The following is a 54,506-nucleotide window of genomic DNA, read 5'->3' on the forward strand; positions in this document are numbered from 1 at the left end:
GGCCGAGGTCGCGCGGCTGGTGCTGGACATCGGCGCGCATATCGTGCCGCTGCCGGCGGACTCGCACGACGAGACCGTCGCCCGGATCTCGCATCTGCCGCATATCTTCTCGGCCATCCTGGCCACGATCGGGGCGCAGGGCGGGCCGCTGGCGATGTCGCTGGCGGCCGGGTCGTACACCGACGGCACGCGGGTGGCCGGGTCGAGCCCGGCGTTGGTGCGCGCGATGACCGAGGGGAACCGGGACGCGTTGCTCCCGATCGTCGACGAGGCGCTCGGACGGCTGGGTGCCGCGCGGGGTTCGCTGGCCTCGACAGGCGGGCTCGCGGTGACGATCAACGCGGGCTACGAGGGCTCGCAAGCGTTTGCGACCAGCAAGGACGCCGAGCGCGCCGGAGTCCGGATCAGCCTCACCGCACCCGACGCGCGGGACGGCCTGATCGCCCTCGGCGAGCGTGGTGGCCGGATCACCGCGATCGACGGCGACACCGCGCTCGGCGAGGTCTCCTGACGCTGCCTCCTGACGCGTTTCGTCCTCTACTTGCGGTAGTTGCACGCGCAAGGAACGCAACTAGAGGACTGAACGCCGTGGTTTCAGCGCACGCGGGGGTTACTGGCCCGGCGGCGGCTGCGGCGGGTTCTGCTGCTGCGGCGGGTTCTGCTGGTCCTGCTGCTGCGGCGGGTTGTCCGGGGTGTCGTCGAACTTGTTGATGAAGCCCTTCGCCTTGTCGACACCGGAGTCGATCTTGGAGTCGTGGCCGGAGAACTTCGATTTGGCGAAGCCCGCCGCCTTGTCGAGGCCGCCCTCGATCTTGTCGTTGTGCTCGCGGAGAGCGTCGGTGGCCTTGTTCTTCAATTCATCGAAGTTGATGCCCATGACCTCATCGTCACACAGGTGACGGTGTACGCGCCCGGGTCGCGGCCACCGATCACCCATCGCGGGGACACGCTCAAAACGGCCGGTCACCCACGATGGCGACACGCTCGGCCACCCGCGCGTACGGCTGGTAGTCGTTGACGGCGTAGTGCTGGGTGGCGCGGTTGTCCCAGAACGCGACCGACCCGGGCCGCCAGGCGAAGCGCACCTGGAACTCCGGGGTGTGCGCGCGGCTGAACAGGTATCGCAGCAGCCTGTCGCTCTCGTCGCGGTCGATGCCGACGATGTGCGTCGTGAAGGCCTGGTTCACGAAGAGGGTGCGCCGCCCGGTCTCCGGATGCGTGCGGACGACCGGGTGTTCGACGGGCGGGAAGGCGTCCTGCCGCCGCCGCAGCGATTCCGGGTCGGAGAAGCGGGCGAAGCCGGGGATGAAGTCGTGTACGGCGGTCAAGCCGTCGATACGGGCGCGGATGCCTTCCGGCAGATTGTCGTACGCGGCGGCCATATCGGCCCACATCGTGTCGCCGCCGACCGGCGGGACCTCGATCAGCCGCAGGACCGAGCCGAGCGCCGGGGCGGGCCGGAACGTGACGTCGACGTGCCAGATGTTCTCGAACGCGGGCATGGTCGCCGACCGGGTGAACCGGGTGGTGTCCTCGGTTTCGCCCTGCGGGATGAACGGGTTCGTCTCCAGGTCGCCCCAGTTCGAGGCGAAGGCGCGCTGGTGCGCCGAAGTGATGTCCTGGTCGCGGAAGAACAGCACCTTCCACTCCAGCAGCGCGCGGTTCAGCTCCGCGTGCAGGGCGGGGGTCAGGGGCTCGGCGAGGTCGACGCCGTCGATCTCGGCACCGATCACCCGCCCCAGCGGACGCAGCGTGAAGAGCTCGTACGGGCGTTCTTCCGCGCCTTCCGGCAGGCGGCGCAGTACGCGCGGCCCTTCGAGGATGCCGCCGTCGGGGACGATCGCGGGGCGAAGCCGGGCATGGTCGGGCGCTGCTACGGACATGGTCGCTCCCAAAAGGTTTTCTCGGAATGGTGAAAAGGGCCACGGATGGCCTCAGCGCGAGAAGAAGGAGCTAGGCGGGCGGCGAGCCCAGGCGTCCGCGACGCAGGAGCAGCGCGGCGACGCCTTCAGCGGCCGTGCGGGCGGGGGCAGATTCCCAGGTGGCAGGCACGGGGTCATCGTGTGCCCCCGACGGGTGCGCGGTCAACCATGTCCACCGGACGGGAATCACCTTCGCCGTTCGTAAGGGAAGCTTCCCGACCACGTATTCCGCTCTTCGCGCGGGCGCAACGCCTCGGCCAGCACCCACTGCGAATGCGTCGTCGCACCCCGCCCTACCGGGCCGAGCTGGAACGTCACCCAGCCGACCCAGTCCCCTGTCGTCGTCGCCCGCCACATCCCCAGCAACCCGGGGACGGTGCCGGTCAGGTCGAGGCCGTCGGGGAGACGGACCTTCGGCGTGCCGACCGGGTAGACCACCTTGAGGTCGACCCAAACGGGCTGGTTGGGCCGGACCATGTGCAGGTGACGCGGCCCCGGCGGCAGCGTGTCACCAGTGTCGAGCATGCGTCGATTATGCGTGATGGCTCGAACATTCGTTCGAGACTATGGTCACCCTCACCCGGATGGGTGGCTGTTTTCGCTAGGGTCGCGGGCATCGGTCTGCACCGGATGCTGCCGCCGGGGCTGCGCGCCGACTTCCAGGATCTGCCCGCGTGGGCGTCAGGGCGTTTTCGAGGTGCTCGACCTCCTGCTCGGCAAGCAGGACGGCACGGTGGTGGCGCCGATGACGCTGGTGGAGCCCACGTACTTCACGGAGATCGTCGGCCGGTTACGCGAACGCGGGCACGACGTCCGGCACTTCGCGCTGCTGGCCGAACGCGAGACCGTCCTACGTCGGCTGCGGGAACGCGAGATCGTCCACTCGGTACGACGGAAGGGTGTGCCGCCGAAGCGGGATAATTTCGCGGTGTCGAGGCTCGATCTCTGCCTGGAGCGGCTGAGCGGCGCGGAGTTCGGTGAGCACCTCCGCACCGACAGGCTCACTGTCGCCCAGGCCGCCGACCGGATCGCGGAGTCGGCCGGGCTGACCCTCGAACCGAACACGGACAGCGCGGTGCGGGGTTTCGTCCGTCGCAAGTGGACGAGCGTCAAGCACATCCGTTTCGGCTGAGCTCAGGCGCGGCGGTGGTACGGCAGGAACCGCCGGACCAGCCGCAGCGGCGCGCGTTCGACGAGGTCGGGGCCGCGCACGGCGTCGAAGGCGGCGCCGATCTGGTCGACGACACCGGACAGCTGCTCGTTGTCGGGCATCGGCATCTCCGCCGGCTGCCGTTCCTCGCGGACGGCGGAGGCGAGTTCGGCCAGCGCGGCCGTCAGCAGGGCGATGTCGGCCTCGTCCGGTGCCGGGGCGCCACCTCCCAGGGTGACGCCGACTTCGGTGACGGCGTCCGCGACGCGTTCGAGCCCGGCGATCACCGGCCACCAGGCGACGGCTTGCCGTCCGGCGGCGGAGGGTTCGACGACGACCTGCTGGAACGCCGTCCGCAGATCGGCCAGCGCGCGGTAGGCGCGGCGTCGGGCGCGTGAGCGGACCAATCGTGCTTCGCCCGAGGGCGCGAGCACGAGTCCCTTGTCGACGTAGTCCACCAGGTTGTCGAGGCTGTCGGCGAGCCGCCCGCCGATCTGCGGACGACGGCTTCCCGGCCAGAGCAGGTAGCCGAAGAGCAGGACGATCGCGCAGCCCAGCACGGTGTCGACGAGCCGCGCGAGCACGACGTCCCAGCTTCCGGTGCTGGCCAGGTCCATCTGCAGGATGATCAGCGGCGTCACGAACGCGCTGAGGATGCCGTAGTTCCGGACCTTGCCGACCGCGACCCCGCCCGCGAACACGCAGATCAGCAGCACCAGCAGCCAGCCTTCACCGCCCGCGGCGAGCACGGCCGCTCCGATGCCGACGCCGATCACCGTGCCGATCCCGCGCAGCACCGCGCGGCCGAACACCGAACCGAAGTCCGGTTTCAGCACGATGCCGACGGTGAGCGTGATCCAGTAGGAGCGTTCGAACGGGACGAACAGCGCGACGACTTCGGCCACCGCGACGCACAGTGTCAGGCGGAGCGCGGCGAACCAGGTGAGCGGGCCGGAGATGAGCGAGGCCGCCCAGTCGCGAAGCCGTTTGTGCCACGGCTTGACCTCTCGCCGCTTCCGGTCGTCGCCCTTGCCGATCCGGGCGAGCCCGGCGTAGAGCGCGGCCAGCACGGGATCGACGCCGTCGTCGGGTGGCTTCGGCGGTTCCGGCGGTTCCTGGTTCGCGAGGACGGCGGCCGACGTCGCGATGAAATGGTCGATCACCTGGTCCGGCGCGTGGCGGCCGGCGTTGACCATCGCGACCGACGCCTCGACGGCCGGGGTGCTGGCCGACAGCAGGTTGAGCAGCTGGCGGTAGGTGGCGTCGCGGCCGGAGAGCCAGGACCGCGCGGTGAGCAGCCGGTCGTACGCGGTGTTCATCGCGGTCGTGAGCTGGTGGCGCGCCACACGCGAAGTCGCTTCGTCGGTCGCGGACAGCATCGCGGCGAGCTCGACGTAGACATGCGCGACGGCGCCGCGTTCGGGGCTGGTGGCGCGGAAGGTCCAGGTGGCGAGCGCGACGAGCAGGCTCCAGGCGGCGCCGATGCAGAAGTAGCCGAGGAGGATTTCGACGCGGAGGCCGGTGACGTGCTGGCCGGTGCCGAGCACGCAGAAGACGAACATCTGCAGCCCGGCGACCGACGCGTTGCTGCCCGCGGCGCTGATCAGGGCGGAGATCGCCGCGACCCCGACCACCACCGGGATGGACGCGACCGGGATCCCGCCGGCGAGCAGGCCCGCGAAGTAGCCGAGGGCCGCCGCCGCGGTGGCACCACCGAGCCGTCGGGCGCGATAGCGGTACGGGCCGGCGGATTCGGAGAGGACCGTGGGCAGGGCGCCGGTGGAGATGAGCGCGCCGACTCCGATGTCGCCGAGCGCGTACCCGACGGCCAGGGGCGCGGCGAGCGCGAGCACCGCGCGGGCGACCATGTTCCACGGCACCGGGACAGGGGTGCTGCGGAGCAGCTGCACCAGCCAATGCGGTGCGGCGATCTCCCGGCGCGTCGTGCTCACACCCCTATCTTGACTTATCCGTTGCGGGTGGAGCGGTTATCGTCGCCACATGGGCAAGACGTATTCCTTCGAGATCAACCGGACCAGCAGCGCGACGCCGTCGTCCCTCTTCGCGCTGGAATCCGATGGTTCCCGGTGGTCGGAATGGGCGAAGCCGATCGTGTTCCACTCGCGCTGGGCGCGGGAACCGGACGCGGACGGGGTGGGCGCTGTCCGCGCCGTCGGCCTGTGGCCGGTGTACCTCCACGAAGAGACGCTGGAGTACGAACAGGACCGAAAGCACGTCTACGGCTTCGCGGGCATCGCGCCGCTGAAGGACTATCGCGCCGAAGTGTCCTTCACGCCGAACGCGACCGGCGGCACGGACCTGCGCTGGACCGGCCGGTTCACCGAATCACTGCCCGGCACCGGCGCCGCCGCGTGCGCGACCCTGCGCTCGATCGTCTCCCTGCTCGCGACGCGCCTGGTCAAGCACGCCGAACGCGGCTGAAGGTCAGCCCGCGCCCAGGCACAGGAACGGACGTCGTAGCGGGTCGGCGGCCGTCGCTTCGGCGAGCGCCAGCGCGGGCGCCGTCCCCGAAGCGAGCCTCCGGTGCAGATCGGTCATCGCGTCGGCGGCGGCCTTGTCGCCGACGCGCGCGATCGCGCCGATGACGGTCCGCGAGCCGCTCGCGAGCAGCGTCCCGGCGAAACCGAGCGCCTCCTCGCCGGGCCGGATGTGACTCATCGCGAGTTCGCACGCCGCCAGCACCACCCGCTCCGGCGGATGCGCGAGCCGGGCGGTTTCGTGCGCGTACAACGGACCGCCGACCAGTTCGAGCCGCGAGAACAACGCGTTCGCCGGTTCGTGCGCGCCGTGCGCGACCAGGTGCGCCATCCCGGAACCGTCCAAAGCGGACAAGACGGCTTCGCTGGTCGCGGCCTTCCCGTCGACGAGCCGGGCCTGGGGGTACACCGCCCGCAGGTTCCGCACCTCACCGACCGAACCCGGCACCCCGGGCCCGCCGGCGAGCAGGACCGGCCCTTCGCTCCGGCGTCCGGACGCGCTCACCCAGGCGGTCGCCGACGGCGCGATCGACACCGGATGCCCGTGCAGTGACGGCAGCGCGCCCCACGGGAGCGCGTACAGCGAACCGATCGGCACGATGATCAGCTCACGGTTCTCCAGCGTCTTCGCCAGCGACGCGGAGATCAGTTTGTCCAGTTTGTCCGCTCGGCGCCGCGCGGATCCGGTGACCACCTCGACCAGCGGCGCGGGCAGGTTGTCCGGCGCCAGCGCGTCCAGGTCCGCGTGCAGTTGCCGCGCCGTCTCGACGATCTCGCTGAGCGGCCCCAGCTTCACGAGCCGGAACCGGCCACGGTCGACGACCACCGCGTACAAAGTGTCGCGATACCCCATCAGGCTGACCAGGACTCGATTCCCGAGCCGCTCGACCACCTCTTCGGGCGACGAGACCGGCCTCGGACGACCCCATTTACTGGTGTACCACCCGAGCCTGGTCGCTTCCTGCTGCAACCGGTCGTAGTTCTCCTCCAGCTTTCCGACCGGTTCGCCGGACAGCCGCCGCGCCTGGATCGTCCCCTGCAGATGCCGCATTTCGTTGATATGCCTGGCGAGGGCGGGATCTTCGATCAGCGGGAGCGGTTCGTAGCGGTACACCTGCGCGCGCGTGCGTTCCAGCCACGCGAACAGGCTCTTCGCCCCCGCCCCGCTGCGCCTGGCCTTCTTGAGCACCAGCGTCAGCGCGAGTTTGCCCAGTTCCTCACCGTGCGCCGCGGTTCCGCAGACGAGGTCGAGCCCGCCCATGCGATCCCGGATCTGCCCGAGTTCCGCCAGCCCCGCCCGGGCCTGCGCCAGCGCCGAACGCGGCCGGTGGAACGCCACCGCGAGTTCGGCCCGGCACAGCCGCAGCAGCATCCGGTGGTCGATGGGCGTGGTCTGCCGTGGTTTCGGCACCTGCGCCAGCAGATCTTTCGCGGCCGCCGCCTCTTCGCGACGGATCAACAGCCGCACCGCGAACATCCTGGCCGCGCCCGCTTCGTCACGGAGACCGAGTTCGGCCAGCCGGACGGCGAGTTCGGCCAGCGCGCCGGGCAGCTTCGCGGACGGCTTCTTCTCCCGGTCCGCCAAGACCTTCACCGCGTCCGCCCGGAGCCGGGTCAGCGCCGCGATCTCGGCCCAGCGTCCCTTGCCCCGCCGCAGAAAACTCCGCCGCGCGGTGCCGGCGAGTTTCTTCGCCAGCGCGTAGTCGTGTTCCAGGATGGCGGCACCGGCCCTGGCGACCTGTGCCTCCGCGACGAGATGGACGGCGCCGTTGTTCTGGAGCTCCGGGAGCGCGTCGTCGAGGTGCCGTGCCGCCTCCTCGGCGAGTCCCGCGGTGAGCAGAGCCTTGGCCTGATCGAGCCGGACGAGCGGCAGCGAACCCGAACCATCGGTCACGAAGATCGCGGCCGCCTGTTCGTAGTGCCTCAGCGCTTCCGGCACGTCGCCCAGCAGCTGGGCGTGATCGCCCAGGTTGTGCTGGATCTTCCCCTCCAGCATCCGGTGCCCATGTTCGACCGCGAGATCCAGCGCCTCGACGAGATCGCGGTACGCCTCATCCGGATTGTTCATCTCCAGGTGCAGCCACGCCCGGTTCACCAGCGATCGGGTCAGGACCGCGCTGTACTTCTCGGCTTCGGCCGCCAAACCGGGCAGGAACGCGTTGTTGAGCGCCAGCGATTCCTCCAGCCGCCCCCCGCGCATCAGCACGACGGCGCGCTGCAGCCCGACGACGAACCGCAACTCGTGCCGGACATCGCCCTCTGGCAGCAATAGCCGTACCCGCTCGGCCTCGTCGAGCCGCTCGAAACCGTCCTCTTGCGACGTGATCTCCGCTTCGGCGGCGGCCAGGCTGATCAGGATCCGGACGCGGATCTCCGACCGAGCGACCAGATCCACGTCGACAGGGCCCAGCAACGAAAGTCCGCGACGCAGCAGACGGATCGTCCGGTGGAGGCCGTGGTCCGAGGCGGCCGCCTTCGCCTGACGGTGGAGCTCGGTCGCCTCTTCGGCTACGGAATCGGCGACAGCAGGAGACGGCGCGGGCACACGCACAATGGGAGCACACCCGCGCCGCATAACGGAACAGCCGTCCGGTTACAGCACCACTGTCGGGGTCACGACGGTCCGCCGGCACGTCACGTCGCCGAGGTGGATCACGATCTGGGTCGTCCCCTGTGGAACGTTGTCCAGCACGAACCGGCCGCCCTCGTCAGCGGTGGTGGAACTCGTCCCGTGTTCGGCGACGCGGACTTCCACCCCGTACTCGCCGGCGGGCACGAGCCAGCCGTCGATCCGGTGCTTCTTGCCGATCTTGGTGAGGTTGATCATCACGGTCAGATCGCTGACGGTGAAGGTGATCGTCCCGGTGTCGCTGCCGCGTACACCCGCCGTCGCGTCCATCCGCTCCCAGCGAGCCACCTCGACGTCAAGGTTTTCGAGGGCGAGCGCGAACTGAACCCGCTGCACCAGGTCTCCCGGTGGCGGGTCCAGTTCGTCCATGAAACGCCCGATATCGGCCAGCAAGGCCTCATCGCCCGAGGAGGTCATCTCCCCCGGCGTCCCGAGGTCGTTCATCGGCTTCCCCCTTCATGGGCCAGCAGGTCGCGCATCGAATCGAGGCATCGGCCCCTGGTCGGTCCGACACTCCCGCGTGGCATGCGGAGTGCTTCGGCGACCAGTTGGTATTCGGCCCGCCCGGCGAGCACGGTCAGCCGGAGGAGCTGCTGACAGCGGTGCGGCAGCCGGAGGAAGGCGCGCCAGACCCGGCGATCCCGGTCGGCGCGGACGGCTTCCTCTTCGGGCGCGGGGTGGGTGCTTTCCATGCTCTCGGCCAGCTCGTCGGTCAGCGGAACGGGCTGAGCACGGCGGCCGAAGGGGTGCTGGGCCTCGCGTCTCGTCGTGGTGATCAGCCACGCGGCGAGTGCCTTGGGGTCACGAAGTTTTTCGAGCTGGCTGAACAGGGCGAGCCACACCGTCTGGACGACGTCCTCGGCGGTGAGGCGATCAAGCCCGTTCGCGCGTGCGACATGCCAGACGAGCGGCGTCAGCTCACTGACAAGCCTGTCCATCGCCTGGCGGTCACCGGCCCGCGCCGCCCGCATACAGGCAGCATGAAGATCGGCCCCGGTCAGGCCTTCCCATGGCGGGTCTACTTCGGTCGTTTGCACGTCGGTCACCGTATCTGCCCCACTTCGGACGTGTCTTCGTGTCGGCGCTGGCAGTATCGCGGGCCCTTCGGGGAGAAGGAGCGTGCAAGAGGCTCTGGGATACATCAGTTCACTAACTCTTTTGTCGGATTCGGACGTCCCCCATCGGTCAGGTGGGTGAAGAACAAAGGCACCGGCCGGCGCGAGTAGGTGTGGACTGCGCACCGGCCGGTCCTTTTTCCCTCCCCCCGGGCCCGCTCCCCAACGGGCCCGCATCCGGGCGTCCCCCTCCCCCGAGAGAGCACCCGGAGGTGATGCCCGGAGGCCCCCTCGGCTTCCGGACATCACCTGTCTGTGGTCAATCAGTTCACTGGCGGCTTGGTGCCGTGCGGGTCCCAGTTTCCGTCCGGGTTCGTGCCGGGACGGGGCGGGACCGGAACCGCGATCGGCCCCGGCTTCGGGGTCTCTTCGAGGTCCTCGGTGGCCGTGGCCTCGTCATCGACGGGCGCGGTGTTGGTCTCGGTCGTCATCGGGCATCCCTCATTTCCTCGACTGCTCCATAGGACGCAATGAGGCTGCCACCAGATACACGCAGAGCCAGCTTTTTCACAGAAATTTCTTGATTTGTGGCAGTCGAGTGACCTGATCAGCGGTTTTCCGGCCGAACAGTGTCACTGAGTAGCTGTCGGCTCACGTCCGCGAGTTGCTCGGCCCAGCGCCGGTAGCCCTCGGGGCCGGGGTGGAAGCGATCCTCGGCGAAGGTCCCGGGGTCCAGCATCGCGGCGGGCATCGGGACGTGGACGACGCCGGGCAGCAGCGCCAGCCGGACGGCCGCCGCGTCGAGGGTGGCCGACCGGGCGCCGAGGACGTCCCGCAGCGGGCGGGGCAGCGCGGGGAACCGGCCCATCGGCGGCACGCCGGCCAGAACCACCGGGATCCGGCCGGCACGGCGCCGGAGGGAGACGATCAGGTCGAGCAGGTCACGCCGGTAGCGCGTGGCCGAGTGCAGCTCGAGGGTGTCGTTGACGCCGAGCGCGATCACCGCGAGGTCGGCGGGTCCGAGCAGCGGGAGCAGTTCCTCGCGCACCACGTGCGCGTTGGCCCCGGTCTTGCCGATGGCCTGCCAGGCGACGGCGCGGCCGTCCCGCGCGAGTTCGACGGCGAGCCGTCCGGTCAGCGCCTCGGCGTGCGTCGCGGCCCCGACGCCGTCCACAGTGGACTCGCCGAGCACCGCGAGCCGCAGCGGGCGGCCCTCTCCCTCGACGAGGCCGGTCACCGGCCCGGCCGCGCCGGGCAGCCTGGGCGTCGTGCGGCGAACCCGGACCGCCTGAGCGAGGAGGATCGGGGCGAGCGCCACCGCACGACTGATCACGTCGTGACCCTACTTCCGCAAGTAGTCCTCTACTTGCGGAACGTTGCGCACGCAACAACCGCAACTAGAGGACTACTTGCGGGGTCAGCCGTGGGCGATCGACACGGTCTGACGGATGAGCGAGTCGTCCGAAGCCGCGCGAAGCAGGTAATCGGCGACGTCGGCGCGGTTGATCGTGAAGCTGCCTCGGACGTTGCCGTCGGTGCGCGCGGCGATCGAGCCGGTGTGCGGGCCGTTCAGCAGCCGCGGCGGGCGCACGATCGTCCAGTCGAGGTCGCTCGCGTTCACGATCCGTTCGGCGGCGACCATATCCGCGAAGTTGTGCTTGAGGACCCGGCCCAGGATCGGTTTGACGACGTTCCTGGTGAAGAAGGCGTCACCGTCGACGAACGGGCCGCTGGCACTCACCAGGAGCAGTCGCTTCCCGCCTGCGGAACGCATCGCGGCGAGGGCGGCGTGCGCCCCGTCGGTGACGACGGTCGTCGGCTTTCGGTCGTGTGCGCCGAGCGCCGAGATCACCGCGTCGCGCCCGGACACGGCTTCGGTCAGCGCGCCGTGCTCGGACAGCTTGGCGACGACGACCTCCAACAGGTCGCCCTCCGCGTTCAGCCGGGATGGGTCGCGGACGACCGCCGTGACGTGGTGGCCCGCGGCCAGCGCCTGCTTGACGACCTCGGAGCCGACTCCGCCCGTCGCACCGAGAACAGTGAGTTTCATGGTCGCGCCTTCCTGGGTTAGTGAACACTCACCCCTATAGTGAGTGTTCACTAACCACTTGTCGAGCGAACGCTGAGAAGCCCTCAGGAGCGAACATGGGAAGCCGCGAAGAAATCGTCGCCGCCGCGGCGAAGGTGATGCGCGAGCAGGGCTACGCGCACGCCACCACGAAGGCCATCGCGAAGGCGGCCGGCTACTCCGAGGCGTTGCTGTACAAGCACTTCAAGGACAAGACCGAGATCTTCATGAGCGTGCTGACCGAACAGCTGCCCGCGCTCGGCTCGACCTTGGAAGAGCTGATGGCGACGGCGTCCGACAGGCCGCTCACGACGAACCTGACCCGGCTGGCGCGGATCACGCTGTCGTTCTACCTGGAGAGCTTCCCGATCGCGGTGTCGCTGTTCTCGTCGCGCGAACTGCTCGCGACCCATCGAGAGCGGGTCGCGAGCAGGCAGGCGGGGCCGAACGTCCCGCTTTCGCGCGTCACCGAGTACTTGGACGCGGAGGCCCGGCTCGGCCGCGTCCGGCCGGACGCGGACCTCGACGCGGCGACATCCTTGCTGCTCGGGGCGTGTTTCCAGTACGCGTTCCTGGCGTCTTTCGAAGACCGCGAACCGGCGGACGCGGAGTTGGACGAGTGGGCCGGACGGCTCGCGACGACCCTCGCGCGAGCGCTCTGACCGCAGTCGCGAAGGCAAGCGCACGGACTCGTGAGTGATTTGGGTCGTTCAAACGACCCAAATCACTCACGACTCCCCGACCGAACGGCTACCGGCGCACACTCAACGTCCCACTCACGACCACCTGGCCACAGCTCCGCTGCGGCCACCTTCAGGGAAACGCAAGTAGAGGACTAAACGCGGGTTGGCTCTCAAGCGACACGTCCGGATGCCGACTACTTGGCTTTTTCCGCTCGCATCTCGTGCCACTTCGCGTACATGTCGTTGAGTTCCTTGATCATGAAGCTCAGGAAGTCCCGCATCTCGGCGACCCGCTCACCCGCCGGGGTGCCCGCCCCGAGTGCGTCGACGCCCTCGTCGGCGGCGTCGCGCCACAGGGTGATCATGCGGTCGCGTTTCATGAAGGTGGCGTACCAAAGGTCGTCGAAGAGCCGGTAGTGGTCGCGGCGCGAGCCGGGCTCGCGCTCCTTGGCGACCAGGCCGATCTGCTCCAGCCACCGCACGGCTCCCGAGATCGCCGCGGGACTCACCGAAAGCTGGTCGGCCAGTTCGGCCGCGGTCAAGCGGCCGGCGTCGGTGGTCATCAAGGCGGCGAACACCCTGGCCGGCATCCGCTGCATCCCGATCTGGGAGAGCGTGATGCCCAGGTGCTCCACGTAACGGCGGACGGCGTCCTCGTCTCTCTGGGTGCTCGGGGCACTCTCAGGCGTCGTCATGAGCACATCCTCTCGTACGTCCCCCAGAACGATCACACCATCCATACGTTTTCTTAACTTCACAACTTCATGAAATCACTGTACCTTCAGATTCATGGAAAACGCCATCTCCATCTCCGGCCTCCACAAATCCTTCGGTCGGACCAAGGCTCTCGACGGCCTTGACCTGCAGGTACCCGTTGGGGAGGTGCACGGCTTCCTCGGTCCGAACGGCGCGGGGAAGTCGACCACCGTCCGGGTCCTGCTCGGCCTGCTCCATGCAGACTCGGGCGACGTCCGCCTGCTCGGCGGCGACCCCTGGAAGGACGCGGCGAGCCTGCACCGGCGGCTCGCCTACGTCCCCGGCGACGTCAATCTCTGGCCCAACCTCTCCGGCGGCGAGGTGATCGACCTGCTGGGGCGGCTGCGAGGCGGGCTCGACCAGCGCCGCCGCAAGGACCTCATCGAACGCTTCGACCTCGACCCCAAGAAGAAGGGGCGCACCTACTCCAAGGGCAACCGGCAGAAGGTCGCCATCGTGGCCGCGCTGGCCTCGCACGTGGACCTGCTGATCCTCGACGAACCGACCTCCGGCCTCGACCCGCTGATGGAAGCCACCTTCCAGTACGCGATCCAGGAGGAGCGCGAGCAGGGCCGCACGGTACTGCTGTCGAGCCACATCCTGGCCGAGGTCGAGGCGCTCTGCGACAAGGTCAGCATCATCCGCAACGGGCACACCGTGGAGAGCGGCACCCTGGCCGACCTGCGGCATCTCACCAGGACGTCGATCTCGGCCGAACTCGCCGGTCCGCCGAACGGGCTGACGAACCTCGAGAACATCCACGACCTCAAGGTCGACGGGAACCGAGTCCGCTTCGACGTCGAAACCCGTTCGCTCGACGAAGCGCTGCGGCAGCTCACCCAGGTCGGCGTCCGCAGCCTGACCAGCCAACCGCCGACGCTGGAAGAACTGTTCCTCCGTCACTACACCACCGAAGCGAGCGCGAAATGACCGCGACGCTCCATCGTCCCGCGCACGCCGTCGTGTCCGGACCGGGGCACGGCCTGGTCGGCACCTGGCAGCTGACCAGGCTGGCGCTGCGGCGCGACCGGATCATCCTGCCGATCTGGATCGTCCTGCTGGGGATCATGCCTTCGACGTCGGCGGGCACGTTCGAAACGCTGTACCCGACGGCCGCGGAACGGGCCGGGCTCACCACGAGCATGGGCGCCAATCCCTCGATCGCGGTGATCTACGGACCGGCCTTCGACCTCTCGTCGGCGGGCGGGTTCACCGCCTGGCGGCTCGGCGGGTTCCTGGCGCTGATCGTCGCGCTGATGGCCGTCTTCACCGTCACCCGGCACACCCGCGCGGAGGAGGACTCGGGCCGCGCCGAACTGCTGGCGTCCGCGGTGGTCGGCCGGTACGCGGCGCTGACCGCGGCGGTGCTGGTCACCGGCGGCGCGAGTGTCCTCATCGGACTGATCGAGACCGCGCTGATGATCGGCGCGAAGATGCCGTCGGCGGGCGCGATCGCGCTCGGCGCCGCGACCGCGCTGACCGGCCTGGTGTTCACCGCGATCGCCGCGGTCGCCGTGCAGGTGGCCGAGTATTCGCGGACGGCCAACGGGATCGGCGCCACCGCCGTCGGGGTCGCGTTCCTGCTCCGCGCGGTCGGCGATTCGACGGCCGACGCGCACTGGGTCTCGTGGCTGTCCCCGATCGGCTGGGCGCAACAGGTGCGGCCGTTCGCGGACGAACGCTGGTGGGTTCTGCTGCTGCCGCTCGCCGCGGCCGTGGTCATCGGCGGCGTCGGCTACGCGCTGATCCCGCGGCGCGACGTCGGCACCGGCCTCATCCCACCGAAGCCAGGCCCCGCCGAAGCCGCGGCGTCGCTGCGGAGCCCGTTCGCCTTGGCATGGCGGCTGCATCGCGGGCCGCTGGTCGGCTGGCTGCTCGGGACGGCGGTCTGCGCCGCGGTGTTCGGCTCGGTCGCGAACGGGATCGGCGACATCGTCGGGCAGAGCGAGCAGGCGCGGGAGATCTTCCAGCGTATGGGCGGCACGGACGCGCTGGTCGACGCCTTCATGGCGGCGATGACCGGCATGTTCGCCATGGTCATCGCGCTCTACGGGGTGCAGGCCGCGCTGCGGATCCGCACCGAGGAGACCGCGATCCGGCTCGAACCGCTGCTCGCGACGAGTGTCGGCAAGCTGCGGCTGCTGGGGAGCCACCTCGTGTTCGCCTTCGGCGGCACCGCGCTGATGATGGTCGTCAGCGGTGTCCTCTTAGGACTGTCGAACGGGCTGCGGTCCGCTGACGTCGGCGGCTCGATCGGTGACCTGGTGGTCGCCTCGCTCGCCCAGTTGCCGGCGGTGTGGGTGATCGTCGGCCTCGCGGTGACGTTGTTCGGCCTGGCGCCGAAGGTCTCGGCGGCGGCTTGGGCGATCGCCGGGATCGCGTTGCTGCTCAGCCTCTTCGGCCCGGTGCTGAACCTGCCGGAAGTGGTACTGGACGCCTCGCCGTTCTCGCATGTTCCGAAGCTGCCCGCCGCGGAGTTCACCGCGACACCGCTGATCTGGCTCACCGCAGTGGCCGCGGTCGCGCTGGCGGCCGGGCTCATCGGCTGGCGACGTCGCGACGTCGGTTAGGTCTGCACTGCTCTGAAGCCGCCCCCACCGAGGGGCGGCTTCAGCGTTGTTGCCGTACTTCGCCACCCGGCAGGACGACCAGTTTCGCGACCGGAACGCCACCGCCGCATTCCTCGCCCGCCGGGTAGGCGAGCACCGGCGTCACGTCGAGGACGTGGGGTTTCCCGTCGTCGAAGGTCACCGTGGTCTTCACCGGCGTGAACGGCAGGCCCTGGACGGGCACGGACCCGTACTTACCGCCGGTGGGCACCGCCTGCGCCGAGCAGACGCCGTCCGGTTCGTCGCTCGTGCAGCCCTGGTCCTCGGACTTGCTGGCCGGGAACAGTTCGACGGCTTCGGTCACGCATTTCCCGCCCCAGCACAGCTCCATCGACGCGCGGCTGATCCCGGCGACCGCCTCGGGTGGGACGTCGAGCGAAATGCCCTCCATCAGGGCCATGGCGGGGCACTGCTTGCCTTCGCCGGAGCCGGAGGACTGGCCGCACGCGGTCAGTGTCGCGAGCAGGAACACGAAAACGGGTAGGCGCCGCATACCGGCCAGACGACACGAAGGGCCGCCGAGGTTGCATCACGGGCGACGGAAGTCCGGAATCGAACTGGGCGGGGGCACGGAAGTGGTGGTCGACGACGACGTGGTGCTCGGCGGCGGGGACACGGTCCGCGTCACCGTCCGGGGTGACGGCGTGCTGGTGCGGGTCACCGTGAACGGCTCCGGGATGACACCTTGCACGGTGACCGTGACCGGGCCGACGGAGCGGGAAGTCGTGGTCGGCGAAGGAGTTGTGCCGACTTCGTGGACGCGGGGCGAGGGCTCCCGGTTCGCCACGAGAAGGGCGGCGACGAGCAGCCCGGTGGCCAGGCCCGCGAGACCCGCGACCGTGATGGAACCGGTGGTGGGACCTTGATCGAACATCCGGCACCCCCTCGCCATGCGAAGCGCAGGTACGAGGACTACTCGCGTTGATCTTACGTTCTGTTACGCAGCGTGCAACTTGAGTGGAATGTGCGAAGGACGTCTCACGACGCTTTCCGGAGGCCGTCGACCACGACCCGCACCAGGTAGCGGCTCTCCGGCGAATACCGTTCCGCGGCCAGGCAGCCGGCGATCAGGGCCCGCAGGTCGTCGCCGTCGATGTCCTCGCGCACCGCGCCCGCGGCCTGTGCCCGCATGAGCAGGGCCTGCAGCGCCGCCCGGAAGTCGGTCCCGGCGCCGGCCTTGAAACCGAGCCCGGTCGTCTCGGCGAGCGCGTCGCAGAGGGCGCGGTTGAGGGAGGCCTGTTTGACGACGCGCCTGAAGAAGTCGAAGAACGCTTCGCCGGGGTCGTCGGCGCCGAGCAACACGCGCGCTTCTTGCGCGAACTGCTCGATGCGGTCCAGGACGACGGCCTGGAAAAGCGCTTCCTTACTGGGGAAATGCCGGTAGACCGTGCCGGCGCCGACACCGGCGATCCGGGCGATCTCGTCGAGGGGGACGGCGAGGCCGTCGACGGCGAAGGCCTCCTCGGCCGCCGCCAGCACCTTCGCGCGGTTTCGACGCGCGTCGGCACGCAGCACTGGCTTGTCCACTGTTCTCTCCTCGCAACCGGGCCCGGCGTTCCGATTCAACGCCGGGGACGGCGAGGGCATTCCTCAGGAGCCCGCGGTCTGTGCCCCATCCGGCGTGAGCAGGCCCTGCACGGTGTCGTAGAGGTACTCCCAGACGCCGGGGATCAGCAGCACCGCGGCGATCGCGAACACCGGGAAGATCAGCCGGTTCTCCACGTTCTTGCCGGTCCGGAAGCGCAGCGGCTTTGGCGGCCGGATCTCGTACCAGGTCTCGCCGGCGATCGGGATCGGGAACAGGAACGGGCAGCCGGACTCGGTCAGCGCGTCCCCGAGGCAGTGCACGAAACAGCCGGCCGCGACGGCGATGCCGAGCCAGCCGGAGATCTCCACGAGTTGTGCCGCCTTGTCCGGCGGCGCGGTCCACACCCACCACCCGACGGCGGCCCCGCTGACCGGCAGGAGCCAGTCGCCGAGCGCGCCTTCCGCGAGCAGCAGGCCCAGGACGACGACGCCGAACACGGCCCAAGGTCCGCCTTCGGTGGTGCCCCAGGACGTCAGGAAGCCGAGGCCGACGGCGAACAGCACGGTATGCGAGAGGTGCCGGTGCTTACCGGTGACCTTCTCGTCCCGCGGTCCCTTGGTCAGCGCGTAGATAGCCGCCGAAACGCGGCGAAGCAGCCAGGAGATCGCCCCGGTGAACCAGCCCAACAGCCTCGACGCGCGGGCGCCGGGGTGGTCGAGGTCGGGAAGGAGCGCGAAACCGGCGGTGGTGGCCGCGAAAACGACCGCTTGATGCACAGTTCCCGCCCCGACGGCAGGAGCGAGCGCCAAGCCCGCGCACCAGCCGGTCAGGGCGTGAGTCCGCCCCATCATCTGCTTGCCCCCAGGGTGTCGTGGGCCGGATCCGGCCCACGACCGTAGCGGGGCGTCAGGCGGGGGGCTCCTCCGACACGCTGAGGTGCTCGGCGACGCCGGTGAGCTCGATCACTCGGCTCACCTGCGGGCTGGGCACGACTTCGAGTTCGAGCTTCTTCTCGGCGGCCTGGCGCTGGGCCTGGAGGACCACGTTCAGCGCCGAGGAGTCGAAGAAGGTCACGCCGGTCAGGTCGGCCACGACCCGGCCCGACGGCTTTTCCGTGATCAAGGCCGCGAGGGTCTCCTGGAGCTGCGGGCTCGTCAGCAGGTCGAGCTCACCGGTGACCACCACTCGCGGTTCCGAGGCGCCGGAATCCAGCGTGATGCTGAATCCGGGCGGCGTGGTGTTCTGCTCCGCTGCGGGCATGCACATTCTCCTCATCAGGTGAGAAACCGGCGCTCAGCCCCGGTACTCGCCCGTGGTCTCAAGCCTGCCACCGTGCCTAAGTCCGGACACGGACGCACGCTCTTCCTCGGCGGGTGCTGTCCCCGCAACGACAGCCCCAACCCTAACCCAGTCCGGACAAGGCGCCGCGATCGCCGTCGCGCGCGTCGCCGACCGGTGCTCGCCTTGCGCTCAATGCGCGGTCAACGTCTGGCGCCCGGCACGACGCTCGCGCAGGAAGAGTTCACGGCGCTCGATCTCGCCGAGCCCGCCCCAGATTCCGTACGGTTCCTGCACCGTCAGCGCGTGCGTGCGGCACTGCGCCAGCACGGGGCAGGTCTGGCAGATCGCCTTCGCGCGGGTCTCCCTGCGCTCGCGGGCGGATCCGCGCTCGTTGTCCGTGTGGAAGAACAGGCTGCTGTCGGCACCCCGGCACGACCCGCTGAGCTGCCAGTCCCATTCTTCTGCCACCACGTTGGGCAGCCGGCTCACGTCAGCCATGTCGGTCCCCGCCTTTCCAGGAGATCGATCACCTTGTCGCCCGTTACATGCCCGCCGCCCGTGCGAGTCAAACGTGGGTTTGGTTTGCTCACACCCAGGGCATCTGACGACGGCAGCGCAGGGAGAGAGGAACAACACGTGGTGGACAACACCCCGCCCAGCGGGGAGGGCGCTCAACTCATCGAGGTACGTACATCGGCGGTGCCGCATGTCGTGCCGACTCTCCGGACGATCGTGGCGGATATCGCCATGCGCCAGGACTTCGATCTGGACGCGGTCGAGGACCTCCGGATGGCGGTGGACGAGGCCTGCTCCATGCTGCTCCCCTCGGCCTCCGACGGCCATCTGACCTGCGTCTTCTCCTGGAAGGACGGTCGGATCGAGGTGACCGTCTCGGTGCTCTCGGACTCCCCGGAGCCCGACGACGAGACGGGTCTGTCCTGGCAGCTGCTGACCGCGCTGGCGACCTCCGCGCGGCGGAGCGTCACCCCGGCCGATGGCGGCTATCTGTCCAGGGTGGAGCTCGTCCGGGAGAGCGAGGCGGCCCGGCCGTGACGGAACCGGTCGAGCAAGACGGCCTCGATGTTCCGGCCCTGTTCGAGCGCATGTGCGCGCTGCCCCAGGAAGAGCCCCGGCGTGAACAGCTGAGGGACGAACTGGTGCGCGCGCATCTGGAACTGGCGCGCAACCTCGCGCGCAAGTTCCGTAACCGTGACGAGTCGATGGAGGATCTGGTCCAGATCGCGACGATCGGGCTGATCCACGCCGTCGACCGCTTCGATCCCACCCAGGGCAGCGACTTCCTGGCCTTCGCGGTTCCGACGATCTCCGGCGAGTTGCGGCATCACTTCCGCGACAACAGCTGGTCGGTCCGGGTCCCGCGACGGCTCAAGGAGCTGAACGCGAACATCTCGGCCGTGCGCGAGGAGCTGACGATCCGGCTTTCGCGCGCGCCCAAGCCCACTGAGATCGCCGCGCATCTCGGCGTCCCGGTCGACGAGGTCTTCGAGGGCCTGCGAGCCGGCCAAGGCCGGTACGGCGCCTCTCTGGACAACCTGCTGGAGAACTCGGCGCACACCCGCTTCGGCGAGCAGGACGCCAACCTGAGCCAGGCGGAGCTCCGGGAGGCGCTGCGCCCGATGCTGGAACGGCTGCCCGACCGCGAGCGCAAGATCGTCGCGCTCCGGTTCGGTTCCGGGATGAGCCAGTCGGATATCGCCCGCCGTGTCGGGGTTTCCCAGATGCAGGTGTCCCGGCTTCTGACCGCCACCCTCAAGAAACTGCGTGAAGGACTGACCGAGACGGAACTCACCGACGGAACCTGATTCGACCTTCACCCTTGTGGGTATCTGGGAGACGAACAGCGGATCTGGGAGTCTCTCGCGAGGGGAGGTACGGAGCCATGACGATGTCCAAATTGCGATCGGAGGGCTCGTTGCCGGTGGTCTCCCTGCCGTTGCCCGTGGATGTGACAGCTCCGGCTGTCGCACGGCAAGCGGTGCGGGCGACGCTGGCGAGCCTGGGTCTCGACGACCTGGCGATCGACGATGTCCTGCTGGCCACGTCCGAGCTGGTCACGAACGCCTTCGAACATGGTGAAAGCCCGGACAAGCTCGAGGTCGAATACGGCGACGACAGGCTCACGCTGCGGGTCTTCGACTCCGGCACGGACCGGCCCAGGCTGAAGGAGCCGGCGCCGATGGCGGCGCGCAGTCGCGGCCTGCAGCTGGTGCACGCGTTGTCCGAGGACTGGGGACACGAGCTGTGCGTGGGCGGCAAGTACGTCTGGGCGGTCTTCAGCCTTCCTCGGCGCGACGTCGGGCACTGAGGGCTTCGGCGCCTTCCTCGGTCTCGCCGATCCGCTCCCGGAGCGACTTCCGCTCCAAGGCCTCGACGGCGGCGACCAAGACCTCTCGTAGCGGGTAGGGCAGCTCCGCTTCCAACCGCTCGGTGGCGGCGATGGTCGCCGCCCACTCGGCCTCGAGCGTCGGCATCAGCCGCTGCGTCTTGTCCGTCAGCGAAACGATCCTCTGCCGGGCGTCCCTGCCGGGCCTCAGCGTGACGAGGTCCTGGCGCGCCATCTGCGCGATGGTCTGGCTGGCCGCGGAGTGCGTCACCCCGACCTCCGCCGCGAGTTCGCGAATGGACAGTGGCCCGCGCGCGACGATCGCGCGGACGACGGGGGTGAACCTCGGCCGGTAGTCCCCCAGCCCGATGTCCGCGAAGAACGCGGAGACGTCCGATTCGGTCAGTTCGAGGACATGCCTCAGCAGCGTGCCCATCCCGCGTTCCCTCGGTGGCCTTGCCATCGCCGGAGCATAACTAGGATCGCGATCATGGAGACACGGAAGATCGCCCGGCTCGGCCGCGACGTCGGCGTGGTGGGACTCGGCTGCTGGCAGCTCGGCGCGGACTGGGGCACCGTCGACGAGGCCGACGCGCTCGCCGTCCTGCACGCCGCGGCGGACTCCGGGACCACTTTCTTCGACACTGCCGACGTCTACGGCGACGGCCGCAGCGAGCGGCTCGTCGGCCGGTTCCACGCGGAGCGCGCCGACGAGAAGATCTTCGTCGCCACCAAGATGGGGCGGCGGGCCGAGCAGCTGCCGGAGAACTACGTCGCCGAGAACTTCCGCGCCTGGAACGACCGTTCCCGGGCGAACCTCGGCATGGACACGCTCGATCTCGTCCAGCTCCACTGCCCGCCGACGCCGGTGTACTCGTCCGACGCGGTGTACGACGCCCTCGACGCGATGGTCGACGAAGGCCGGATCAAGGCGTACGGCGTCAGCGTCGAGACCTGTGAAGAGGCGCTGACGGCGCTCGCGCGGCCGAACGTGGCGTCGGTGCAGATCATCCTGAACTGCCTGCGCCTCAAGCCTCTCGAACAGGTTCTCCCCGCGGCGGAGAAGGCGGGCGCGGGGATCATCGCGCGGGTCCCGCTCGCGTCGGGCCTGCTTTCGGGCCGCTACACCGCTTCGACCACCTTCGGCGAGGACGACCACCGCAACTACAACCGCCAGGGTGCCGCTTTCGACGTCGGCGAGACCTTCTCCGGTGTCCCGTTCGACGTCGGCCTCGAAGCGGTGGAACGCCTGCGCGGCATCGCCGGGGCGGACCGGGCACTCGCTCAGTTCGCGCTGCGGTGGATCGTGGACCGGCCCGGCCTCAGCGTCGTCATCCCGGGCGCGCGCAACGCGGAGCAGGCGCGGGCGAACAGTTCCGCGGCCGATTCGGCGCCGCTTTCGCCCGAAGCCGCGGCCGCTGTCGAAGAGGTCTACGACGAGCTGCTGAAACCGTTGATCCATCCGCGTTGGTGATCTCGGCAGAACCCGGCTCTCACCGACATAATCTCGGCATGACGCCTGAAGAGCTGCTGACGACCACGCGAACCGTCCGCAAACGCCTGGATCTGGATCGGCCGGTCCCGATCGAACTGGTGAAACATGCCCTGCAGGTCGCGCTGCAGGCTCCGAGCGGATCGAATACGCAGCGCTGGCACTGGCTCGTGATCACCGATGCCGGGCAACGGGCCGAACTCGGCAAGCTGTACCAGCGGGCCTGCCGCGAATACCTGGATTCACCGCACGCGGCCGGGAAGCTGTTCGCGGACGACCCGCAGCGCTCGAAGGTGCAGCAACGCGTCGGGTCGAGCGTCGAGTACCTGGCCGGCAAGATGGGCGAGGTCCCGGTGCACGTCGTCCCGTGCCTGGAGACTCCGGGCGCCGACCTGCCCGCCGGCAACCAGGCCGGGCTGTGGGGGAACCTGCTACCCGCGGTGTGGAGCTACATGCTGGCGGCGCGGGCGGTCACGCTCGGCACGGCGTGGACGACGCTGCACCTGGCGTACGAGAAGGAGGCGGCGGAGATCCTCGGCCTCCCCGCCAACGTGCACCAGGCCGCGCTCATCCCGACGGCGTTCTACACCGGCGACACGTTCAAGCCCGCGCCGCGCCGGCCGCTCGACGAGGTCATGCATCTCGAGCGCTGGTGATCTAGAGGTAGGACTCCAGGCGGTCGGCCAATTCCCGGGGGTGGCTCAACGCCACGGAGTGGGAGCCGTCGATCTCGTCCGGCGCGAAACCGAGCCTGTCCTGGACGACCCGGCGCTGGAACTCCGGCGGGAAGAACTGGTCGTCACGGCCGATGAGCACCTTCGTCGGCACGTCCGGCCACATCTGAAGCGGCCACGGCTGCCCCCACTCGGCGCTGACCTGGTTCCGGCCGTGCGAGCCCGCCTCCGCGACGAGGTCCGCGGGGACACCGTTGAAGAACTGCTCTTCTTCGGTGAGCCCCGTGGCACTCTCGAATCCCGTGTTGCCCCACCAGTCCCCCGGTGATTCACCCGGCTTCGGGATCATCGGCGTCAGCAGGACGAGCAGCCGCGCCGAGTGCTTCCCGGCGACCAGCGGCGCGGTGAACCCGCCGTAGGAATGGCCGAGCACGACCAGGTCGTCGTGGTCGCCGATCGCGTTCGACACGGTCTCGACGTGCTCGGCGAAGCCTGCCTTCTCGTCTTCGATCGGCAGGTCCACCGAGACGACGTGGTGCCCGCGCCCGGTCAGTTCCGCTTCCAGGAGGTGGAAGTCCCAGGCGCTGCCGCCACCGCCGTGGATCAGTACGAATGTCCCCATCGGCCCAGCTAAGCCGATCGCGGCGGGATCAGCAACGACCGAGCATGCTCTCGAGCGCGGTCTTCTCGGCGGCGGTGATGGTGAGGCTGTAGTGGTGCTTCACGGTGATCCAGTCCGTCGCGTAGGTGCACCAGAACGAGACGAGCGGCGGCTTCCACTGGTCCGGCGCCTTGTCGCTCTTCTCCTGGTTGACGTTGTCCGTGACGGCGAACAGCTGCGGGCGGGTCAGGTCGTTCGCGAACTCGCGCCGCTTCTCGTCGGTCCACGCTTTCGCGCCGCTGACCCAGCTCTGGCCGAGCGGGACCATGTGGTCGATGTCCACGTCGGACGCCTGGGTCCAGGTCTCGCCGTCGTAGATGCTCGTCCAGCTGCCGGACGTCGGGGCGCAGTCGGCGCTCGTCTTGACGTCCTTGCCGTCGCGCTTGAGGACGAACTCGCGCGTGTTGCAGTTGTTCCCCTGGTTGTCCCAGTGCGGGTACTTCTTCCGGTCGTACCCGTCCATCGTTCCGCGCGCGGCGACGGTGAGCTCGCCGAGCTGCTGACGCGCGTCGGCGGCACTGGCGGGGTTCGACGGCGCCGGCTGCAGCGCGTCGCCCTTGCCGGACACGAACCAGAACACCGCGAGCACGACGGCGAAAAGCGTGATCAGCAGGAAGAGTCGCTGCGCCGTGGTCATCTGCCGGGTACGCGTGGCCACCGCGCGATTCCTCTCGACGGGGATGGGAGCCCGAGTATCGCCGCGCCGCGCCGGAAACCGGGTGCGACACGGCGATGACACCGCGTAATTGTTGTCACAACTGGGCTCTGATCAGCGATTATCTGTGGACGCTGCCGGAAGGAGCGAGGCTTGTGGCCGGCGAAAATCGCAAATGGAACACCCGGGTCGACGATTACCTGAACCGGAAGGCCGCGGAACGCGGGCACGTGATCGCCATGGCACGTATGGGATCCACGGCTCTGGAGCGCGGCGATCTCGACGACGCCGAGGCGTGGTTCCGCAAGGCCGCGGCGGGCGGTGACCGGGTCTCGATGAGCAACCTGGCGCACCTCCTGGTCGAACGTGGCGTGCCCGAACAGGCCGAACGTTGGTACCGCGAAGCGGCGACCGCCGGTGATTCGCATGCCATGGCGCTACTGGGAAACATGTGCGCGGAGCGCGGGAAATCGGACGACGCGGAGCAGTGGTGGCGGCGGGCCGCGGCCGAGGGCCGGGTCGAGGCGATGGCCGAACTCGGGCGCCTGCTGCACCGGCGCGGCGAGACGCGCGAAGCCGAGGGCTGGGCCTTCCAGGCCGCCGAAGCGGGCAACGTCGAAGGGATGATCACGCTCGGCGCCCTTTTGCGGGATTCCGGCCGGACGCGGGAAGCGGAACCGTGGTGGCGCAGGGCGGGCGAGGAGGGCGACGCGTCCTCGCTGAGCAGGCTCGGGCACCAGGCCGAGCAACGGGACGACCTCGCGCGGGCGGAAAGCTGCTACCGCGCCGCCGCGGCCGCCGGGGCGCCCGAAGCGTCCGTCCGCGTCGGCCTGCTGCTGCACCGGCGCGGTGAACTCGACGCCGCCGAACGCTGGTATCTCAAGGCCGCCAAACGGGGCGACGCCGCGGCGATGACGAACCTCGGCGTCCTGGCCAACGACCGCAACGACCTCGGCGAAGCCCGTGCCTGGTACCGGAAGGCCGCCGAACTCGGCAGCGTGCCCGCCTATACGAACCTGGGCAGGCTCGCCGCCGACCGCGGCGACTTCCAGGAGGCCGAGCACTGGTTCCGCGCGGCCGCCGACACCGGCGATCAGGCCGGGCAGCGGGATCTGGACGAGCTGTACCGCAACAACGGGGCCCGGCATCGGCAGCAGTTCTAGGCTGTGTCCTGTGAGTCTGTTCGATGGGCTTCGTGATCCAGGTGGTTCCTGGCGGTGCGGGCGGGTCGCCCTCGTACCGGGTTGTACTCGGGCGCATCCGCCCGTGCCGTCAGGGACCGCCTGGGCGCGAAGAGCGCGAACTTGACTTACAGGACACAGCCTAGGAGCTCCAGTTCCGCATCGCCGCGAAGCCTTCGCGCAGCCGCTGGAGTTTGCGGCTGCGCGTCGGGTCCTCGCCGTCGTCGAGCCGCCACCGCTCCTCGACGCCGGCGCGGACCGCCGCGAGCCCCTCGAAGCCGAGCCCGCCGGTGAAGTCCGCGATGCTGACCTCGATCCGGCCCGAACCGTCAAGATCCAGCCGTAGCAACCATTCCGCGAGTTCCTTGGGCTCCGGCGGCGAGTCCGCGCAGACGTCCGCGTACAGCGCGAGCGCGGAGCGGGCCTCGTCGCCAAGCGTGCCGAAGGAGTCCTCGACGAAGTCCAGCGCCTCCACGACCAGCTCGACGATGCGGCACAGCAACGGCCCGTCCCTGACCTCGCCGGCCGTCACGAGCACCTCTCGCACCTTCGCGACGTACGCGAGCGTGCCCTGGAAACCGACGAAACCCCGCAACCGCAACGTTCCCTCGACATGCCGCCGCAACACGTCGACGTCGTCCCGGCCGGCCTTGAGCGACAGCTTGCGGAAGAGGACGGGATCCTCGTTCGCGTGCCCGACCAGCAGGTCGATCAGCTCGGCGCGCTCCAAGGACTCCACGTACCCGCGGATGTCGGCCGCGCCGCCGTCCGCCGCGCCCTCGAGGACGAGCAGCCCGACGGCCACGCAGTGCTTGCAGAAGAAGCCGTCCGCCGCGTGCGGGCACGTGCACTCGCCCACCAGCTCGCCGTCGACGTCGCGCAGCCGGACGATGTACCGGTCGGTGCCGGTGACCACCGCCGTGACCCCGCCCGCGACGTCGTCCAGTGTCTCGACGGCCTCCAGGTATTTGGCCCCCCGCGCGAAGGACATGTCACCGGCCTGACCGCGGAGGTCGTCTTCGCTGAACCAAGTCACCGGGCCATTCTGCGCCTCAGGTTCGCGGCCCGAGGAACAACCCGCCGCTCGCGTCCAGAACCTGTCCGGTCACCCAGCGGGCGTCGTCGGAAGCCAGGAACGCGACGACGTCCGCTATGTCCTCTCCTGCGCCGAGACGTCCCTGCGCTGTCGTTCCGGCGATCATGGCCTCCAGCTCCGGAGTGAAGATCGCTTCGTTGTCCGCGGTCCTGGTCGCGCCCGGCGCGACGACGTTGACCGTGATCCCGCGCGGCCCGAGCTGCTGGGCGAGCGTGCGGCTCATGGTCTCGAGCGCGCCCTTCGTCATCGCGAAGGAGGTTTGAGCCGGGTTGGCCATCCGCGTCGCGACGGAGGAGATGTTGACGATGCGCCCGCCGTCGCTCATCAGCGGGAGTGCCCGCTGGATCAGGAAGTACGGCGCCCGGACGTTGACCGCGTGAAGATGGTCGAATGCCTCGGGCGTGTCCGTCTCGATGGGCCCCGCCGGAGGGGCTGCGGCGTTGTTGACCAGGATGTCGAGAGTTTTGATGCCCTCCATGGCTTTGTCGACCCCGTCCATCGTCGAGAGGTCCGCCCGCGCGCTGGAGTGCTCGATGACTTTGACGCCATCTCTCTCCAGCCTCCGCGCGATCGCCGCCCCGATCCCCCGCGAGGACCCCGTCACCAATGCAGTCTTCATACGCACCCCAGATGTTAGTGACTAACACTTTGATAGTGTCTACCACGTGAACCTCCGAGACCGCCAGCGCGCCGAAACCCGGCTTCTGATCCAAAAGTGCGCGATCCGCCTCTTCGGCGACGCCGGCTACGACGCGACCACCGTCAACGACGTCGCCGCGGCGGCCGGCGTCTCGGCGATGACGGTGTACCGGCACTTCCCGACGAAGGAGGACCTGGTCCTCTACGACGAGTACGACCCCGTGACCGCCTCCGCCGTCGCCGCCCAGCCCCCTGGTCGCCTGTCTTCGCGGATCGGCCGCGCGCTTGAGGAGACCGCGGCTCTGGGCTCCTCACAGGAGAAGGCGTTCCTGCTGGCACGGCTGCGGCTGATGATCTCGGTGCCGGCGCTGCGAGCGCGGCATCTGGACAGCCAGTACGCGACGGCCGATGCGATCGTTTTGGCCCTCGGCGGTGCTTCTTTGGGTGCCGACGAGGAGTTTCGGGTGCGGGCCACCGCGATGGCCTGCCTCGGGGCGGCGCATGTGGCGCTGATCCGGTGGGCTGAGGGTGACGGGGAAGCGGACCTGGCGGGGTTGATCAGGACGGCGCTGGGAAGCGTCTTCGGAGACTAGCCGGCCAGCCAGCTGGTGATAATCCGCTTCAACTCTTCCTTCAGGTGCTCAGGCGCGCAGTACGTGAGCCGGCCCGCGAAGGTGTGTCCCACTCCCAGTTTTGGCGCCGCCTCGATCGGCGCCACGACAAACGCCTCGCCTTCGTCGATGAGCAAAGTCTTGGCCTCGACCAGGTAGGCCAGCGCTTGGTCGTACCCACTACGCAAGTACGCACCTTCGTCGCTGTACTTGCATTCGATGACCACACCACGGCGTTTAGCGTGATCTACCAAGAACAGGTCAGCACCCCGGACATAGCCGGGTTGAGCCAACCCCTTGGTTGCCTCGACATACGGCTCGTCATTCCCCGTCGATCTCCAGATCCCTGCGGCCTCGAACCACAGATCCCACGGTGCAGTACCGGGAACCTCCACCCGGAACGCGGGACCATGAGCACGCCCCGCAAGCGGGCGCGTACTAATTGGCCTGCACCCGTGATTCCGCAGGGCGCCAAGCATTGTTCCCAGCACACAGAGGTGGAAGAGCCGCCACCTGAGGTCGTCATCAGGAGTCAACAGTTCCGCGGCCAGTCGGGCAAGATCGTTGGTATCTTCCTGGCGAAGCGTGTTGGAGAGATCTCCGACCACCCGCCAGAGCGGCCCCGAGCGTCGAATCCCTTCGATCATCAGCAAATCTGGGGGCTCAGGCACGACAGCTTGAAGTTCCGGCCTCGTGGCGAGTTTCGCGAGGGTGTCCAGCTGGGCCTGCACCTTGTCGCCGATCGCCGGCCGCATCTTCTTCGCGTGTCGATGCACTTCCTGAAGACGCTCAACTGTCCATCGCAAGCTGCTCAACAGCTCGTCGTCTACTCCACGTCGCCGGACTCGCCCGGAGAACTCTGCCGGTGGCCACCCCTGTCGCCGAGTGTTAGGCCAGTTGATAGCACCCCTCGGGGATCGACTACGCACTGTTTCTGCTTGCGTAGCAACAGGTAAGACGTTCAACCAGTCTTGAATATTCTTAGGCAGCCGCTCAATGAGAGCTCGACACTGCTCGAAGAGAATGAGATGCGCTCGGTACTCAACGTGCTTCTGAGTCCACTCGAAATCATCCTCGCTGAGGACTGCGGCCAGACCGGCATACAGCTCCCCTTTGCCAGACCAACTACGGAAAAGCTCCGCAAGGCCGTCCTCAGGAAAGGACAGCTTCTTCGTCATCGAAGAGCCTTCAGGTGGTTCAGCAGCCAAGCCCACTGATCGCCCAGTACGTCACCCGCACCCAGTACTTCCCCCAACCTGGCCAAGCTGATTCCGTCGTAGCTAGCAAGCCAGGAACCCATGCCTGCCAGGTAACCCTCAGCAACTAGCTGCGCGAGGTCGGAGTCAGGTTCTGCCAGCAACCCTGCAGCCACATAATCCGAAACGTCGAGGAGCGCGGCCGGCCCCATAGGGTCCAAAACATCGACCTGAGCTGCGTAGATACGTTCCAGGATGGAGCGTAGGCGGCCTGCCTGTGGCTCTGGGACCGGTGTATCAGCATCGCTGAGCCTGTTGCTCAGCGCTGTCGAAAACTCAGCAGCCTCTGGTGCTGACACCGGAACATGACCGAAGCGCCGACCGAGCGCCTGTCCGAACCTGAACACGCGCTGCGCATCGACCGCGTTGTAGGTACCGATGAGACGCCAGTCAGTCCCGGCAACGTAATAGATCGGCTCGGTAGACGGACCTCCGGACCGGAGGCGCTCTTCGCCGACTACAACACTTTCAGGATCCGAACCCCACGTAAGGATGATCGGACTGGACTTCGGATCCGCGCTGACGCGGCCAACCACAACTTCCTTACCGGAAAGCCACGTGAGCAGTCCGCCAAAGATCCGGTCCAGATCAGCCCGGTTAGCTTCGTCGAGGACCAGCCACTGGTCCTGTGCGATGGCTTCCAGCACGTGACCGGGGCTGAACCGCAAATGCCCCTCGTCGTCAACTGTGTCGCCACCGACCAGATCTCGAGTAGTCCACGACTCGTCCGGCGTCACGATGAGCGGATCGTGAATGAGCCCCATACCGAAAGCCTCGGGGCTCTTGCCGATCTCCTCAATGAGCTCACCAACCAACTGGGTCTTTCCAGTGCCAGGCGGCCCCACCAACATGACTGATTTGCTGGACCGCACCGACAGCCGAAGCATCCGCCGAATACGTTCGTCGATGACCAACGGATGCGAAGGAGCCCTTACCTTTCGGCCTGTAACCACGACACGTTCCAGCTTCATCTCAAAGAACTTGGCCACCTCTTCAGCGGACGTGATCTCGGCTCCGCTCTGCATGCCAATCCACTCGACGTCCCAGCCGGAGTCACCCCGGCCGAGCAGAAGCGCCGCGGGGGTATCACTTGAGCGCAGGTACTTGCGAAGTTCTGCAACAGCTCGGTCGGTATCGGCCGAAGGGACGACCACCGCCACGAGCTCCGCGTTGTCGACCCGCGTTGATCGCCTCAGCTGACCGGCCAACTCGGCCGCCCTGCCGATTTGAATTGCTGCAACGCGAGTCGCTCGTATGACGGCAACGCCTGCTAGGTAGTACTCGAGACGCGAGAACTTCGTCCCGCTCGATGAGGTCAGGTCAACCTCATCGAGGCCGTCTCGGAGCAGCCTCTCAGGCGTCCATTCCGCCGCTTCAGTCATGAGACCTGAAGGTACCGGCGAGTGCTTGGTCCGACATCACGCCACGCGCAGTGACAGGGCCGCGACCACGCTCACCTCAATCGTGGACACGCTTCGTGTCACGAGTTGCACGTACGCAACCTTCGCACCACTACACTCAGTCGTCTGCGTCACACGGAGGGGTGGTTGTGGACGAGAACGGCCTGCACGAGCAGCTTCGCCAACTTCACATCGACAAGGTCGAAGGCAAGCTCGCGTTGCATAAGCCCTTGTTGTTGCTCTGGCTCTTCGGCCGGTACCTCGACGAGCGTTCGTCCACCGTGACCTTCGAAGCTGCGGAAGCGCCAGTTGATCAGCTGATCACTCAGTTCAGCCCGCGGAAGGTGTCAGCAGCACAGCCCTTCTGGGAGCTCGAACGAACGCTGTGGACACCGGAGGACAGCAGCCGATCGCCGCTGGCGGACAACCAGTCGCGTTCAGGGCAGTGGTTACGGGACAACGGCGTACGCGGGAGTCTCCGCGACGAAGTGGTGGACGTCCTCGATGAACCTCGTGGCATCTTCTCTGCGGCTGAAGCGCTCTACGAATACTTCGACGCCAACATCGTCAGCACGCTCCGTAGCGCCGTCCGACTCGTCCCGCCAATGCCTCTCCGGGCTGCCGCTTTGAAGCGCGAAACGCCAGTCACGACCACGAAGCTGCCCAAGGCACCGCGAACCAAGAACCAAGAGGTCCCCATCGAGTGGGAGCGCTCGGTTCGTGAGGCGGTCTTCGAGTGGCTCAAGGACCTGAGGGCGACGAACGGTGGCCCGATCCCGTTCGCGCAGCTGACCAACTTCATCTTCGAAGGTACGCGCATCGCGATCCTCAATCCGCAGTCTGGAATTCACAAGCCAGCAAAGCTCGGCAGCGCCCTGTCGATCAAGACGGTCTTCCGGCGGCCGAGCGAAGTTCGCCCCTACGAAGACGAGCTAGACGAAAAGGGCCGCATCCTTCGCTACAAGTATCGGGGCGAGGACCCTCTCCACGCTGATAACGTCGCCCTGCGAAACGCGATGGAACAGAAGCTTCCCCTGTTCTGGCTTAAGGGAGTCGATCCCAACGCGAACTACGAAGCACACTTCCCCTTATGGCTGACCTCAGAGCGGCCAGAGCAGCACCTCTTCGAAGTGTCCTTTGATGGACCGCCAAAGGACTAGCTGCCCACACTCTGATCGCTGCGCCACAAACGCGTTGCACCGCGCTGCTACGTCAGTCATAGTTAGGTCACTCAACCAGCCACAGGAGCAGTCATGACGAACGTGCACGAGCGAAAGGCGCAGAGCCGGCAACCGGCCATCGCGCTCGCTGCCGCATGTCCGTCACACCATGGCTGGCGATCCTCATCCCGGCCTGGCCAGCGGGTTCTGGCCTGCGAAGGCTCCCCATCATGACGCCATAGCGCTCGTCATGCGAGGGAGCCGCCCCATCGGGAAACCGATCCGGGCGGCTTCTCTTTTTGGTGCGCCAAAAGCAATTTCTTATCGGCGAGCCAGGGAAGCGGAACGGCCTCCAAAACCGTATCCAGGGGGTTCGACTCCCTCCGCCGGTGCTCGACGCTGCCCAATTCAGCGTGAACCTTGATAACCGAAGAGTCTTTTCTCAAAAGCTCGTCCCCGTCGCCGAATGAGGCGGCCAGGCCGAGCGCCGGTGGAGGCGTCCTGCGTCTTCACCTCGCCCCTGTAGCTCAGCTGGAACAGAGCGCCGCACTACGAATGCGGAGGTCCCAGGTTCGAATCCTGGCAGGGGCACTGGCCGGCGTGTCCGAGGGGGATACGCCGGCTGACGGCACCTTTGCCCGTTGGTCCAGTGGCACGGACACCGCGCTTTGGACGCGGAGACCGAGGTTCGAATCCTCGACGGGCAGCGCAGTACAAGCAGTTGGAGGGCTGGCCGAGTGGCAAGGCACCGGATTGCTAATCCGTGGTCCGGGACTTGGAGTTCCGGCGCGCGTTCGATCCGCGCGCCCTCCGCGTACGAACGAGGTGGAGCATGGCGGTCTGTGCAGCGCTCTGATGGGCAACGGACCAGGTTCGACTCCTGGCACCTCGACAGCACAACTGGATAGGGAGGATTGGCCGAGCCCGGTAAGGCAACCGTCTTGAAAACGGTGGTCGGCGTGAGAGCGCCCGCGCAGGTTCGAATCCTGCATCCTCCGCCACAAGCCCTCGTGGTCCAACGGATACGACGCCGGCGTCCGAAGCCGGGAACGCAGGTTCGACTCCTGCCGGGGGCACTGTGACCGAAGCCGAAGGAGACGAGGCCCCGGATTGTGGCTCCGGGCACCAGCCGGCGCGAGTCCGGTCGGTCACCCCAACTCGGGGCTTTAAAAGTCCACAGAGGACACAAAAAGGCCCTCCCGCGAACGGGAGGGCCTTAGTGCTGTCTCAACCAGACGTGCGCCCGAAGGGATTCGAACCCCTGACCTTCTGATCCGTAGTCAGATGCTCTATCCAGCTGAGCTACGGGCGCTTGTTCAGTTATCAATCTAGCACCTGCCGGAACAGGTACCAGCGGAGGCTCCGGGATTTGAACCCGGGAGGGGGGGTTACCCCCAACCGCATTAGCAGTGCGGCGCCATAGACCAGACTAGGCGAAGCCTCCCAGGTCGAACGACCACTGCCAAGATAGGTTACACAACTCGCGCGCCCCCGGGAACGGGACCCCCCTTAGAGGCGCTGCAGGGCTCTGAGCAGCAGCGGAGAGCGACCGCCGAGGCCTTCGGCTCCGAAGACTGCGACGCCGACCCGGGGTAGTGGGGTAGGCCGGATAGCGCGGGGCCAAACGTGGCTGGAACCTCACGTCGAAGCGGTAAAGGGTTCGATCTGGACCCACCGTGACACGAATCTCAGGATTTTCGCGGAAGTCCGGCGCACCCTTCCGGGTCACCCAGGTGATCACCACTACCCGCCCTCGATCAGCTCCTTGCCAGCTCCACGAACGGTACAAGGGCGTCGGGGTTCAGCAGCGCATCCCGGCTGACGGCGCGGTCCGGTGAAACACCCGAAAGGATCTTCTTGACCGGCACCTCGCACTTCTTGCCGTTGAGCGTGCGGGGCACCTCACTCACCTGGACGAACTGGTCCGGGACGTGCCGGGGCGAAAGGGCGCCGCGCAACGCCTTGCGCAGCGCGGGCTCGATCTCGTCGAGCGAGGCGCCGTCGGCCAGGACGAGGAAGCACAGCAGTTGCCCGGCTTCGTTGCCCGCCGCCGAAGTGTCGATCACCAGCGAGTCCGCGACCTGGTCGAACGCCTCGACGACGCGGTAGAACTCGGCCGTGCCCATCCGGACGCCGCCGCGGTTCAACGTCGAGTCGCTGCGCCCGTAGATGACCGAGGAGCCGCGGCCGGTGATCCGGATCCAGTCCCCGTGCCGCCAGATCCCCGGGTACATCTCGAAATACGCCTCGCGCAGCCGCGAACCGTCCGGATCGTTCCAGAAGAACACCGGCATCGACGGCATCGGCTCGGTGACCACCAGTTCGCCCACGGTGCCGACCACCGGCCTGCCCTCCTCGTCGAACGCGGCGACGGCGGCGCCGAGCACGCGGACGGAGAGTTCGCCCAGCCACACCGGGACGTCCGGGGCCGCCCCGACGAACGCCGCGCACAGGTCCGTGCCGCCGGACACCGAGCAGATCTGGACGCGTTTGCCGACCTCGTCGACGATCCACCGGAAGCCCTCGACGCTCAGCGGCGCGCCGGTGGAACCCAAGGCGCGCAACGCGGTGAGGTCATAGCGCTGCGACGGCTTGATCCCGGCCTTCAGGCAACTCTGGATGTACGGCGCCGACGTGCCGAAGTAGGTGACGCGGTGCTGTTCGGCCAAATGCCACAACACATTCAGATCCGGCTGGCCGGGACTACCGTCGAACAGCACGATCGTCGAACCGGTCAGCAGCCCGGAGATGAGGAAGTTCCACATCATCCAGCCGGTGGTGGTGTACCAGAAGAACCGGTCGCCCGGGCCGACATCGTTCTGCAGGGCAAAGGATTTGAGATGTTCGAGGGTGATCCCGCCGTGGCCGTGGACGATGCCCTTCGGCAGGCCGGTGGTTCCCGAGGAGTACAGGATCCACAGCGGGTGGCCGAATTCGACCGGCTCGAAGGCCGGTTCCGCACCGGCGTTGTCGGCGAGCAGGGTGTCCCAGTCCAGGGTGCCGTCGAGCCGTCCGCCCGCGTAGTCGACGAGCACGGTCGCTTCGATCGAGGAGATCCCGTCCCGCAACGAGTTCACCGTCGGACGACTGTCGAACCACCGTCCATTGTAGACGTATCCGTTGACCGCGATCAGCACCTTCGGCTCGATCTGCGCGAACCGGTCGGTGATCGCGTGGACGCCGAAGTCGGGCGAGCACGACGACCAGATGGCGCCGAGGCTCGCGGTGGCGAGGAAGGCGATCAGCGTCTGCGGGCAGTTCGGCGCCAGCGCGACGACCCTGTCCCCTTTGGACACTCCCAGCTTCCGGAGCCCTTGCCGTGCGGCGGCGACGGCGGACCGCAGGGCGCCGTAGGTCAGCTGCGACGTGAGTCCGTCTTCGCGATGGAAGATCACGGCGGTCTCGTCGTCGGCCTTCGCGGCGCCCGCGACCCCGGGCATGAGCGAGTTCTCGGCGTAGTTCAGCGTGCCGCCCGCGAACCACCGGGCGTTCGGCATCTCGCCGGTGAGCACCTCGCCGGGCAGGTCGTGCCAGCGCAGGCCGAGGAATTCGGCGACGGCCGACCAGAATTCGGGTCCGCGCCGCACGGAGAACTCCCACAGCGCGTCGTAGTCGTCGGCTTCGACGCCGCGCTCGGTGCGCAGCCACTGGCGGAACACGTCGATCTTGGTGTCGGGCAGGCGGCTCTGCTCAGGACGCCAGAGCACTTCCGGGGCGTCGGCGGTGTGCGTCACCCGCCGATGCTAACCCTCACCGGCACCTAGCGAGCACCTGTGAACAGCTCGTACGCCATCGTCTTGAGCCGCGCCGCGTCGAGCGGGGTGATCGTGAGCCAGCCTCTGTCGCGGCGAAGCCCGTAGCGTCCATCTGGAGTGTCCACCCAGGTCAGCGTGCCTTCGCCGCGCACCCAGCGGCCCTCCCACGACTTCCTGGTCGCCCCGAGGCGTCCGCTGCCGATCCGCTGCGTCGCGATCCGCGCCATCACGATGACCTCGGGCTCACGCAGCCCGGCATCACGCAGGACGTCGGAGAACGCCGGCTGCCCGCCGCGCTCCCCCGCCTCGCACGCCGCCGTGTAGTCGTCGGCACGCAGGTTGACCGAAAGCCCGCGCCCCTGCTCGCACGGCGGCAACGCCTGCAGCAGGGTCGCGGCGACGAGCGGTTCGCGCAGCGCCGCCATCTCGACCTCGGTGCCCGCGACGCCGATCGCGACGGCGCCGCGATCGGACACGCAGCCGACGGCCCGGTACGCCGGATCGGCGTCGAGCCGCAGGTCCAGCGTCAGCTCGCTGTTCGCGAGGGTATGCAGCAACCGCACCAGTTCCGGAGCGGGCGCCTCGACGGTGCCGAGGCCGCGATCGGACAGGGACCGGCTCGCCGTGGCGGCCAGTTCGGCCCGGAACTCCGGCGTCCGCCCGACATGCGGCACGTCCAGCACCGCGGGCAGTTCGTCGCGTCCGTGCGCCGACCAGAGCAGGAACAACTCGCCGATGTGCAGGCGGATCCAGTCCATCAGAAACCGCCTCGCGGGTCTTCGCCGATGACCGGCGGGGTCACCTGGCCGGTCAGTCCCCAGATGTCGCCGTCCTCGACGAGGTAGTCCGGCGCCTTGTGGTCGTCCTCGCCCTGCTTCCCCTGCTGGGGCGACATCCCCATCGGCATCCCGCCGAAGCCGCCCATCCCCGCGGCCGCGGCACGCGACCCGGCCCCCTGGCCGGGCTGGCCACCCTGCGGGCCGAAACCGCCCGCGCCGGACCGGCCGCCCTGGCCGAGCTGCTCGTGGGTACCGCCGCTGCCGGGCGGACCGGAGTGCCCGGGCGGCGGCACGAACGCACCACTGCTCGAACCGGGCCCTCGCGGGGTCTCGACCGGCTCCCGTATCTGGATCGGTCCGGGATCGTCGGTGCCGCTGCTGCGCGTCGAGTCGTCCGGCGGCGGCAAAGGCTCCGTCTTCGGCTTCGGCTCGGGCTCCGGCTGCTCGGGTGTCTCGAGGATCTGCGGCTGCTTGCCGTACGAGGTGAAGTACGGGACGTTCTCGTAGACCTCTCCGGAGTTCCGCTGCAGCCGCGTCATCACGTCGGCGGCCTGGCGGTGGAGGTCCTGCGAGGTCTCGTCGTCGGGTTCGGCGACGATCCGCCCGGCGACGGCGAAGCCGGACGAAGACCCTGCCGACCCCGCGGACATCGCCTGCGTCGAACCGTCGGAGACCGGGATGGGGCGGCGCGACGGCGTCGTCGGCTCTTTGGGGCGCGGGACGTAGCCCGGCGGCTCGGGCATCGAGCGCCGCGCGGTCTCGGCGATGTCGGCCTGGCGGCGCACGCAGTTCGCGACGTTCTCCGCCCGCCAGCCGGTTTCGTCCGCCCAGTCGACGAGCTTGACCGCCGCGTCACGGGCCCTGTCGGCACCTTCGCCCGTCCAGCCGTCGGAGGTGGCGAGGACGGCCGCCCTCAGCTCGGCCCCGACGCGGTCGAGGAAGCCGCTGATCTTCGTCCACTGCGCGGCGACCTCTTCCGCGCCGGCGAGGTCCAGCTCGTTGTGCACCATCTCGTAGAGCTCGCGGTGCGGATAGCCCATCCAGTCGATGTCGGCGTTGAGGTGATCGGGGCCGGGCTGCGGCTCGGGCTCCTGCGGAGGCCACGGCGAGGGAAGAATGCGCATCAGCGGCTCCCCTCCTTCCGCTCCTGCTCGACGATGTCCTCCAGGTCGAAGCGGCGGGCGACGCGTTCGAGCTGCGCCTGGCCTTCCTCGTCCTCGGCGACGTACATCTTCCGCGCCGCCATGACGGTGAGCTGGAAGTCCTTGAGCACCTTGGCGAAGTCGTTGAGGACGGGCACGGCCGCTTCGGTTCCGACGGTCGCGGCGCCCTGGAAACGCTCGCTCATCGTCTGCCCCACGAAGTTGGCGCCCAGTTTCATGGGCACCTTGAACTCGGTGGAATCCGCGATCAGCGCGTTGAGCTCCTGGCGTGCCTTCGTCACCGCGTCGATGAGCTTCTTGGCGGCGTCCTCGGTGACCTTGACGGTGCCCTTCTTGGCCGCCGTCTTGGAATCCCGGATCTGGCCCGCCACGGGAGCCAAGGCCGGAGCCGAAGCCCCGAAAGCGGCTTGTGGTGTCGCGGGTACCTTGGGTGACTGTGCCATTCGACCCTCCCCTGTCACATCTCAGGGGAATGTTAGCGCGAATGGAGTCAGCGCAGGTGCGCGTCGAACCAATTCAGCGTGCGCTGCCAGGCCTCGGCCGCGGCATCCGGGTCGGCGTCGAAGCGGTGGTTGGCGCCGGGGTAGCGGACGACGTCCGTCGCGACCTTGGCCGACGCCGCCGCGTCGCGGAGCTGCTCGACCTCGGCGCCTCCGGCCTCGTCACCCGCGTCGCCGTACATACCGAGCCACGGGCTGGTCAGCCGTCCCGCGATCTCGACGAGCACCGGCAGTTCGGTGACCCCCTGCCCGCCGACGCTCACCGCGGCGCCCAGCCTGCGGTTCGACGCGACGACCAACGCCGCCGTCCCGCCGAGGTCGAAACCGACGACACCGATGAGATCCGCTTCGACCCCGCGCTCGGACAGCCAGGCGAGCGTCGCGTCGGTGGCTTCGAGCAGATCCTGCTGCGTGAGGTTGTCGCGATCGAGGTGCGGGGTGACGGTGAGCCAGCCTTCGCCGGCGAGACCAGCCAGAAGGAACTCCAAGCCCTCTTCGACCTCTTCGCTCTCCTCGTGCAGCACGACCAGCCCGCCACGGACGACGCCTTCGGGTTCGGCGAAGGTCAGGCGCAGCGTGTGGCCGTCGGCATGCTGGTGATCCACGGTGGTCGTCAGCGTCATGCCTCCATCAGACCACTCTTAGGTAAATATTCGGGGCTTGCCGTGGCGCGGGAGGATACGGTGTCGGAGCCTTCCCCCAGACGTAGGAGCGCCGAAGATGTCCCCTGTTTCGCCGCGTGCGGATCTCGAATCGTTGCCGAAGTACGTCCCTGGCCGAACAATCCAGGGTGCGATCAAGCTGGCGAGCAACGAGGTTCCCGGTGGGCCGCTGCCGAGTGTGGCGCAGGCCATAGCCGAAGCGGCACAAGGCATCAACCGGTATCCGGACATCACGTCGTCCGGGCTCGTCGAGCGGCTGTCCCGCGAACTGGGCGAGCCGACCGACCGGATCGCCATCGGCTGCGGCTCGGTTTCCCTTTGCCAGCAAATGATCCAGGCCCTGTGTGAGCCCGGTGACGAGGTCATCTTCCCGTGGCGTTCGTTCGAGGCGTACCCGATCGTCACGCAGGTCGCGAACGCCGTCGGCGTGAAGGTGCCGCTGACGGCCGGGCATGGGCTGGACCTCGACGCGATGCTCGCGGCGATCACGCCGAAGACGCGGCTGCTCTTCGTGTGCAACCCCAACAACCCGACCGGGACGGTCGTGCGGCGCGCGGAACTGGAGCGCTTCCTCGACGCCGTGCCCACGGGCGTCCTCGTTGTGCTCGACGAGGCGTACAAGGAGTTCGTGACCGACGTCGAGGTGCCGGACGGCGTCGAACTGGCGCGCGGCCGGGACAACGTCGCCGTCCTGCGGACGTTCTCGAAGGCCTACGGTCTCGCCGGGCTTCGCGTGGGTTACGCGGTTGCGCCGGAGCCGATCGCCATCGCGCTGAAGCAGGTGTACGTCGCCTTCTCGGTGAACGCGATCGCGCAGGCGGCGGCCATCGCCTCCCTCGACGCGGCCGGCGAACTGCTGGAGCGCTGCAAGGAGATCGTCGCGGAGCGGTCCCGCGTGCGGGATGCCTTGGTGGCCAACGGCTACGAAGTCCCGGAGACGCAGGCGAACTTCGTCTGGCTGCCGCTGGGCGAGCGCACGGTGGCGTTCGCGGAGCACGCGCTGGAGCGGAAGCTGATCGTGCGCCCGTTCGCCGGCGAAGGCGCTCGGGTGACCATCGGGACGCCTGAGGAGAACGACCTCTTCCTCGAAGCGGCAGCGGACTTCCCGCGCTGACAACACCTTCAGGGAGCCCGCGCTTCGCCAGGAGTGCGGGCTCCTTCTCTTTGACCTATTTGAGCAGCAGCTGCACCATCGCGGCGAGACCGACCACGACGATCACCCCGCGCAGCACCTTCGGCGACAGCTTGCGCCCGATCTTCGCGCCGATCTGGCCGCCGATCGTCGACCCGACCGCGAGCAGCGCGACCACGGGCCAGCTGACCGGCGCGATGAAGGCGTAGATCGTGCCGGCGACGATGTTCACGACGGCGGAAAGAGCGTTCTTGACGCCGTTGAGCCGCTGCAGCGACTCGGACATCAGCATGCCCATCACGGCCACCATCATCACGCCCTGCGCGGCCGTGAAGTATCCGCCGTAGATACCGATCAGGAAGATCAGGAACAGCAGCAGCGGCCCGATCTTGTGGGCCGTTCCGTTCTCCTCGCGGCGTTTCGCGACCCAGGCGGCCACCCGCGGCTGGACGATCACCAGCACCACCGCGAGCCCGACGAGCGCGGGCACGACGGTCTCGAAGGCGTCCTTCGGCAGCGAGAGCAGCAGGATGGTCCCGCAGATCGCGCCGAAGAAGGACGCGACGGCGAGTTTCACGACCTGGGGCCAGTAGCCCTTGAGCTCGTCGCGGTAGCCGATCGCCCCGCTCACCGTGCCCGGGGCGAGACCGATCGCGTTGGACGTCGTCGCCGTCAGCGGCGAGTAGCCGAGCGCGACGAGCACCGGGAAGGTCACCAGCGTGCCCGACCCGACGACCGTGTTGATGGTGCCCGCCCAGAGCCCCGCGATGAAGATCAGCACCGCGTGCCACCACGTCATAAAGCGCTCACCTCGGCACCATAAGCAGGGTTACCTCCTTTCGCGATGTGGATGTGTCTAGTCGAACATTCAGCAAGCCCGTTATGTCGTTTTCAGCTCCGGCAAATGGGCCGCGGTGATCTCCGTGGCCACCGTCCAGCCGAGCGCCAGGTACAGCGCCCGTCCTTCTTCCGTCGCCACCAGGACCGCTCGCTCCGCCCCGGCGGCGACCGCCACCTCGTCGAGCCGGCGCATGACGAACCGGCCCAGCCCGCGCCGCTGATGCTCGGGCTCGGTGACCACCTGGTCCACGACGGCCGTTCCGCCGGCGATCGCGACCCGGCCGGTGGCCGCGCGTGACCCGTCCGGCGCGCGCACGACGACGTCGGTGACCACGCCGTCGCCGACCAGTTCCGCCCGGTACGGCTCGGGCGCGGGCATCGCGGGCCGCACCGTGAGCGGCACGCTCATCAGGTACTCGGGCGGGCCGAGGCTCCAGTTCGACGGCACGCTCTCCGCCACTTCTTCACGCGAACCGCTCACCTTCAGCCAGGTGCCGGGCTCGGTCAGCGCGCGGGCCCGGTGCCCGGCCGCCGAGGAATCGGACAGTACGTATCTCACGCGGTGCCCCGGCCTGCCGACGTCGAGCCGGTAACCGTCCGGTTCGGCCACCGGGACGCCGACGCCGCGGGACAACGCCCAGCCGTGCACCCATGCCTTGATCAGCCCTGCCACCCCAGTCATCGTCCGATGATGACACCGGTCACCGACAATCCTGGACGGGTCGCCGAACCTGCGAGGATGGGCCCGTGGCCGACGACGAGGCGAGCGGAGTGCGCGCGGAGCAGGTGTGGAGCACGACAGTCGATCATCTGCGCACGATGATCGACTCGGGCAAGCTCCCCGCCGGGTCGAGGCTGCCCGCCGAACGGGCGCTCTGCGAACAGCTCGGGATCAGCCGCGGTTCGCTGCGGCAGGCGTTGCGGGTACTGGATTCCATCGGGTACGTGCAGGTGCGGCCGGGCTCGGGCACCTACGTCCGCGAGCAGGAAAACCTCGACGAGCAGCCGCTGCGAGGCTGGTTCTCCGAGCACGAGCAACTGGTCGAGAAGCTGTTCGACCTGCGGACCACCGTCGAACCGACACTGGCCGAGCGGCTCGCGCGGCACCACACGCCGCGGGTGCTCGCCCGGCTGGAGAGCACCGTCGACGAGATGGACCAGGCCGCGGCCGACGGCGACATGCTGCGCGTGATCGCGGCCGACGCGGAATTCCATCGGGTGATCGCCGGCAACGCGGGCAACGACGACGTCACCGATCTGCTGCGTTCGGTGCTCTCGCTGGTCGGCGAGGAGCGACGGGCCGCGCTGCGGCTTCCCGGGCAGATCCGCAAGGCCGTCGACGAGCACCGCGCGATCCTCGAAGCGATCCGCCGTTCGGACGCGGCGGCCGCGCGGGAGATCACCCGGAAGCATTTGCTCGACGCGAAGACCTACGTCCACGACTACACGGCCAGGGATTAACGCTTCCTTGATGGCGGACCGGCACCCGTGCGCGTACTGTTTTCAGAAGGTTGTGAAACTTCTGATGGGAGTGTGCGGTGGAGAAGGTCCGGTTCACCGAAGAGAAGGCGACGATGCTGGCCACGCTGTACGGCCGAGCGCTCGACGCCCGCAGTGAGCGCCCGATCCTCGGCGACACGGCCGCCGACGAAGCCGTGAAGCAGATCGACTACGACTTCGCGTCGCTAGGCGTCGATGGCCAGCTCGGGCTGACCGTCGCGCTGAGGGCGAAGCCGATGGACGACTGGGCGGCGTCCTTCCTGCGCGAGCACCCGGACGCGACCGTCGTGCAACTCGGCTGCGGAATGGACAGCCGCGTCTACCGCCTCGACCCGCCGCCTTCGGTGCGCTGGTTCGACGTCGACTATCCCGAGGTCGTCGACCTGCGCGGCCGGATCTACCCGGCGCGCGACGGATACCGGACCATCGGTTCTTCGGTGACGGACTTCGCGTGGATCGACGATATCCCGGCCGACAAGCCCGGATTGGTGATCGCCGAGGGGCTGACGATGTACTTGCGGCCCTCCGAGGGCGAAGAATTGCTTCGGCGGCTGATCGCGCATTTCCCTCAGGGCGGCGAGATGGTCTTCGACACCTTCAGCCGGCTGGGAATCAAACTGCAGAAGCTGAATCCCGTGATCCGGAAGGCCGGCGCGACGCTGTATTGGGGCATCGACGAGATTTCCGAACTGGAACGCCTGGGGCTGACGCTGGTGTCCAAGCTCGACTCGACCGACTACGCGACGCCTGAGGTGAAAGACCTGCTGTCGCCGTCGATGCGGGGGCAGCTGTGGTTCGCGGGACTCTTCCCGGCTTTTCGGAAGATGGGGCGGATCCTGCGATTCCGGTTTTAGGAGTCTGGTGTTATGAACGGATCTTTCATAACAGATTTTGTTATGAAAGATCCGTTCATAACACTCGCGACTGGATGCCGGAGCGGTCCGACGAGGTGAGCTCTCGCGCGAGCCTGGTGTTGTGAAAGCCACTTTCGCAACGTTGAAGGTTGCGAAAGTGGCTTTCACAACGCCGGAACGACCAGTCGCGAGTGGGCTGAACGAGAGCCAACCGCGTTTAGTCCTCTAATAGCGTTCGCCAGGCAGGTGGACCGCTACTGGAACCGGGCTCGGGCAGGCGCTCGGTACAGGTGATCGCCTCAACGTGACTCCAGTACCCGCTCCACGAACCGGTGCAGCTTGTCCTCCAGCCGGAAGACGCGCTCTTCGAGCGTCAGCGTCTCCGAAGGCTGCGGCACATCGGGCTTCAGCTCACCGCGGATGTACCGGCTGCACCCGAGGTTCGAGCACGCGTAGATACCGAGCGTGTTCCCCTCCCGCCCGAGCTTTCCCGCCCGGCGCCCGGAGAACAGTGCGATGTCGGACAACGGATGTGTCGTCGTGCACAGGCCGCACATGTTGCTCAGCAGGACACGTCCCTTCGGCCGCGGCGCGACGCGAAGCGACAGGCCGACGGTTTCCCCTTGGTAGGGCAGGACGAGGTACGCGCGCGCCGTCGCCTTCGGATCGCGCCAGCCGAGGAATTCCCTTTCGTCCCAAGGGATCTCGTCCGGCCGGGCGGGCAGCGTGACACCCTTGGCCTCGCCCTTCGTGCAGTTCACGAAGGACGCCCTGATCTGGTCCTGTCCCAGCGGTTCCATCGGTTCTCTCCCCAACTCTCGCCCGCACGGTAACCACCGGTCCCGGGAACTGGCCAACCGTTTTCCACCGGAGGTCATACGATCACCGGGTGCGCGGGAAGACGATGTCGAGGCGGTTCCGGCTGGTGTTGAGGACCAGTCTGGGCTTCGCCGCGCTCGGCGTCGGTTCGAGTGTGTGCGGTTCCGGCGTCGTGGCGTTGCTGCTGCTCCTGCAGGGCCTGCCGAGCGAGGTCGGCGAGCAGGGCTGGGTCCTGTCGGTCACCGCGGCCGGGATCGTGGCGCTGTCCCTGGTCGTCGGCACCCTGTGGACGGCGTGGCTGCAGCGGCGTACGGCGCTCTGGTTCGTCTTCGGCCGCCCGCCGACGCGCGCCGAGGCCGCGCGAGCCCTGCGGCTGCCGATCGACATGGCGGTCGTGAGCGGGACGTTGTGGCTGATCGCGACGATCGCGCTCGGCTCGCTCGCGTGGGCACTCGGGTCGTGGGCGGACGCGCTCGGGATGGCGCTGGTGATCGGGCTCGGCGGGCTGACCACGGTCGGGCTCACCTATCTCGCCGCGGAATGGGTCGCCCGCCCGGTGATGACGCTCGCGCTCAAGGTCACCCCGCCGAAAGGGTCGCTTCGGGTGACCGTGCTGACCCGGCTGGTCGTCACCTGGTCACTCGCGAGCGGGGTCCCGTTCGTCGGCGTGCTGCTGGTGGCCACTCCGCCGGACCTCGGCCAGGGTGACCACGTCGCGAGCCTCATCATGCTTTCGTTGATCGGGCTCGGCGTCGGCGCGATCGGGACGGCGCTGCTCGCGAAGGCCGTCGCGGCGCCGCTGCACCGGCTCCGGGTCGCGCTCGACGAGATCGCGCGCGGCAACAAGGAGATCGTGGTCGACGTCGACGACTCCAGCGAGATCGGACTGCTCCAGACGTCGGTGAACGACCTCGCCGCCGGGCTCCGCGAGCAGGAACGGATGCGGGACCTGTTCGGCAGGCACGTCGGGGACGAGGTCGCGCGGCACGCGCTCGAGTACGGCGCCTCCCTCTCCGGAGACGTGCGGGAAGTCACGGCGCTGTTCGTCGACGTCGTCGATTCGACGGTCTTGGCGAGCCGGACCCCGCCCGAGGAGCTCGTGATCGTGCTCAACCGGTTCTTCACCAGCGTGGTGAACGCGGTCGACGCCCGGGGCGGGCTGCTCAACAAGTTCCAGGGTGACGCCGCGTTGTGCGTCTTCGGCGCCCCGACCCGGCTCGCGGACGCGCCGACGGCGGCGTTGTCGGCCGCGCGGGCGATCCGGGACGCCGTCCGCGAGACCGGCGAGCTCGACCTCGGCATCGGGGTCGCGAGCGGCCGCGTCTTCGCCGGTCAGCTGGGGACGAGCAGCCGGTTCGAATACACCGTCATCGGCGACGCGGTGAACGAGGCCGCGCGGCTGACCGAGCACGCGAAATCCGCCGACGGCCGCATCCTGGCGAGCGAAGCGGTGATCAAGGCCGCGCTGGAAAGCGAGCGCGCGCAGTGGGAGCCGTACGCGGAACTGGAGCTGCGCGGCCGCCAGGAACCGACGCACACCTGGGAAGCGCTCAGCCCGGAGTGACGTCCGGCCAGCGCAGGAGCGTCGAGCCCCAGGTCAGACCGGCCCCGAACGCGCCGAGCACGACGCGGTTCCCGGGCCGCAGTGTCCCGTCCTTGGTGGCGTCGGCCAGCGCGATCGGGATCGACGCCGCGCTCGTGTTGCCCACCTTCTCGATGTTCGAATACATCACGTCGTCGGCGAGCCCGAGCTGCTTCGCGCAGGTCTGCAGGATCCGGATGTTGGCCTGGTGCCCGACGAAGCTGTCGATGTCACCGACCATCCAGCCGGCGGCATCCAGCACCGCCCGCGCGGATTCGGCCATCCGGGCGCAGGCGTGCCGGAAGACGGTCTGGCCCTGCATCACCAGGTAGTGGTCACGCGGGTCGTCCGATCGGCGGTTCTTGGCGCCCCCGGCCTCGACCCACAGCAGTTCGGCCAGTTCGCCCTCGCTGTGCAGGTCGAACGGCCCCAGCGCGCCGAGTTCGTCGGCGTCGCCCTGGCGCAGCAGCACCGCGCCCGCGCCGTCACCGAAGATCGGCATCGTGCCGCGGTCGTCGGGATCGACGAGCGAGGTGAAGGCGTCCGCCCCGACCACCAGCACGCGGCGCGCGATACCGGCGGCGAGCAACCCGGTGGCGGTGGCGAGCCCGTAGATGAACCCGCTGCACACGGCGTTGACGTCGAACGCGGCGACGCCGTTCAGCCCGAGCTTGGTCGCGACCTGCGGCGCGCTGGCCGGGCACAGCTGGTCGGCCGTCGACGTCGCGAGCACGACGGCGTCCGCGCCGCTCTCCCCGGCCGAGGCCAGCGCCCGGCGGCCCGCCTCGACGGCGAGGTCCACAGTGGACATTCCGGGGTCGACGACGCGCCGCTCCCCGATCCCGGTCCGCGAGCGGATCCACTCATCGGAGGTGTCGAGCCGCTGGGCGATCTCCTCGTTGCCCACCACGCGCGGAGGCAGCCAAGAGCCGAGACCGGCGAGAACGGCCGCCTGAGATGAGGGCACCAAGAAATCCTTTCGCGGGGAAAAAGAGAGGTCTGCCATTTACTTGTAAGCGCTACCATTCAGTAGACCCGTCAGTTGTGTTCCGGGTCACAATTCAAAGAATCCTCACTTTTCCCTGGAGCACCGTGCCGGACCAGCCGTATCTGCAACTGACCTGGCAGGACCGGGTGACCGGGCGCACTGGGTACCTCGTGATCGACAGGCTGGTGCGAGGCGTCGCCAGCGGCGGGCTCCGGATGCGCGCGGGCTGCACTCTCGACGAGGTCCGCGGCCTGGCCGCCGGGATGACGGCGAAGGAAGCCCTCAACTACGACCCGGCCGGCCAGTACATCCCGCTCGGCGGCGCCAAGGGCGGGATCGACTGCGACCCGCAGGACCCGCGTGCCGGTCAGGTGCTGCGGCGCTATCTCGAAGCGGTCCAGCCGTACATCGAACGCTTCTGGACTATGGGCGAGGACCTCGGGCTGCGCCAGGACGCCATCGACACGGCGCTGGCCGAACTCGGCGTCGAGTCGTCGGTCATGGCGGTGTACCCGCTGCTCGATGACCCCGCGAAGGCGCAACGCAGGCTTTCCGACGCCTTCGCGGTCAAGGTCGACGGCGTCCCGCTCGACGAACTCGTCGGCGGCTACGGCGTCGCCGAAGCGGCACTGGCCGGGCTCGACAGGCTCGGCCTCGAAGCGGCGGGCAGCCGCGCGTTCATCCAGGGCTTCGGCTCGATGGGCGGCGCGACGGCCCGCTACCTCGCCCGCGCCGGTGTGCGCGTCGTCGGGATCGCGGACGCCGTCGGCGTGGTCGCCAACCCGGCCGGGCTCGACGTGGAGAACCTGCTCCTGACCAGGAACTCCTTCGGCGAGGTCGACCGCGCCGAGCTGCGGCACGGTGACGCCCAGCTCCCGCTGCGGCAGTGGCTCGACGTCGAGGCGGAGATCCTCGTGCCCGCCGCCGTCTCCTACGCGATCAACGCCGGGAACCAGGCGTCGGTGCGGGCGAAGCTGATCGCCGAGGCGGCCAACATGCCGGTGACCGCCGAGGCCGAGGGGCCGCTCACCGAACGCGGCGTGCTCGTCCTGCCGGACGTCGTGGTGAACTCGGCGACCAACGCCTGGTGGTGGTGGACGCTCTACGGCGACATCGAGCCGGACGCCGAAAGCTCGTTCGCGAAGATCTCGTCGTCGATCCGTGCGCTGGTGGCCTCGGTACTCGACCGGGCGAATCTCGCGTCCGGTACACCTCGGGCGGCGGCCGCCAAACTGGCCGCGGAATCCTTCCGGCGCATCGAACGCGAGTACCCGACGGCGTGATCCACACCGCGTCCGCCCGTGGCTGAAGAGCGGGCATTCGGGAGAGCCCTCCGGTTAGCCTGATCCGGTGCAGACACCCGACCTCGACCGCCTCGACGTAGCCATCCTCTCCTGCCTGCAGGCCGACGCCCGCACCATCGCCGAGACCATCGGGGCGAAGGTGGGCCTCTCCGCGGCCGCCGTCCAGCGGCGGATCAAGCGGCTGCGCGAGGCCGGGGTGATCGAACGCGAGGTGGCGGTGCTGTCACCGCAGGCGCTCGGGCTGTCGATGACGTTCGTGGTGATGGTCGAGATGGAGCGGGAGAACCTCGCGGTCCTCGACGGGTTCCGGCGCCAGGTGCTCGCGGACGACAACGTCCAGCAGTGTTACTACGTCACCGGCAACGCGGACTTCGTGCTCGTGGTCACCTGCAGGGACATGGCCGACTTCGAGGTCTTCACGCGGCGGATGTTCTTCGACAACCCGAACGTGCGCCACTTCACGACGTCGGTGGCGATGGACCGGGTCAAGACGGGGTTGACGCTGCCACTGGACCCTTGACCGGGAGCCGATCTTCGATAATCTAACCCGCTGCCTTCTGGGGGAAGGACCACAGCGGCCATGCAGAGACAGCTCCGCCTTTTTCTCACCGCCACTCTCATCGACGCGCTCGGCAGCGGGATCTGGATCCCGTTCGGGCTGCTCTTCCTCGTCCACGGCCAGGGCTTCGGCCTGGTCGAAGCGGGCGCGGCGCTCAGCACCGGCGGCCTGCTCGCACTGACGACCGGGCCGCTCGCGGGCGCCGCGATGGACCGGTTCGGCCCGCGCACGCTCCTGATCGCCGGGAACCTGCTCCGGCTGGCCGCCTTCGGCTGTTATCCGCTGCTGACCTCGGCCTGGCAGGTCGTCGCCGTCACCCTCGTGGCCGGCGTCGGCGACCGGTTGTTCTGGACCTGCAACGCCCCGATGGTCGCCGCGCTCACCACCGGCCGGGACGCCGAACGTGTCCTCGGCACCCAGACCGTGGGCCGGTTCGCCGGGGCGGGCGCCGGCGCGGCGGCGAGCGCGGTGCTGCCGGAGATCACCAGCCCGGCGGCGTTCCATCTCATCGCCTACGCCAACGCGGCCACCTTCGCGGTGGCCGCGGCCCTCATCTGGTTCCTGCCCGCACCCGCCCGGATGTCCGAGCCAGTGTCCGAAAAGGACGGCAAGCGGGGCTGGAAGGACGTCCTTTCGGACCGGCCCTACGTCCGTTTCTGCGTGACGCATATGGCCTTCACCTTGGCGAGCGCGAGCAAGTTCGCCATCCTGCCGATCCTGGTGCGCGATTTCCTGCACGGTCCACAGTGGATCGCCGGGACCGCGATCACGATCGGGACGGTCGTGGTGGTGTCCTGCCAGAATCTCATCCTGCGCGTGCTCGCGAGCCATTCCCGGGCCACCGGGCTCATCGCCGCCGCGGTGCTCTTCTCGGCTTCTTTCGCGCTGCTGATCCCGGTCACCTCGGTCCCCTTGCGGGTCGCGACCGGCCTGATCCTCGTCACCAGCCTCACGTTCTCCGTGGCCGAGGCGATGTTCGCGCCCCTGTCCACCGCGGCGGCCGCCGAAGCCGCGCCACGCGGGGCCGAGGGCCGGGCCAGTGCGCTGTTCCAGTTGTCCTGGGGATTGCCGGTGGCGCTCGCCCCGGCCGTCCTGAGCTTCCTGCTCTCCGTGAGCGGCCCGCTACTGTGGAGCTGCCTCGCCGGGACCTCCCTGCTCGCCGTCCCCGCCGTGCTGGGCCTGAGGAAAACGATGCCGATCGGCTCGTCACCACGCGTATCGGCCTGAACGCAAGGGGTCTGTGCCCGGCGTTACACCACTATGGACATATGCAGCCGATAGCGTGAACGTCGCCCTTGTCGCGTCATCCGGCGTCAGTGCGGGCATCTCCTTGGCGAGACAAAAAAGTTCGCAGCCGCGCGAACCACGAGCACCTAGGAGTGGCCGTGCACACCGACGCAGTTCACCAGAGCCAGTTCGTCCTGCTGAACAACAGCAGCACGCCCGTTCTCTCCCGCCTGTCCTACCACGCCGACGAGCCCTTCGCGGTGACCGTGGCGTTCCGGACCGAGCGCGGCCGGTGGGTCGAGTGGACCTTCGCGCGTGAGCTTCTCGCCGCCGGTCTCACCGACCCGGCGGGCCTCGGCGACGTCCGCGTCCGCCCGGATCTGTCCGACGACGAAGCGATGCTGACCCTCGAAATCGAGTCACCTGACGGCTATGCGTCGTTCGAGCTCGAGCGCGAGGACGTCGAGTCCTTCCTCGGATCCACCTTCGAGCTGGTCCAGCTCGGCTGCGAAAGCGAGTACTTCGATGTCGAGGCGCTGATCGAAGAGATCAGCAACGTGTAAACCACCGCTCCCGCGGTACGAAACGACGGGCGGCCCGAGTGCTCTGGAGGCACTCGGCCCGCCCTTCGTCTGTTCGGGGTTCAGCGGTTCAGTATCAGCCGAGGACCAGCGAGGTCCCGGTCGCCGACAGCGCCGGCCGGACCGGGAAGAAGTAGGTCACCGAGCTGTTGCCGCCGGACAGCATGCCCTGCGCCTGGTTGCCCGCGATGAACGAGCCGCCCGAGTCGCCCGCCTGCGAACGCACGTTGGTGGCGGTCATGCCGTAGACCGTGCCTTCGGCGTAGCGGACGGTCTGGTTCTTGGCTCCGACGGTGCCGCAGGTCCAGCCGGTGGTCGAACCCGACTTGCAGACCGAGGCGCCGGTGGCCGCCACGTTCGAGCCGCTGACGCGGGTGCCGTTGTTGATGATGCCGCGCGGCACCCAGTTGCTGTTGACCCGGACGTGTCCGTAGTCGTTGGTCGGGAAGCTGACGCGGGCGAACGAGCCCATCGCGACCCGGTTCGAGCCGGTGACGGTGCCCGGGCCGCAGTGCCCGGCGGTGAGGAAGCCGCCGTTGACCGAGAAACCGATCGAACAGCGTGACGAGTTGTTGATGTAGTAGGCGTCGCCGCCTCGAACGTCGTACTTCAGGGTCGGGACCGAAGTGGTCTCGACCACGGAGACGGTGGACCGGTCGACGCCGGTCTTCTCCAGGAACGAGTTCACCGAGCCGGACCCACCCTCGAGGATGCTCAGTGTCACGCGGTTGGTCTTGGTGTCGACGCCCCAGCCGGTGATGGCGCCGTCCGCGTTGCGCTCACCCGCGTTCAGTTTGTCCACAGTGGAATCGAGCTGGCTCGCCGAAAACGCGACGAGTTCCGCTTCCGCGCCACTGGCCCGGACCTGGTCCAGTTTCGCCGCGTCCGTGACGCCGACGCGGAGCTTGCCGGTGGCCTCGTTGTAGCTCGCGCCGCCGAAGCTGCCGGCGAGCGTCGAGGCCAATGACTGTTCGAGCGTGCCGGCGGCGGTCTCGCTCTGAATGCGGGCGAGTGCCTGGCCGGCCGTCAGGCCGAGGTCCCGTTGCAGGGCGGGGACCATCTCGGAATTGAGCAGGGCGGTGTTCGAAGACTCTGAGGACGCTGCCGCGGGGGTACCCGTGACGAGCGCGCCGGTGGCCACGACAGCAGTCGCGGCCACACCGAGGAGCTTCGTGATCTTCATGCTTCTCCCTCGTCATCACACACGGCTTCGGTTCGCCATGCGATTGCCTCCCCCGACGGGTGAGAGTTCTGGACCCGCCCAGGGCGCGCAATCCGGGTCGGCGCGGGATAGGTATACCCATTCTTCGGGAGTCGAATCCGCTGCTCGCAGGATCATCACGCAGTGCTGGCACCCGTACGGGCACGTCCGTAAGTAGGGTTTCCTGTGAATACCTTGCGTAGTCGTTGCCACTCCCTGAACGAGGGATGAACCGCCGGATCGGGTTTCTCGCCGACGTTTCGGGTGTCCAGTGATTTTCCAACCGACGATCCGTCAGTCAACCGGTGACGGTGCGTTCGCAGACGGCCTAACGGGGTGCCCGTGCTGTCCGTGTTGAGAGGTTTACGGCCAGGTAGGCAGTGCTTAGGCTCCGCAGGACAACGCACAAGATCGTGTCGGGCTCACCGGGAACTCCCTACCGAGGAGCGCATGATGTGGCTTGCCACCCCTCGCCCGACCTCGGTTTCGGTCCGCGCCGGATCGACGGCACTCGTGGGCCGCGACGTCGAGGTCTCGGCGATCGTGAAGATCCTGCTGCGCCGTCCCGCCGCCGTGCTCATCGAGGGCGAACCCGGGATGGGCCGCAGCAGGCTGCTCGAAGAACTGGCCGGACGCCGGGAGTTCGCGGCGGGCCGGGTGCTGTTCGGCGCCTGCCAGCCGATGCGCGAACCGTTCCCGTTCGGGCCGGTGCTCGAAGCGCTGCGCTCGGCGGGCGACCGGCCGCTCGGACCGCTCAGCCCGGTCGCGGGCGTACTGAGACCCTTGCTGCCCGAACTCGCGGAAAGCCTTCCACCCCAACCGGAACCGCTCACCGACCCGTGCGCCGAACGGCACCGCCAGTTCCGCGCCGTCCGTGAACTGCTGATGGCCTGCGGCCCCGCGCTGGTCCTGATCGACGATCTCCAGTGGGCCGACGAGGGCACCCGGGACCTCATGCGTTTCCTCGCCGCGGCCATGCCCCCCGAACTCGCCGTCGTCTCGGCCCACCGGACCGGTTCCCCCACCGGACACGGAACCGCCGGCATGCCGTTCCGCACCCCGCCGAACGTCCAGACCGCCAGGGTGACCCTGGGCCCGCTCGACCTCGACGCCGTCGGGAAAATGGCGGAAGAACTGCTCGACCTGCCGCGGGTTTCCGCCCCGTTCACCGCGAAACTGCACGAAAGCACGGCAGGGATTCCTTTCGTGGTCGAGGAGACGTTGCGCGCGCTGCGCGACGCGGCCGGGCAGCTGCCGATCGGCGAGGTGCTCTCGGACAGGCTCCTGGAAAGCCTCGAAGTCCCCGTCTCCCTGCGCGAAGCCATCACCGAACGGCTCGAAGCCCTGCCCGAACCCGCGGTCCGCCTGGCCTGTGCGGCGGCGGTGCTCGCCGTGCCGTCCGAACCCGGGGTGATCGGCGAACTCGCCTGCCTCACCGGTGACGCGCTCCGCTCGGCCCTGCTGTCCACTTTGGACGGTGGAGTGCTCGGCGAACTCGGCGGCGATCGCTACGGCTTCCGGCATCCGTTGGCCCGCAAGGCCGTCTACGACACCATCAGCGGACCTGAGCGGACTCTGCTGCACACGCGCGCCATCCAGGTACTCGCCGAACAGCCGGTACCCCCGCTGACCCTGCTGGCGAACCACTCCCGCGCCGCCGGGCGGACGGCGCAATGGCGCCACTACGCCGAGGCCGCCGCCGACGGGGCCATCGCCCACGGTGAGACCTCCCGCGCGATCGACCTGCTCCAGTCCGTCCTCGCCGAGGCGGGCCTGGGCCAGGACGACATCGCCCGGCTGGCCACGAAGCTCAGCCAGGTCGCGCTGCGCGGGTTCCGCCCGGATGTCATCGAAACCCTGGAGCGGATCCTCGAAGAGCTCACCGACCTGCGCCCGAGCGTGCGCGGGACGATCCGGCTCAGCCTCGGGATGCTGCTGGTCCGCACGATCGGACGGCTCAGCCGGGGCCGGGTCGAGGTGGAGAAGGCGATCACCGAACTGGTCGACGAGCCCGAACTGGCCGCCCGGGGGATCAACCTGCTCGCGCAGCCGATCGACGGGCTGACCCCGTTGTCCTGGCACGAGGTCTGGATGGAGCGCGCCCGCGAGGTCTTCGACGGGCTCGAAGACCCGGAACTGCGGATCGCGCTCGCCGGCGACCGGATCGCCACCCAGGCGCATATCGGCAATGGCTCGGCGTGGGCCGATTTCGAAGCGCTGCCGGACGAGACCACGGGCGTCGCCGAACGCGTCCAGCTCGCGCGGCTGTGGTGCAACCTCGCCGACGCCCAGTCGTGGGCGGGCCATCTGACCAGGGCGGAAAAGCTGGTCACCGAAGGGATCCGCCGCGCGACCGACGCCGGGGCGCTCTACGCGGCCGGGCTCGCGCAGGGCACCCGGGTCCGGCTGGACTGGGTACGCGGCAACTGGAACGGGCTCGCGGAGGCGGCCGAACAGCTTCGCGACGGCTATCCCGACCTCGGCCCGATCGTGATGGAGTCCTCGCTGGTCCTGGGCGGGCTGGCCGCGGTCCGCGGGGAATTCGCGGCCGCCCAACGGCATCTGAGCGCGGCGAGCGTGCATTCGCCGGAACACGGGCCGATCCCGGTGGTGCTTTCGGCGGCAGGGATCCTGATCCGGGTGCTGCTCGCGACGGACGACGTCGACGGGGCGTGCGCGACGGCCGACAACGCGATCGCGGCGGCCCGGCGCAAGGGCGTCTGGGTCTGGGCGGCGGGACTGGTCCCGGCCGCTGCGGAGGCTTACACGCGGGCAGGGCGCTGGTCGGAGGCGGACGCCGTGGTCGAGGAGTTCGCCCGCGGCATCGAAGGAAAGGATTCGCCGGTCTCTCGGGCAGCGTTGTTGTCCGGAAGGGCAGTCCTTCTCGACGCTCGCGGCAAACATCCCGCCGCGGCAACGGTTTTCGACGAGGCCGCAGCGAGCTACGAAACGCTGCCGATGCCGTACCAGGCCATCGGCGCTCGCGAGCGAGCATCGCTGTGCCGGCTCACCGGCGGCAACCGGAAAGCACTGGAAGAACTCGCCGCCGCCGCGGAGGCTTACGAGCGGCTCGGCGCGACCCGGGACGCCGGCCGATGCCGCCACCAGCTGCGGGAACACGGTGCCTGGGCACCTTCACAGCGTGGACGGCGCGGCTATGGCCAAGAGCTCTCACCCCGTGAACTCGAGGTCGCGCGAATGCTTTCCGACGGGCGCACGAACCGCGAGATCGCGGATGGACTGTTCCTTTCCCCACGTACCGTGGAACAGCACGTCGCGAAGGTTCTGCGTAAACTCGGAGCCCGTTCCCGTACCGATGTAGCCCGCCACATGTCGACTTATGCGCCGGCGACGGTAGATCGATAGAATCCCGACAAGGGTATAGTCGTTACCTGGCAAGGAAAACCGCTCATACGAGCACTGTGATCCATTCCATTGGGTTCGACGATGATCGTACGGTTCCGTACGATCATCCGCTGTGCTAGTTTGTTTTCGCCATTAACAAAGTCGGCTCCTTTTGTACAGGTCAGCCGATCGGGACGGGGGCGGACCCCGCGAGGGAGTAGCGCAGAAGCATGGCTGAACGAGCCGATTTCGCGCTGGGGACGGTAGAGGCAAGTGTGGTCGGGCAGGCGCTGGGCGTCGACGTCCGCTTGTTCCCCTTGCGCGTCCGCAACACTTCGATCGACCCGGAGCGGTTCACCGCGATCAT

General features: G+C 68.5%; 58 protein-coding genes, 7 tRNA genes and 1 pseudogene (2 of these 66 running past the window's edge). 29 read left to right on the top strand and 37 right to left on the bottom strand.

Going from position 1 to position 54,506, the window contains the following annotated elements:
• Positions 1–511, top strand: the 3' portion of a protein-coding gene (locus ACLJRL_RS23515) for a prephenate dehydrogenase (RefSeq protein ID WP_410658693.1). Its footprint begins 443 nt before the window's first position; 511 of the gene's 954 nt are visible here — the last part of the coding sequence; its start codon lies beyond the left edge, outside the window; its stop codon occupies positions 509–511.
• 99 nt (positions 512–610) lie between these two features.
• Here ACLJRL_RS23515 and ACLJRL_RS23520 read toward each other — a convergent pair whose 3' ends face one another.
• From ACLJRL_RS23520 to ACLJRL_RS23530, 3 genes are all read right to left on the bottom strand, one after another.
• Positions 611–877 carry an antitoxin gene (locus ACLJRL_RS23520; RefSeq protein WP_410658418.1) on the bottom strand — a complete coding sequence of 89 codons (267 nt, stop codon included), beginning with the start codon at positions 875–877 and terminating at the stop codon, positions 611–613.
• Between the two features lie 73 nt (positions 878–950).
• Complete coding sequence (locus ACLJRL_RS23525) at positions 951–1,883, bottom strand: TauD/TfdA dioxygenase family protein (RefSeq protein ID WP_410658419.1); 933 nt, start codon at positions 1,881–1,883, stop codon at positions 951–953.
• A gap of 225 nt (positions 1,884–2,108) precedes the next feature.
• Positions 2,109–2,447, bottom strand: a complete 339-nt coding sequence (locus ACLJRL_RS23530) for a hypothetical protein (protein ID WP_410658420.1) — start codon at positions 2,445–2,447, stop codon at positions 2,109–2,111.
• 172 nt (positions 2,448–2,619) lie between these two features.
• On the opposite strand from ACLJRL_RS23530, the gene ACLJRL_RS23535 reads away from it, so the two are divergent.
• A complete protein-coding gene (locus tag ACLJRL_RS23535) occupies positions 2,620–3,054 on the top strand; it encodes a hypothetical protein (protein WP_410658421.1) in 435 nt (144 codons plus the stop codon).
• Between the two features lie 2 nt (positions 3,055–3,056).
• Here the strand turns inward: ACLJRL_RS23535 and ACLJRL_RS23540 are convergent, their stop codons facing one another.
• Complete coding sequence (locus ACLJRL_RS23540; protein ID WP_410658422.1) at positions 3,057–5,024, bottom strand: FUSC family protein; 1,968 nt, start codon at positions 5,022–5,024, stop codon at positions 3,057–3,059.
• A gap of 49 nt (positions 5,025–5,073) precedes the next feature.
• Here ACLJRL_RS23540 and ACLJRL_RS23545 point away from each other — a divergent pair, with 49 nt between their 5' ends.
• On the top strand, positions 5,074–5,514 hold the full coding sequence (locus ACLJRL_RS23545) for an SRPBCC family protein (protein ID WP_410658423.1): 441 nt from the start codon (positions 5,074–5,076) through the stop codon (positions 5,512–5,514).
• Positions 5,515–5,517: 3 nt separating this feature from the next.
• On the opposite strand, the gene ACLJRL_RS23550 is transcribed toward ACLJRL_RS23545, so the two are convergent.
• The 6 genes from ACLJRL_RS23550 to ACLJRL_RS23575 all read right to left on the bottom strand — a co-directional run bounded on the left by ACLJRL_RS23550 (position 5,518) and on the right by ACLJRL_RS23575 (position 11,304).
• Complete coding sequence (locus ACLJRL_RS23550; RefSeq protein WP_410658424.1) at positions 5,518–8,121, bottom strand: CHAT domain-containing protein; 2,604 nt, start codon at positions 8,119–8,121, stop codon at positions 5,518–5,520.
• Positions 8,122–8,163: 42 nt separating this feature from the next.
• Positions 8,164–8,643, bottom strand: a complete 480-nt coding sequence (locus ACLJRL_RS23555) for a carboxypeptidase regulatory-like domain-containing protein (protein WP_410658425.1) — start codon at positions 8,641–8,643, stop codon at positions 8,164–8,166.
• On the bottom strand, positions 8,640–9,245 hold the full coding sequence (locus ACLJRL_RS23560; protein ID WP_410658426.1) for an RNA polymerase sigma factor: 606 nt from the start codon (positions 9,243–9,245) through the stop codon (positions 8,640–8,642). The genes ACLJRL_RS23555 and ACLJRL_RS23560 overlap by 4 nt, the downstream gene beginning before the upstream one ends.
• Positions 9,246–9,577: 332 nt before the next feature.
• Positions 9,578–9,745: a hypothetical protein gene (locus ACLJRL_RS23565; RefSeq protein WP_410658427.1), complete on the bottom strand. Its 168-nt coding sequence runs from the start codon at positions 9,743–9,745 to the stop codon at positions 9,578–9,580.
• Between the two features lie 116 nt (positions 9,746–9,861).
• Positions 9,862–10,587: an SGNH/GDSL hydrolase family protein gene (locus ACLJRL_RS23570; RefSeq protein ID WP_410658428.1), complete on the bottom strand. Its 726-nt coding sequence runs from the start codon at positions 10,585–10,587 to the stop codon at positions 9,862–9,864.
• Positions 10,588–10,671: 84 nt separating this feature from the next.
• Entirely contained in the window at positions 10,672–11,304 is a 633-nt protein-coding gene (locus ACLJRL_RS23575; protein WP_410658429.1) for an NAD(P)-dependent oxidoreductase, read from the bottom strand.
• 95 nt (positions 11,305–11,399) lie between these two features.
• On the opposite strand from ACLJRL_RS23575, the gene ACLJRL_RS23580 reads away from it, so the two are divergent.
• Positions 11,400–11,984: a TetR/AcrR family transcriptional regulator gene (locus tag ACLJRL_RS23580; RefSeq protein WP_410658430.1), complete on the top strand. Its 585-nt coding sequence runs from the start codon at positions 11,400–11,402 to the stop codon at positions 11,982–11,984.
• 215 nt (positions 11,985–12,199) lie between these two features.
• Here ACLJRL_RS23580 and ACLJRL_RS23585 read toward each other — a convergent pair whose 3' ends face one another.
• Complete coding sequence (locus ACLJRL_RS23585) at positions 12,200–12,700, bottom strand: GbsR/MarR family transcriptional regulator (protein ID WP_410658431.1); 501 nt, start codon at positions 12,698–12,700, stop codon at positions 12,200–12,202.
• Between the two features lie 94 nt (positions 12,701–12,794).
• Between ACLJRL_RS23585 and ACLJRL_RS23590 the strand changes: the two genes are divergently transcribed.
• The gene (locus ACLJRL_RS23590; RefSeq protein ID WP_410658432.1) at positions 12,795–13,691 is read left to right on the top strand and encodes an ATP-binding cassette domain-containing protein; all 897 of its coding nucleotides are present in this window, start codon (positions 12,795–12,797) and stop codon (positions 13,689–13,691) included.
• Positions 13,688–15,331, top strand: a complete 1,644-nt coding sequence (locus tag ACLJRL_RS23595) for an ABC transporter permease (protein WP_410658433.1) — start codon at positions 13,688–13,690, stop codon at positions 15,329–15,331. Before ACLJRL_RS23590 ends, ACLJRL_RS23595 begins: the two co-directional genes overlap by 4 nt.
• Positions 15,332–15,371: 40 nt before the next feature.
• Here ACLJRL_RS23595 and ACLJRL_RS23600 read toward each other — a convergent pair whose 3' ends face one another.
• The 6 genes from ACLJRL_RS23600 to ACLJRL_RS23625 all read right to left on the bottom strand — a co-directional run bounded on the left by ACLJRL_RS23600 (position 15,372) and on the right by ACLJRL_RS23625 (position 18,677).
• Positions 15,372–15,863 (bottom strand): hypothetical protein, encoded by a 492-nt coding sequence (locus ACLJRL_RS23600; protein WP_410658434.1) that lies wholly within the window; start codon positions 15,861–15,863, stop codon positions 15,372–15,374.
• Between the two features lie 36 nt (positions 15,864–15,899).
• Complete coding sequence (locus tag ACLJRL_RS23605; protein WP_410658435.1) at positions 15,900–16,244, bottom strand: hypothetical protein; 345 nt, start codon at positions 16,242–16,244, stop codon at positions 15,900–15,902.
• Positions 16,245–16,348: 104 nt separating this feature from the next.
• Positions 16,349–16,897, bottom strand: coding sequence for a TetR/AcrR family transcriptional regulator (locus ACLJRL_RS23610; RefSeq protein ID WP_410658436.1), 549 nt, complete (start codon positions 16,895–16,897; stop codon positions 16,349–16,351).
• A 63-nt stretch (positions 16,898–16,960) separates the two neighbouring features.
• Positions 16,961–17,746: a metal-dependent hydrolase gene (locus ACLJRL_RS23615; protein WP_410658694.1), complete on the bottom strand. Its 786-nt coding sequence runs from the start codon at positions 17,744–17,746 to the stop codon at positions 16,961–16,963.
• 58 nt (positions 17,747–17,804) lie between these two features.
• Positions 17,805–18,158: an STAS domain-containing protein gene (locus tag ACLJRL_RS23620; RefSeq protein WP_410658437.1), complete on the bottom strand. Its 354-nt coding sequence runs from the start codon at positions 18,156–18,158 to the stop codon at positions 17,805–17,807.
• 210 nt (positions 18,159–18,368) lie between these two features.
• Complete coding sequence (locus ACLJRL_RS23625; protein WP_410658438.1) at positions 18,369–18,677, bottom strand: WhiB family transcriptional regulator; 309 nt, start codon at positions 18,675–18,677, stop codon at positions 18,369–18,371.
• Between the two features lie 138 nt (positions 18,678–18,815).
• Here ACLJRL_RS23625 and ACLJRL_RS23630 point away from each other — a divergent pair, with 138 nt between their 5' ends.
• From ACLJRL_RS23630 to ACLJRL_RS23640, 3 genes are all read left to right on the top strand, one after another.
• A complete protein-coding gene (locus tag ACLJRL_RS23630) occupies positions 18,816–19,232 on the top strand; it encodes an ATP-binding protein (RefSeq protein ID WP_410658439.1) in 417 nt (138 codons plus the stop codon).
• Entirely contained in the window at positions 19,229–20,002 is a 774-nt protein-coding gene (locus ACLJRL_RS23635) for a SigB/SigF/SigG family RNA polymerase sigma factor (RefSeq protein WP_410658440.1), read from the top strand. The genes ACLJRL_RS23630 and ACLJRL_RS23635 overlap by 4 nt, the downstream gene beginning before the upstream one ends.
• Positions 20,003–20,079: 77 nt before the next feature.
• A complete protein-coding gene (locus ACLJRL_RS23640) occupies positions 20,080–20,505 on the top strand; it encodes an ATP-binding protein (RefSeq protein WP_410658441.1) in 426 nt (141 codons plus the stop codon).
• Here ACLJRL_RS23640 and ACLJRL_RS23645 read toward each other — a convergent pair.
• A complete protein-coding gene (locus ACLJRL_RS23645; RefSeq protein WP_410658695.1) occupies positions 20,474–20,959 on the bottom strand; it encodes a MarR family winged helix-turn-helix transcriptional regulator in 486 nt (161 codons plus the stop codon). The genes ACLJRL_RS23640 and ACLJRL_RS23645 overlap by 32 nt on opposite strands.
• 54 nt (positions 20,960–21,013) lie before the next feature.
• Between ACLJRL_RS23645 and ACLJRL_RS23650 the strand changes: the two genes are divergently transcribed.
• Complete coding sequence (locus ACLJRL_RS23650) at positions 21,014–21,997, top strand: aldo/keto reductase (RefSeq protein WP_410658442.1); 984 nt, start codon at positions 21,014–21,016, stop codon at positions 21,995–21,997.
• Positions 21,998–22,035: 38 nt separating this feature from the next.
• Positions 22,036–22,671, top strand: a complete 636-nt coding sequence (locus ACLJRL_RS23655; protein WP_410658443.1) for a nitroreductase family protein — start codon at positions 22,036–22,038, stop codon at positions 22,669–22,671.
• A 1-nt stretch (position 22,672) separates the two neighbouring features.
• On the opposite strand, the gene ACLJRL_RS23660 is transcribed toward ACLJRL_RS23655, so the two are convergent.
• Positions 22,673–23,311, bottom strand: coding sequence for an alpha/beta fold hydrolase (locus tag ACLJRL_RS23660; RefSeq protein WP_410658444.1), 639 nt, complete (start codon positions 23,309–23,311; stop codon positions 22,673–22,675).
• Between the two features lie 28 nt (positions 23,312–23,339).
• Positions 23,340–24,008 carry an HNH endonuclease family protein gene (locus ACLJRL_RS23665; RefSeq protein ID WP_410658445.1) on the bottom strand — a complete coding sequence of 223 codons (669 nt, stop codon included), beginning with the start codon at positions 24,006–24,008 and terminating at the stop codon, positions 23,340–23,342.
• Positions 24,009–24,160: 152 nt separating this feature from the next.
• Here ACLJRL_RS23665 and ACLJRL_RS23670 point away from each other — a divergent pair, with 152 nt between their 5' ends.
• Positions 24,161–25,168, top strand: coding sequence for a tetratricopeptide repeat protein (locus ACLJRL_RS23670; protein WP_410658446.1), 1,008 nt, complete (start codon positions 24,161–24,163; stop codon positions 25,166–25,168).
• Between the two features lie 160 nt (positions 25,169–25,328).
• On the opposite strand, the gene ACLJRL_RS23675 is transcribed toward ACLJRL_RS23670, so the two are convergent.
• Together ACLJRL_RS23675 and ACLJRL_RS23680 are read right to left on the bottom strand one after the other, a co-directional pair.
• Positions 25,329–26,222, bottom strand: coding sequence for an SWIM zinc finger domain-containing protein (locus tag ACLJRL_RS23675; protein WP_410658447.1), 894 nt, complete (start codon positions 26,220–26,222; stop codon positions 25,329–25,331).
• A 16-nt stretch (positions 26,223–26,238) separates the two neighbouring features.
• The gene (locus ACLJRL_RS23680; RefSeq protein ID WP_410658448.1) at positions 26,239–26,901 is read right to left on the bottom strand and encodes an SDR family NAD(P)-dependent oxidoreductase; all 663 of its coding nucleotides are present in this window, start codon (positions 26,899–26,901) and stop codon (positions 26,239–26,241) included.
• 46 nt (positions 26,902–26,947) lie between these two features.
• On the opposite strand from ACLJRL_RS23680, the gene ACLJRL_RS23685 reads away from it, so the two are divergent.
• Positions 26,948–27,514: a TetR/AcrR family transcriptional regulator gene (locus ACLJRL_RS23685; protein ID WP_410658449.1), complete on the top strand. Its 567-nt coding sequence runs from the start codon at positions 26,948–26,950 to the stop codon at positions 27,512–27,514.
• Here ACLJRL_RS23685 and ACLJRL_RS23690 read toward each other — a convergent pair.
• A complete protein-coding gene (locus ACLJRL_RS23690) occupies positions 27,511–28,710 on the bottom strand; it encodes a hypothetical protein (RefSeq protein ID WP_410658450.1) in 1,200 nt (399 codons plus the stop codon). The genes ACLJRL_RS23685 and ACLJRL_RS23690 overlap by 4 nt on opposite strands.
• A complete protein-coding gene (locus tag ACLJRL_RS23695) occupies positions 28,707–30,170 on the bottom strand; it encodes an AAA family ATPase (RefSeq protein ID WP_410658451.1) in 1,464 nt (487 codons plus the stop codon). The genes ACLJRL_RS23690 and ACLJRL_RS23695 overlap by 4 nt, the downstream gene beginning before the upstream one ends.
• A 167-nt stretch (positions 30,171–30,337) precedes the next feature.
• Here ACLJRL_RS23695 and ACLJRL_RS23700 point away from each other — a divergent pair, with 167 nt between their 5' ends.
• From ACLJRL_RS23700 to ACLJRL_RS23725, 6 genes are all read left to right on the top strand, one after another.
• Positions 30,338–31,348 (top strand): hypothetical protein, encoded by a 1,011-nt coding sequence (locus ACLJRL_RS23700; protein ID WP_410658452.1) that lies wholly within the window; start codon positions 30,338–30,340, stop codon positions 31,346–31,348.
• 516 nt (positions 31,349–31,864) lie between these two features.
• Positions 31,865–31,939: transfer RNA gene (locus ACLJRL_RS23705), tRNA-Arg, on the top strand.
• 44 nt (positions 31,940–31,983) lie between these two features.
• A tRNA-Gln gene (locus ACLJRL_RS23710) sits at positions 31,984–32,055 on the top strand.
• A gap of 16 nt (positions 32,056–32,071) precedes the next feature.
• Positions 32,072–32,161: transfer RNA gene (locus ACLJRL_RS23715), tRNA-Ser, on the top strand.
• 95 nt (positions 32,162–32,256) lie between these two features.
• Positions 32,257–32,349: transfer RNA gene (locus ACLJRL_RS23720), tRNA-Ser, on the top strand.
• Positions 32,350–32,352: 3 nt separating this feature from the next.
• A tRNA-Arg gene (locus ACLJRL_RS23725) sits at positions 32,353–32,424 on the top strand.
• Between the two features lie 162 nt (positions 32,425–32,586).
• Here ACLJRL_RS23725 and ACLJRL_RS23730 read toward each other — a convergent pair.
• The 8 genes and pseudogenes from ACLJRL_RS23730 to ACLJRL_RS23765 form a co-directional block, all read right to left on the bottom strand.
• Positions 32,587–32,660 (bottom strand) — tRNA-Arg (locus ACLJRL_RS23730).
• A 42-nt stretch (positions 32,661–32,702) separates the two neighbouring features.
• Positions 32,703–32,792: transfer RNA gene (locus ACLJRL_RS23735), tRNA-Ser, on the bottom strand.
• 65 nt (positions 32,793–32,857) lie between these two features.
• Positions 32,858–33,070: pseudogene (locus ACLJRL_RS23740) on the bottom strand (hypothetical protein); the annotation flags it as partial.
• A 35-nt stretch (positions 33,071–33,105) separates the two neighbouring features.
• Entirely contained in the window at positions 33,106–35,082 is a 1,977-nt protein-coding gene (locus tag ACLJRL_RS23745; protein ID WP_410658453.1) for an acetoacetate--CoA ligase, read from the bottom strand.
• Positions 35,083–35,108: 26 nt separating this feature from the next.
• Positions 35,109–35,861, bottom strand: coding sequence for an ESX secretion-associated protein EspG (locus ACLJRL_RS23750; protein WP_410658454.1), 753 nt, complete (start codon positions 35,859–35,861; stop codon positions 35,109–35,111).
• A complete protein-coding gene (locus tag ACLJRL_RS23755; RefSeq protein WP_410658455.1) occupies positions 35,861–37,006 on the bottom strand; it encodes a PPE domain-containing protein in 1,146 nt (381 codons plus the stop codon). The genes ACLJRL_RS23750 and ACLJRL_RS23755 overlap by 1 nt, the downstream gene beginning before the upstream one ends.
• The gene (locus tag ACLJRL_RS23760; RefSeq protein ID WP_410658456.1) at positions 37,006–37,488 is read right to left on the bottom strand and encodes a hypothetical protein; all 483 of its coding nucleotides are present in this window, start codon (positions 37,486–37,488) and stop codon (positions 37,006–37,008) included. Before ACLJRL_RS23760 ends, ACLJRL_RS23755 begins: the two co-directional genes overlap by 1 nt.
• A gap of 47 nt (positions 37,489–37,535) precedes the next feature.
• The gene (locus ACLJRL_RS23765) at positions 37,536–38,168 is read right to left on the bottom strand and encodes a dienelactone hydrolase family protein (protein WP_410658457.1); all 633 of its coding nucleotides are present in this window, start codon (positions 38,166–38,168) and stop codon (positions 37,536–37,538) included.
• Positions 38,169–38,265: 97 nt separating this feature from the next.
• On the opposite strand from ACLJRL_RS23765, the gene hisC reads away from it, so the two are divergent.
• Positions 38,266–39,321: a histidinol-phosphate transaminase gene (gene hisC / locus ACLJRL_RS23770; protein ID WP_410658458.1), complete on the top strand. Its 1,056-nt coding sequence runs from the start codon at positions 38,266–38,268 to the stop codon at positions 39,319–39,321.
• A gap of 55 nt (positions 39,322–39,376) precedes the next feature.
• On the opposite strand, the gene ACLJRL_RS23775 is transcribed toward hisC, so the two are convergent.
• Entirely contained in the window at positions 39,377–40,138 is a 762-nt protein-coding gene (locus ACLJRL_RS23775) for a sulfite exporter TauE/SafE family protein (RefSeq protein ID WP_410658459.1), read from the bottom strand.
• Positions 40,139–40,219: 81 nt separating this feature from the next.
• A complete protein-coding gene (locus ACLJRL_RS23780) occupies positions 40,220–40,852 on the bottom strand; it encodes a GNAT family N-acetyltransferase (protein WP_410658696.1) in 633 nt (210 codons plus the stop codon).
• Between the two features lie 98 nt (positions 40,853–40,950).
• Here ACLJRL_RS23780 and ACLJRL_RS23785 point away from each other — a divergent pair, with 98 nt between their 5' ends.
• Together ACLJRL_RS23785 and ACLJRL_RS23790 are read left to right on the top strand one after the other, a co-directional pair.
• Entirely contained in the window at positions 40,951–41,640 is a 690-nt protein-coding gene (locus ACLJRL_RS23785) for a FadR/GntR family transcriptional regulator (RefSeq protein ID WP_410658697.1), read from the top strand.
• A 77-nt stretch (positions 41,641–41,717) separates the two neighbouring features.
• Entirely contained in the window at positions 41,718–42,533 is an 816-nt protein-coding gene (locus ACLJRL_RS23790) for a class I SAM-dependent methyltransferase (protein ID WP_410658460.1), read from the top strand.
• Positions 42,534–42,832: 299 nt separating this feature from the next.
• Here the strand turns inward: ACLJRL_RS23790 and ACLJRL_RS23795 are convergent, their stop codons facing one another.
• Positions 42,833–43,333: an FBP domain-containing protein gene (locus tag ACLJRL_RS23795; protein ID WP_410658461.1), complete on the bottom strand. Its 501-nt coding sequence runs from the start codon at positions 43,331–43,333 to the stop codon at positions 42,833–42,835.
• Between the two features lie 104 nt (positions 43,334–43,437).
• Between ACLJRL_RS23795 and ACLJRL_RS23800 the strand changes: the two genes are divergently transcribed.
• Positions 43,438–44,916 (top strand): adenylate/guanylate cyclase domain-containing protein, encoded by a 1,479-nt coding sequence (locus ACLJRL_RS23800; protein WP_410658698.1) that lies wholly within the window; start codon positions 43,438–43,440, stop codon positions 44,914–44,916.
• On the opposite strand, the gene ACLJRL_RS23805 is transcribed toward ACLJRL_RS23800, so the two are convergent.
• Positions 44,903–45,901 carry a beta-ketoacyl-ACP synthase III gene (locus tag ACLJRL_RS23805; protein ID WP_410658462.1) on the bottom strand — a complete coding sequence of 333 codons (999 nt, stop codon included), beginning with the start codon at positions 45,899–45,901 and terminating at the stop codon, positions 44,903–44,905. The two genes, ACLJRL_RS23800 and ACLJRL_RS23805, sit on opposite strands and share 14 nt — an antisense overlap.
• A gap of 125 nt (positions 45,902–46,026) precedes the next feature.
• Here ACLJRL_RS23805 and ACLJRL_RS23810 point away from each other — a divergent pair, with 125 nt between their 5' ends.
• The 4 genes from ACLJRL_RS23810 (at position 46,027) to ACLJRL_RS23825 (ending at position 49,575) form a co-directional block, all read left to right on the top strand.
• Entirely contained in the window at positions 46,027–47,205 is a 1,179-nt protein-coding gene (locus ACLJRL_RS23810) for a Glu/Leu/Phe/Val dehydrogenase dimerization domain-containing protein (protein WP_410658463.1), read from the top strand.
• A 67-nt stretch (positions 47,206–47,272) separates the two neighbouring features.
• On the top strand, positions 47,273–47,746 hold the full coding sequence (locus ACLJRL_RS23815) for an Lrp/AsnC family transcriptional regulator (protein WP_410658464.1): 474 nt from the start codon (positions 47,273–47,275) through the stop codon (positions 47,744–47,746).
• Positions 47,747–47,806: 60 nt separating this feature from the next.
• Entirely contained in the window at positions 47,807–49,012 is a 1,206-nt protein-coding gene (locus ACLJRL_RS23820) for an MFS transporter (RefSeq protein ID WP_410658465.1), read from the top strand.
• A 158-nt stretch (positions 49,013–49,170) separates the two neighbouring features.
• On the top strand, positions 49,171–49,575 hold the full coding sequence (locus tag ACLJRL_RS23825; protein WP_410658466.1) for an SsgA family sporulation/cell division regulator: 405 nt from the start codon (positions 49,171–49,173) through the stop codon (positions 49,573–49,575).
• A 94-nt stretch (positions 49,576–49,669) separates the two neighbouring features.
• Here the strand turns inward: ACLJRL_RS23825 and ACLJRL_RS23830 are convergent, their stop codons facing one another.
• Positions 49,670–50,776 carry a S1 family peptidase gene (locus tag ACLJRL_RS23830; RefSeq protein WP_410658467.1) on the bottom strand — a complete coding sequence of 369 codons (1,107 nt, stop codon included), beginning with the start codon at positions 50,774–50,776 and terminating at the stop codon, positions 49,670–49,672.
• A 471-nt stretch (positions 50,777–51,247) separates the two neighbouring features.
• On the opposite strand from ACLJRL_RS23830, the gene ACLJRL_RS23835 reads away from it, so the two are divergent.
• Both ACLJRL_RS23835 and ACLJRL_RS23840 read left to right on the top strand, forming a co-directional pair.
• Positions 51,248–54,160 (top strand): ATP-binding protein, encoded by a 2,913-nt coding sequence (locus ACLJRL_RS23835; RefSeq protein WP_410658699.1) that lies wholly within the window; start codon positions 51,248–51,250, stop codon positions 54,158–54,160.
• A gap of 209 nt (positions 54,161–54,369) precedes the next feature.
• A protein-coding gene (locus ACLJRL_RS23840) for an ESX secretion-associated protein EspG (protein WP_410658468.1) crosses the window boundary here: on the top strand, positions 54,370–54,506 show its 5' end (the start). It continues 718 nt past the right edge of the window; the window shows 137 of its 855 coding nt (coding positions 1–137); it begins with the start codon at positions 54,370–54,372; the stop codon falls past the right edge of the window.

This window comes from Amycolatopsis sp. lyj-112, from assembly GCF_046549055.1.
Lineage (GTDB): Bacteria > Actinomycetota > Actinomycetes > Mycobacteriales > Pseudonocardiaceae > Amycolatopsis.

Excerpts from the sequence above, each read along its gene's own strand:
- ACLJRL_RS23520 (WP_410658418.1), bottom strand. The coding sequence starts at position 877 with ATGGGCATCAACTTCGATGAATTGAAGAACAAGGCCACCGACGCTCTC.
- ACLJRL_RS23680 (WP_410658448.1), bottom strand. The coding sequence starts at position 26,901 with ATGAAGACTGCATTGGTGACGGGGTCCTCGCGGGGGATCGGGGCGGCG.
- ACLJRL_RS23605 (WP_410658435.1), bottom strand. The coding sequence starts at position 16,244 with ATGTTCGATCAAGGTCCCACCACCGGTTCCATCACGGTCGCGGGTCTC.
- ACLJRL_RS23640 (WP_410658441.1), top strand. The coding sequence starts at position 20,080 with ATGACGATGTCCAAATTGCGATCGGAGGGCTCGTTGCCGGTGGTCTCC.
- ACLJRL_RS23655 (WP_410658443.1), top strand. The coding sequence starts at position 22,036 with ATGACGCCTGAAGAGCTGCTGACGACCACGCGAACCGTCCGCAAACGC.
- ACLJRL_RS23760 (WP_410658456.1), bottom strand. The coding sequence starts at position 37,488 with ATGGCACAGTCACCCAAGGTACCCGCGACACCACAAGCCGCTTTCGGG.
- ACLJRL_RS23775 (WP_410658459.1), bottom strand. The coding sequence starts at position 40,138 with ATGACGTGGTGGCACGCGGTGCTGATCTTCATCGCGGGGCTCTGGGCG.
- ACLJRL_RS23625 (WP_410658438.1), bottom strand. The coding sequence starts at position 18,677 with ATGGCTGACGTGAGCCGGCTGCCCAACGTGGTGGCAGAAGAATGGGAC.
- ACLJRL_RS23585 (WP_410658431.1), bottom strand. The coding sequence starts at position 12,700 with ATGACGACGCCTGAGAGTGCCCCGAGCACCCAGAGAGACGAGGACGCC.
- ACLJRL_RS23545 (WP_410658423.1), top strand. The coding sequence starts at position 5,074 with ATGGGCAAGACGTATTCCTTCGAGATCAACCGGACCAGCAGCGCGACG.
- ACLJRL_RS23820 (WP_410658465.1), top strand. The coding sequence starts at position 47,807 with ATGCAGAGACAGCTCCGCCTTTTTCTCACCGCCACTCTCATCGACGCG.
- ACLJRL_RS23650 (WP_410658442.1), top strand. The coding sequence starts at position 21,014 with ATGGAGACACGGAAGATCGCCCGGCTCGGCCGCGACGTCGGCGTGGTG.
- ACLJRL_RS23620 (WP_410658437.1), bottom strand. The coding sequence starts at position 18,158 with ATGCCCGCAGCGGAGCAGAACACCACGCCGCCCGGATTCAGCATCACG.
- ACLJRL_RS23615 (WP_410658694.1), bottom strand. The coding sequence starts at position 17,746 with ATGGGGCGGACTCACGCCCTGACCGGCTGGTGCGCGGGCTTGGCGCTC.
- ACLJRL_RS23830 (WP_410658467.1), bottom strand. The coding sequence starts at position 50,776 with ATGAAGATCACGAAGCTCCTCGGTGTGGCCGCGACTGCTGTCGTGGCC.
- ACLJRL_RS23690 (WP_410658450.1), bottom strand. The coding sequence starts at position 28,710 with ATGACGAAGAAGCTGTCCTTTCCTGAGGACGGCCTTGCGGAGCTTTTC.
- ACLJRL_RS23755 (WP_410658455.1), bottom strand. The coding sequence starts at position 37,006 with ATGCGCATTCTTCCCTCGCCGTGGCCTCCGCAGGAGCCCGAGCCGCAG.
- ACLJRL_RS23800 (WP_410658698.1), top strand. The coding sequence starts at position 43,438 with ATGTCGAGGCGGTTCCGGCTGGTGTTGAGGACCAGTCTGGGCTTCGCC.
- ACLJRL_RS23600 (WP_410658434.1), bottom strand. The coding sequence starts at position 15,863 with ATGCGGCGCCTACCCGTTTTCGTGTTCCTGCTCGCGACACTGACCGCG.
- ACLJRL_RS23575 (WP_410658429.1), bottom strand. The coding sequence starts at position 11,304 with ATGAAACTCACTGTTCTCGGTGCGACGGGCGGAGTCGGCTCCGAGGTC.
- ACLJRL_RS23660 (WP_410658444.1), bottom strand. The coding sequence starts at position 23,311 with ATGGGGACATTCGTACTGATCCACGGCGGTGGCGGCAGCGCCTGGGAC.
- ACLJRL_RS23645 (WP_410658695.1), bottom strand. The coding sequence starts at position 20,959 with ATGGGCACGCTGCTGAGGCATGTCCTCGAACTGACCGAATCGGACGTC.
- ACLJRL_RS23580 (WP_410658430.1), top strand. The coding sequence starts at position 11,400 with ATGGGAAGCCGCGAAGAAATCGTCGCCGCCGCGGCGAAGGTGATGCGC.
- ACLJRL_RS23555 (WP_410658425.1), bottom strand. The coding sequence starts at position 8,643 with ATGAACGACCTCGGGACGCCGGGGGAGATGACCTCCTCGGGCGATGAG.
- ACLJRL_RS23695 (WP_410658451.1), bottom strand. The coding sequence starts at position 30,170 with ATGACTGAAGCGGCGGAATGGACGCCTGAGAGGCTGCTCCGAGACGGC.
- ACLJRL_RS23835 (WP_410658699.1), top strand. The coding sequence starts at position 51,248 with ATGTGGCTTGCCACCCCTCGCCCGACCTCGGTTTCGGTCCGCGCCGGA.
- ACLJRL_RS23595 (WP_410658433.1), top strand. The coding sequence starts at position 13,688 with ATGACCGCGACGCTCCATCGTCCCGCGCACGCCGTCGTGTCCGGACCG.
- ACLJRL_RS23525 (WP_410658419.1), bottom strand. The coding sequence starts at position 1,883 with ATGTCCGTAGCAGCGCCCGACCATGCCCGGCTTCGCCCCGCGATCGTC.
- ACLJRL_RS23795 (WP_410658461.1), bottom strand. The coding sequence starts at position 43,333 with ATGGAACCGCTGGGACAGGACCAGATCAGGGCGTCCTTCGTGAACTGC.
- hisC (WP_410658458.1), top strand. The coding sequence starts at position 38,266 with ATGTCCCCTGTTTCGCCGCGTGCGGATCTCGAATCGTTGCCGAAGTAC.
- ACLJRL_RS23590 (WP_410658432.1), top strand. The coding sequence starts at position 12,795 with ATGGAAAACGCCATCTCCATCTCCGGCCTCCACAAATCCTTCGGTCGG.
- ACLJRL_RS23750 (WP_410658454.1), bottom strand. The coding sequence starts at position 35,861 with ATGGACTGGATCCGCCTGCACATCGGCGAGTTGTTCCTGCTCTGGTCG.
- ACLJRL_RS23765 (WP_410658457.1), bottom strand. The coding sequence starts at position 38,168 with ATGACGCTGACGACCACCGTGGATCACCAGCATGCCGACGGCCACACG.
- ACLJRL_RS23530 (WP_410658420.1), bottom strand. The coding sequence starts at position 2,447 with ATGCTCGACACTGGTGACACGCTGCCGCCGGGGCCGCGTCACCTGCAC.
- ACLJRL_RS23565 (WP_410658427.1), bottom strand. The coding sequence starts at position 9,745 with ATGACGACCGAGACCAACACCGCGCCCGTCGATGACGAGGCCACGGCC.